Origin of the sequence: Kitasatospora sp. DSM 101779, from assembly GCF_025655475.1 — a bacterium.
Classification (GTDB): Bacteria; Actinomycetota; Actinomycetes; order Streptomycetales; family Streptomycetaceae; genus Kitasatospora.
The window spans coordinates 7,226,357-7,275,961 of record NZ_JAHTIK010000001.1 but is presented as its reverse complement, the minus strand read 5'-3'; the positions used below and the strand labels follow the sequence as shown (position 1 = coordinate 7,275,961).

Sequence of the window (49,605 nt, the reverse complement as noted above, 5' to 3'; positions counted from 1 at the left end):
CCGGGGGGCGCCTCGACCGCGGCCGCGGTGCGGTCGGCGAGGTCGGCGACCGCGGCGGCGGCCCGCGCCAGCCGGTCGCGGTAGTCGACGGGCGGCGGCACGGGCCACAGCAGCAGTTCGGCGGCGGCGAGCAGCACGATCCCGACGGTGACGCCGAGCAGCCGCAGCGACAGGTCCTCCGGCCGGTACGGCGGGAAGCACGGAAGGATGTAGAGGAGTTGCAGGCCGTTGGCGAGGCCGACCAGCCGGGGCCCGCCGACCGAGCTGTAGGCGACGGCGAACCCGATGCCCAGCATGCCGAGGGCGGCCGCCCACGAGCGCACGGCGAGCAGCGTGCCGAGGGTGATCAGCAGGTAGGCCGCGGGCAGGGTGAGCAGCAGGGTGCGGGCCCGGGCTCGGGAGCCGCCGCCGATCCGGGAGAGCAGGCCGAGGGAGATCGCCCCGAACAGGGCGTAGGTCGCGGCGGTCGGCCGGTCGAAGCCGTACCGGAAGGCGTAGAAGCCGATGCAGGCGACCAGGGTGACCCGGACGGCGCGGTGGAGGATCTCCAGGCCGGGGTCGCGGGCGCGGAGCCGGTCGAGCAGTTCGCGCGTCCGGCTCATCGGCACCCCGCTGTCCCTGATCGGTGTCCCCGGTGGCCGCTGCGCCCGGAGCCGTGGCCTGCGGTCCGGGGCGGGCCGCGGCCCGACATGCCCAGGCTAGGACTCCCCGACCGGCCCCGCAGGGGCGCCCGGCGCGGTGTGACGCCGGGCGCCCGGGCCGTTCGTCACTTGGGGAGCTGGGCCCTGATGGCCTGGTCGGCCTTGGCGACCGCCGGCGCCACCGGATCGCCCTTGACCGCCGAGTAGACCAGGGCGTTGAACGGTCCCCAGACGGCGCCCATCTGAGGGAGCGACGGCAGCGGTACGCCGGTCTTCGCAGCCTGTTCGAACGCGGCGAGGTCGGGGTCGGCGGCCCGGGCGTGGGCGAGGGCCTCCTTCAGGGCCGGCATCCGGGGCTCGGCCTTGTACAGGGCGTCGGCGAGTTCGACGGAGCCGAGCGTCGAGAGGACGAACTTCTGGGCGAGCTCCTTGTGCGCGCCCTTGCTGGCGACGAAGAAGGACTGCACGCCGACGAAGGAGCGGGCGGGTTCCTGACCCGCGAAGCCGGGCACCGGGGATATCGCGTACTTCGTCCCGGCGGCCCGCACGTCCGCGAGCCGCCACGGGCCGGACACCAGGAAGGGGGTCTTCCCCGAGGTGAAGGCGGCCGCGGCGCTGTCGGAGGTGTAGGAACGGCGCAGGACGCCCTTCCCCTTCTCCCCCAGCGACGCGATCTTCTCCATGGCCGCGACCGAGGACGGGTGTCCGACCCCGAGGTCGGACGGGTTGGGGTTGCCCCGGCCGTCGTCACCGAACAGGTAGCCGCCGGCGGAGCTGAACAGCGGGTACATGTGGTACGTGTCGCCGGACTTCCCGTCCGACTGGCTGACGGTGTATCCGACCGCCTGGGACACCTTGCCGGCCTTCCGGAGCTCTTCCCCGGTGGCCACCAGGTCGTCGAAGGTCGCGGGAGCCTCGGGGACGAGTTCGGTGTTACGGAACAGCACCAGGCTCTCCACCGCGTAGGGGATGCCGTAGAACTCTCCGTTGTACATCACCGCCCTACGGGCGACGTCGACGTAGTCCTCCATCTTGTTGTCGAGCACCAGGATGGGGTCGATGAACCCGTTCAGGACGAGGTTCCCGATCCAGTCGTGGGCGCCCACCATGACGTCCGGGCCCGTGCCCGCCCGGGAGGCCCTGATGAAGGTGTCCTGCTGGTTCTCCGTCACGGCGACGATCTCGGCCTTGGCGCCGTGCTTCGCTGCGAAGGCGTCCGCGAACGGTCTGAGCGCCTCGGCGCGCTTCTCGTCGGCCCAGATCACCAGCGTCCCGTTCGGGGTCCCGCCGGAGCCAAGGGCCGAACCCGAGCCGCAGGCGGTCAGGCTGAGGGACAGGCAGATCGTGGCGGCGAGGAGTGCGAGATGTCTGCGCACGGCGGTGCTCCAGGTCGGTGGGGGTGGGGTCCGCCGAGAGCCGGCGTGCGCAGAAGCTAGCAACGCCTCCGGGGGATGGCAACGTTTTCAGCAAGTTTCGCCAATGTTTCAACAGTCTTGCAATGCAGATGCCGGGGGGGGGGCGGGTGGATTCCGCCGAGCGGCACCCCGGAGCGTCACCTTGGGTGACCTCTCGCACGCCATGAGTTGCCACTGGTCGGAGTGCGAACCAGGGTGGTCGGCGGGTCGCCCCTCCCCGGAGCGGCCATCTCCGCGATCATGAAAGGGATCCACCCATGTCCGTGACCCGGACCCTCCGTACGGCCGCCCTCGCGGCACTCCTCGCCACCGGTGCGCTCGCCGCCGCCGCTCCCCAGGCATCCGCCCTCGGGGAGGGCAGCATCCGCATCGAGGGCGGCCAGATCGTCGACGACGGCGCCGCCGTCGACGTCACCGTCGCGGTCTCCTGCCCCGCCGGCGACGTCCGCGCCGTGCTGGTGCGCGCGATACAGGGTGTGACCGGCTCGATGGACGCCGCCGGTCCGCAGCTGCCGATGGTGACCTGCACCGGCGAGCCGCAGGACGTGGTGGTCCGCCTCGCCGCGGCCCCCTACGTGGTGGGCGTCTCGGCCTTCCAGCCGGGCACGGCCTACGTGACCGCCTGGCTGTCCGGCGCGGCGACGGACAACGACGTGTTCGAGGAGATCGAGCTCGTCTGAGGACGATCGTCCGGAGCGCCGTTCGACGCCGCCCGCCCCGGGGAACGCACCCCGGGCCGGGCGGCCTCCCCCGTCCGCGGCCCGGCCACCGCCCGGGAGATCAGTGCGGCCCGGTCGCCAGGGCCTGCCTCTGCAGGGCGCCCAGGGTGTCCTCGGGTCTGCGGACGGCCGTTCCGGCGCTCTTCTTGATCTCGGCGGAGATCGCGTCCCACCCGGTGTCCCCCAGCGGGTAGAAGGTGGCCTGCGGGAGCAGGGCGAGGAACGGTTCGAGGTCCCGGTGCCGGCCGCTCGCGGTCATCTCCAGCAGCGTGTCGTGGGTGACGGGCATCAGGTTGTACGTCTCGTCGAACCTCAGCGTGTTCTCGCCGGTGTACACGAAGTCGAGGAACGTCTTGATCTCCTTGCGGTGGCCCCACTTCTTGAACGCCATCATCCAGTCCGCGACGCCGAGCGTGGACTTCAGCGGGCCGACCCGGCCGGGGATCGGGACGACTCCGTAGTCGATCCCGCCGGCCACGGAGAGCTTGATGAGCGACGGGTGGCCGTTGAGCATCGCCGCCTTTCCGGCCGCGAAGTCCGCGAAGGCCGTCCGGCGGTCGGTGCGGGCCGGGTCCGGATAGGTGAGGCCGGGGGTGACCAGATTGCTCCTCAGCCAGCCGAAGGTCTCGACGTTCTGCGGGCTGTCCAGCGCGTAGCGGCCCGACCGGTCCGTGAATCCGCCGTCGTTCCCGAGTTCCCAGATCAGCGTCTCGGCCTGGGCCTCCTCCGGGCCGAGCGGCAGCGCGTACGGGACGGTGCCGGGCACCTTCTCCTTGATGCGCTGGGCGTCCCTGCGCAGTTCGTCCCAGGTGGTCGGGGGCTCGGCGATGCCGGCCCGGCGGAAGATCGCCTTGTTGTAGAAGAAGGCGCGCGCCGAGGAGACGAACGGGATGCCGTACTGGATTCCCTCGACCTGACCGGCCTTGGCGAAACTGTCCAGGAAATTCGCCTGGGTGCCGATCGACAGGACGTCGGAGGCCTTGTAGAGCAGATCGCCGGCGACCTTGTCGGCGTATCCACCGGTCTGCAGCACATCGGGGACGTCGCCGCTGCCGATCATCTCCTTCACCTGCTTGTCGATGTCGTTCCAGTTCACCACCCGGACGTCGACCCGGATTCCGGGATTCGCGGCGGTGAAGGCCGCGGCGACCGCGTCCCAGTACTGCCTGGAACTGTTCGACTCCCGGTCGCCGTAGTCGGCGGCGACCAGGCGGATGGTGACCGCCGAACCGGATCCGAAACCCGAGGCCGAACAGGCGGTGAGCATCAGGGAGCAGGCCAGCGCCGCGGCTAAGAGGCGCGGCAGACGTCGTTCCATGGAGGGACCGCCTTCGAGAGGTGCCGCACGGGCGGCAGGGCCGGGGACATGGCGGTGCCCGGGAGTCCCGCAGGGTGTCGGCGGGGTGTCCGAGAACGGTCGGCCGCGCGCATTCCTGGTCGAGGAGGGCGGCAAAACGTGCAGGGACGGCCGGGCGAATGGGCGAAAGTCTCGACCAGTGCCGACCGCGGACTCCAGCGCGGTTACCGAATCGTTGCCCCGCGTGACCGGCCCGACGCACTCCGCAGCGATCGGCGACCCGGCCGCCGCCCTTGCGGGCCCGGGGTCGTCGGCATGCGACGGGCCGTCAGAAAAGTTCCGGGCAGACGTTCTTGAGCATGCACCGATCGGCCCCCGATGTGATGCAGGCTACGCGGTGGTACGTCTTGACCGGCTCCGCCCCCGCTGCCACGGTGGTCCACACCTGTTCGACCGGCTTCGCCTCGGGGCCGTCCGCCGTCCGTGTCCGCGCACCTCGGGAGCCGTCATGCCGCGCCGCAGCGCCCGGACGTGCCGGGGCACACCGGGCACCCGGCGGCAGGCCCCGCCGCCGACGGGCGAGGGGGCCCGCGGCCGTCAGGAGGTGACGGAGGCCGGCAGCACCTGCGAGACCTGGACGGCCCCGCCGCACGGCTGGAAGGCGAACGGCACCTTCTTGTCGGCGTCCGCCAGCGGGTCCAGCGGCGCGCGGAAGGCGAAGCCGGCCGCCTTGGGACAGGGCGCGTCACCGGTCGGGACGTTGCTCCACTTCAGGAAGAACGCGGCGGTTCCGCCCGGGGCGAGCACCAGGGTGCCGCCGCTTCCGCCGAGCCCGCCGAAGCCGGCCGGGATCGCGCCCACGGCCACCGACAGCGCCGGCGAGCCGGGGGGCGCGTACGGGGCGAGGGTGGGACGGCCCGTCAGCGAGCAGGGCGCCGAGGACACGTTGGTGAGCACGAAGCGCTGGACCATGGTGCCCGCGGCACCGTCGGCGGTCGACGCGCTCACGCTCAGCATCGGGTTGACGCAGTGCTCCACCTCTCCCCCGCCCCCGCCGGGGGTGGCCGTCGGGGTGGACTTCGCCGAGGTCTTGGCCGAGGGCGCGGCCGACCCGCCCGTGCCGGCGGTGTGCCCGGTCGAGGCGGCGGCGGACGCGGAGGCCGGGGCCCCGGTCGAGGGGGCGGCGGAGACCGCGGTGGTGCCGACCGCGTCCCCGGCCGTGTCGGTGCCGTCGCCGGTGCACCCGGCCAGCAGCAACGGGGAGGCGAGGGCGAGCAGAACGGCGAGAGCTCGACGGCGAGTGTCCACGGCAGGGCCTTTCGTTCGGTCGGTCCGGCCACCGGGACGGCGCCGGCCCGCGGCGCCCGCCGGAACCCGCCGAACGCCACCGCCCGCAAGGACGCGCACCGCGGACGGCCGGTTGCCGCCACGGCGCACATCCCACACCCCGCGCCGGCCGCATTCCAGCACGGGAAGATCACCGCTTCCGCACGGAACCGCGCACGGACGGGACCGGGCCGGCCGGTCGCCGACGAACCGCTCGGCCGGACGTCTCGGGCGCGGAACGGCGGAACGATCCCGAGCACCGTCGCGCTGCCTCCGGGGAGGGCGTGCTCGTCCATGGTGAGACGGCCGCCGACCGCAACCCCCTGCCAGAGCTCGGGGGTGAGAGGCGCCAGCCCGACAACGGCCGATCCGCCGGGCGCGAGGAACGGTTCGTCCTCCACCCGGAGCGCCGCAACGGCCACGTTGGGCTCGCCGCTCGCCGTGCGCAGCACGATGTCCCACAGCAGGCGCATGCCGCCGTCACCGCCGAACGGCGCCTTCCGCCACCCGGTGTCCGCCTCGGCGAGCGCCAGTTCGGCCCGAACGCCGCCGCGCTCCGCCTCCCCACGGGCACCAGTGACACCAGCGGGCAGTGCGCTCCCGCCCGACCTGGCCGGCCGCGTCGGCGAGCAGCCCCCACTACGCGGGCTCCCAGGCGTGCCGCCGCCCGCAGTCCCGGACGTCCTCGGGCGGCCGGCCTGCGCGCAGGCGCGGGCCGGCCGCCACCGGGCATCACGGGGTGTCAGACCAGGTCGAGGCCCGGGTAGAGCGGGAAGCCGGCGAGCAGGTCGGCGGCGCGCTTGGCGACGGCGTCCCGGACCTGGGCGTCCAGCACGTACTGGGCCTTGGAGGGCGTGCCGGCGGTGGTGGTGGCCGGGGCGGTGCCGCGCAGGGCGGTGTCGATGAGGTCGGCGATCTCGTCCATCTCGGCGGTGCCGAGGCCGCGGGTGGTGAGCGCGGGGGTGCCGATCCGCACGCCGGAGGTGTACCAGGCGCCGTTCGGGTCGTTGGGCACCGAGTTGCGGTTGGTGACGACGCCGGCGTCCAGCAGGGCGGCCTCGGCCTGGCGGCCGGTCAGGCCGTAGCCGGAGACGTCGATCAGCACCAGGTGGTTGTCGGTGCCGCCGGAGACCAGGGTGGCGCCTCGGCGCAGCAGGCCTTCGGCGAGGGCCCGGGCGTTGTCGACGACCTGCTGTGCGTAGGCGCGGAACTCGGGGCGGCGGGCCTCGGCGAGGGCGACGGCCTTGGCGGCCATCACGTGCGAGAGCGGGCCGCCGAGGACCATCGGGCAGCCGCGGTCCACGTGTTCGGCCAGTTCGGAGGTGCACAGCACCATGCCGCCGCGCGGGCCGCGGAGCGACTTGTGGGTGGTGGTGGTGACGATCTGGGCGTGCTGCACCGGGTCGAAGTCGCCGGTGAGGACCTTGCCCGCGACCAGGCCGGCGAAGTGCGCCATGTCGACCATCAGGGTGGCGCCGACCTCGTCGGCGATCTCGCGCATCAGGCGGAAGTTGACCAGCCGCGGGTAGGCGGAGTAGCCGGCGACCAGGATGAGCGGGCGGAACTCGCGGGCGGTGGCGCGCAGGGCGTCGTAGTCGACGAGGCCGGTGGCCGGGTCGGTGCCGTAGCTGCGCTGGTCGAACATCTTGCCGGAGATGTTGGGGCGGAAGCCGTGGGTGAGGTGGCCGCCGGAGTCGAGGGACATGCCGAGCAGGCGCTGGTTGCCGAGTTCGCGGCGGAGTTCGGCCCAGTCCTCGTCGGTGAGGTCGTTGACCTGGCGGACGCCGGCGCGGTGCAGTGCGGGGCTCTCGACCCGCTGGGAGAGCACGGCCCAGAACGCGACCAGGTTGGCGTCGATGCCGGAGTGCGGCTGGACGTAGGCGTGTTCGGCGCCGAAGAGCTCGCGGGCGTGCTCGGCGGCGAGCGCCTCGACGGTGTCCACGTTGCGGCAGCCGGCGTAGAAGCGGCGGCCGACGGTGCCCTCGGCGTACTTGTCGCTGAACCAGTTGCCCATGGCGAGCAGCACCGCCGGGGAGGCGTAGTTCTCGCTGGCGATGAGCTTGAGGGAGGCGCGCTGGTCCTGGATCTCGGCGCCAATGGCGTCGGCGACCCGGGGCTCGACGGCGCGGACGGCGTCGACGGCGCTGCGGAAGGCGGTGCCCGCGGTGGGGTCGACGGCGGTGTGGGGGGCGGACGGGTAGCCGGGCGTGGCCAAGGCTGTCTCCTCGTGACGACTCGGACGGCCCAGGCGCACGGCGACAGCGTGAGACACGGAGCCGCTCCCCGATGGTCGAATCCATCCCTGCGCGCCAGTCACGGCTCACCGCGAGCGTACCAACCGTGCCGGGCGGGCGGCGCGGGGGTCCGTTCCGTGGACGGGCTTGCCCCGCGGGCGCGGTGGGAAGGGAGGCTGCGGGGGCCCGTGCACCGGGGGCGGGCGACGGGGAGGAACGGGGGACGGCATGACCCGCAAGGGCGTGGTGCGGCGCGGGGTGCTCGCGCTGGCCGTCTGGTGGCTGTGGATGCCGCTGGTGGCCGTGCTGGTGTGGGTGGTGAAGCACGTCCTGTTCGGCGGGTTCGGCCAGCAGGACCAGAGCTATGTGTTGCTGGTCGAACAGGAGTTGTTCCCGCACGGCGGGCTGCTGGACGCGGCCCCGCTGTTCTGGCTGTGGGTGGCGGTGGGGCTGCTCGGCACGGTGTGGGGCGTCGCCTTCGTCGCGGACGAGTCGGGGGCCGGTTTCCGCGGATGGCCGGTGCGGCTGGTCCTGGCGGTCACGGTGCTGGCGGCGGTCGGCTCGCTGGTACGGGCCGGGACGGGGATGTGGGACGACGACAAGGACGCCGGCCGGTACTACGCCCGGGCCACGGTGCTGGACGTCCCGGCGGGCGGCGCGGCGACCCCGCGCTCGGTGCTGGCGGTCACCGAGCACACCCGCAAGGGCGACGGCGGCCGCTGCGACCTGGTCGGCACCGCCGACGTGCCGGCCTGCGTGAAGACCGAGCCGATGCCCGACTTCGACTTCGAGGCGCGCACCGCCTCCTACGCGGCGGCGACCAAGGCGCTCACCGACAGCGCCGGCCTGACCTCCGGCGTTCACCTGATGGGCCACAGCCTGCACTACCTGCCGGACGCCGCGCAGGGCGGCGGGGTGTGGACGGCCCTGCTGGACGGCTCCGGCGAGCAGCCGATGGAGGGCGTCGCGGTCTGGGACGGCCGCTCGAACACCGTCGCCACCTGCGCGTTCCGCGGCGGCCACACCTTCGGCCGGGCGTTCTCCGGGACGGGTGCCACCAGCCTGCGCAACCTGCTCGCCGAGCGGTTCCCGGACCTGACCTACAGCGAGCAGGACATCTGGGGCTACTGCGACGGCGCCGACCCGCGGACGGCGCAGCCGGTGGTGGTCATCTCGGTGGCCCGGCAGATCGGCTGGAAGCAGCGCACCGTATTGGAGCCGGCGGGGGTGCTGGTGCTGCGCGGCTCGACGGACGGCAGGCCGGACATGACGTACCGCGAGGAGGTCGCGCCGGGCGAGCTGCCGGGGGCGGTGTACCCGGGCTCGGTGGTGCGGGCGCAGATCCACGAGGTGCAGTGGCTGGGCGGGCGCGGCGCCAAGGACGACCGCGGCTTCGGCTACTCCCACACCTCGGCCTCGACCAACGCCGACAACCCGGGTGAGTTCCTGCTGCGCTCGAAGGCGGACGGCCATCTGTACTACGTGACACCGCTGGTCCCGCGGGAGAGCTCCTCGCAACTGGTGGTGGCCTTCGCGGTGGTACGGGCGGACCGCACCGGCGGCGGCCTCAACGACCTGCATGTGTACGTGCGCGCCGACGACAGCCCGTCGGTGAACCTGGACGTGCTGGCCAGCCGGATGGTGTCGTACATGGCGCAGCAGACCGCGATCACCATCAGCGCCGGCCGGGGCGGCGCGCTGCAGGAGATCATCCCGTTCGGCCGGGACATGTGGCGCGGGTTCGTGGACTTCAACGGGCAGACCCAGGACTACATCGACCTGTCGGGCGACGCCACGGTGAAGCCCAACCTGGTGTCGTTGAGCGGCAGCATCACCGCGCCCGGCGGGCAGCCGACGCAGGCTCCCGCCACCCCGGCCCCCTCGGCGACGGCGCCCGCGCCGTCCGCACCGGTGCCCACCGCGCAGGCTCCTGCGCCCGGCGGCGGGTGCGGCGGCGATCCTGCGCAGCTGACGACGGGGCAGCTGGCGGCGTGCGTGGCGGAGCTGTCCCGGGCGCTGCAGGGGCGGGTGCAGGAGTCGGGGACCGCTCGGCCCTGACGATCGCGGCGATCGGCGGGGTGCTGCCGTGGGAGGATGCCCGTGGGGCTGTTGACCAGGGTGTTCGTCCTGCACGGTGGCGGCCGCCGGCGTCCGAGGGGTGCGCCGTGCGGTGTCGCGGGGCGGCGCGGCGGTCCGGCCCGGGCCCCGCAGCTCGTGCCCGTGGAGGAAGACCGGCCATGACGACCCGACGCGAGCGCTGGGAGCGGCACACGCAGTTCCCGCTCATCGTGCTGTCCGTACTGTTCGCCGTCGCCTATGCGGCGCCGGTGCTCGCGCCGCAGGCGCCCGGGTGGGTGCTGCACGGGGCGGCCTGGGCCGAGTGGGCGGTGTGGGCGGTCTTCGCGCTGGACTACGCGACGCGGCTGGTGCTGGCGGAGCGGCGCTGGGAGTTCGTCCGGCGCAGCCCGCTGGACCTGGCGTCGGTGCTGCTGCCGCTGGTGCAGCCGCTGCGGCTGCTGCGGCTGGTGTCGACGCTGCTGCTGGCGGGCCAGCGGGTGCGGATGGCCTCGCAGGTGCGGCTGACGACCTATGTGGCCGGTGTGGTGCTGGGGCTGCTGGTGTTCGGTTCGCTGGCGATCCTGGAGATCGAGCGGAGTTCGCCGAACGCGTCGATCCGCACCCTCGGCGACGCCCTCTGGTGGTCCTTCACCACGATGACGACGGTGGGCTACGGGGATCTGACGCCGACCACCGGCATCGGGCGGCTGCTGGCGGTGGCGCTGATGCTGTCGGGGATCGCGCTGCTCGGTGTGGTGACGGCCAACATCGCGGCCTGGTTCGTGGCCCGGTTCGAGGCCGAGGACCGGCTGGACCACCTCAACCACCGGGCGATCCAGGACCTCACCGCCGAGGTGCGGGAACTGCGGCGCGAGCTCGCCGAGCTGAGCCGTCCCGCCGACCCCGCCGAGGAGCCCGCCGCCGGCCCGACCGGCCCGGCGGAGCGCGTCCCGAGCGGCTGACCGGCCCGCGTCCGCGGTGCGCCGGACGGCGGCGCCGAGCAGTTCGGCGGGCGGCGACGGCTGCGGGTCGGGTCCGCCGCGCGGCGGGCGGTGAGCGGCAGGTCCGCGAGGAGGGTCTCCCCGATCTGCAGGTGACCGACCGTCAGACAGCGCCCGTTCCATGTGATCTGCGGCACAGTCGCCGCCCGGCGCGCCGGTCGGCCGCGAGGCCCGTGGCGCGGCGCCGGCCGTCTGGTGCGTGCAGCGACGAACCCTCGGGCGCGGGCCGCGCGCAGGCCCGCCGCGCACCGCGGCCGGACGTCCGCAACCCCGCGGCCCGACCCGCCGTCTCCCTTCGCGACTCCTGCCGGAGCGCCGCCCGGCGGCCCGTGCACCGCCCAGCGGGACGCGTTGTCCGCGGGTGGCGCTAGGTTTCCGACATCACCGCGGGCGGGGTGTCCGGACCCCCGGTCGGCTGCGGGGGTTTCCGACGACTTGGCAGAGCACGAGGTGGGGCCGTAATGGGTTGGGTGGCGGCGGGCGACGGGTACGAGGTCGCCCTGGTGGAGGGCCGGGTGACGGCGCGGTCGACGTCCGGCCGTTCCGCGGGGAGGCAGCTGAAGTCGCTGCCGAAGGCGGTGCGGGAGCACCCGGAGACGGACCGGCTGCGCCGGTTCGCGACCTGGCTGGAGCGCCACGCCGCGTCCTGCCGGGAACAGGTGGACGCCTGGATGGTGTCCTCGCTGCCGGTGCCGACCGGTCTGCTGGCCCGGGTTTGGCCGGACGAGGCCTGGCAGGCCGCGCTGCGCGACCTGGTGGTCGTCGGCGACGGCGAGGACGAGGTGGGCTTCCTGCGCGACGCCACCGCCGACGGCGAGCTGCGGCTGGTCGACCTGGACGGCGAGACCGTCCGCATCTCCCCCGCCACGGTCACCCTGCCGCACCCGGTGCTGCTGGAGGACCTGGAGGACCTGCGGGAGTTCGCGGCCGAGCTCGGCGTCGTCCAGGGCGTCGACCAGATCCACCGGGCGACCTTCCGCAAGCCCGCCGAGGTGGCGGAGAAGGCCACCGAGGTCAAGGACTTCGCCGGCGGCAGGTTCCCCTCGCGGTTCGGCCTGGCCGCCCGCGCCACCGCGCTCGGCTACCGGGTCTCGGGCGGCTACGCCACCACCCGCGTGCGGGACGGCGAGCGGACGGTCGAACCGGCGGTGTGGATCGGCGAGCCGTACTGGGACGGCGATTCGGAGACCGGTGCGCTGTGCTGGCGCGATACCGAGGGCCGGGCGCTGACACTGCCCGAGGTCGGGCCGGTCGCCTGGTCGGAGGGGATGCGGATGGCCGCCGCGCTGTACGCCGGCCGCACGGTCCAGGAGGGGAAGAACGCATGAGCACGCACGAGGACACGGGGACGGGCCGCACGATGACCGAGGAGCAGGCCGCCGAGCTGCTGCAGGCCGGGGCCGTACTGCCGCCCGGCACCGCGGGCGCCGGCGAGCGGGCGGTGCCGCTGACCGCCCGCACCTACCGTCACCCCGGCCTGGACGGCAGGATCGTGGTGCGGCTGGTGCCCGCCGAGCTGGGCGCCGCCGAGGACCAGGCCGTGGGCTTCCTCGGCCTGGAGCCGGACGCCGAGCCGGCCGAGGTCGGCCTCGGCCTGCGCCAGGCCCTGGGCTTCCCCGAGTGGGTGCTCGCCCACCACCCGGAGGACGGCCACCACGCGCTGGGCATCGTGCCCGAGCTGGAGCGGATCGCCAAGCAGGCCGCCTCCCGGCCGAAGGCCGCCCTGGAGGCCTACCAGCAGCTCGCCGAGCGGCTGGCCGAGGCCGTGCCGCACTTCCTGCCGACCTTCTACGAGCAGGCCGGCCGGGTCTTCCTCGGCGCCGAGAACAGCCAGTTCGCCGCCCAGATGTTCGCCCGCGCCCGCAAGGCCGAGGCGCAGCACGGCCTCGCCCTGGACGAGCAGCGGCTGGACGCGGTCTTCCTGGAGTTCGCGCTGGCCGGCGCACTGCCCGTCAAGGTGCTGTCCGGGTACGCCAAGGAGCTGAGCGCCCGGGTGCCCGCCGCGGAGGCCTTCGACCGGTTCCGCCGGCTGTGCGTGCGCCGCACCGCGGGCGGCCTGGAGCCGTCCGCCGTGATGGCCACCGACCTGCGCCGCCTGGCCCGCGCGGCGGGCGCCGACCCGGAGGCCGCCGAGGCCGCCTACCTGGACGAACTGCTCGCGCTGCCCGCCACGCTGCGTGCCGCCGCCGGCTGGTGGAAGCGCCACCGCGACGCGCTGGTCGCGCTCGGCCGCACGCCGTCCGCCCGCGGCCGGCTGCTCGACCTGATGCCGACCGGGTACGACCCCGAACTGTCGGGCCTGTGGCTGGACGTCCTCGTCGAGTCCGGCGCGGCCGCCGGCCTGTACGACGACGCCGCGCCGAGCGAGGAGCGCCCCGCGGACGGCACCGCCGGCTGGTTCGAGCGCTTCCTCGGCTGGCGCAACCACCGCTGGGGCACCCGTGCCCGGATACCCGCGCTGCTGCCGCTGGTCGAGCTGGCTGCGGAGCGCCTGCGCGCCGAGCACCTGGCGGCCGGTACCGCGGTGCGCATCACCGAGACCAACGTCAACCTGCTGGACACCCTGCTCGCCCTCGGTGTGCCGGTCGCCGACCCGACCGAGCACACCTCGCTGCGGCTGGACGTCTGGGCGCAGGAGGACGAGCAGCGGGACCTGACCGCGCTGGAGGCCGACCCGCGCTTCCGGCAGGCGTTCCGCAACGGCGCCGACCGGATCTCCAACGACGTCGAAGGACGGCGCACCTTCGGCCTGCTGGCCCGCTCGCCGGGCGGCCGGCCGATGCTCGCCGAGTGGATGGCCGGCGTCGCCCGGCAGCCGCTCGCCGCCGGCCTGCCCGACCTGCCGAACGCCTTCCAGAAGCTGGGCTGGCTGCCCGGCGAGGTGCTGGTGCTCGCCGAGGACGAGGTCCGTGCCGCGGCCTCCACCGACCTGTCGGCGGTGCTCGCCCGTTCGCTGCGCGCCGGCGTGATCGACGAGCTGGGCTGGCCGGCCTGGGACGAGGCCGCCGCGGAGCTCGTCGCCCGCAAGGACGTCGACGACATCGTCGTCGCCGACGCCTGGCCGTACCTGATCGCGGCCGGCCCCTCGCAGGCCCGGGTGATCGGCGCCGAGGGCACCGTGCTCCGCCACGACCTGCGGATCCCCGCCGGCGACTCCTCCGAGACCGGCTTCCACTACGTGGACGGGTCGCTGCTCGTCCACTGGCAGTCGCAGGCCAACAACCGCCGCTTCCTCGGCTACTGGCACACAGCCGCGGACCGGGTGTTCACCATGCCGGAGAACACCTCCCGCCGCGGCACCCGCACCTACTGGCTGGGCTCGCTGAACACCCACAGCCTGCCGCTCGCCGACGGCGGCCGCTCCGGCGGCCGGGGCACCGTGCACGCCGGGGACACCGCGCTGCCCGCCGAGCGCCGGATCATCGGCGACGGCCGCTCCTTCTGGGTGTGGGCCGACCCGGGCGGCGACGCCCCGTCGACCTGGCACGAGTACGACCCGGCGACCGACACCGTCGGCCGGGCCGCCGGCCCCGCCTTCCTCGCCGACACCCTGCGGGACGCCCCTGCGGACAGCAAGGCCTGCGGCGGCTGGGTGCTGCCCGCACCGAACGGCGACACCACTCCGAGCGGGGCGCCGGTGGACGGCCTGCTCGGCTGGCGCACCCTCACCCTGCCCGACGGCTCGCACCGCGGCGAGGACCTCGCCGGACGAGGCATCACCCTGCCGCCGAGCCGGGGCTGCCCGCTGCGCCTGGTGCAGTTCCCCGGCGCCGACCGTCCGCAGGCCGTCGTCCGGGACGGCACCTACGGCGTCCGGCTGGTCGACGCGGACGGCGCCACCACCGCCACCGTCCGCACCGACGACGTCCCCGGCGTGTTCGCCGAGGGCACCCTGATCCTGCCGCCGCTGCGCTACTGGCACTACCTGCAGCCGCGCGACCCACAGGGCTCCGCCGCGCTGCGCCGGCTCGACGACGGCACGGCCGCCGCACTGCTCAAGGCCGCGGCCGAGGACGACCCGCAGCGTCCGGCGGAGCTCGTCGCGGCGATCCGCGCGGTGCTCCCGGAGGTCACCGACGAGCGGCTGCTGGCCGGCATCGCCGGTCTGCTGCGCTACGCGGCCGGCCCGCAGCAGCGGCTCGCCGCCGTCGCCGAGCGGCTGGAACTGGAGCTGTCCGGCGGCGCCGCCCCGGTCGAGGAGGCCCCCGGCCCCGGCGACCAGGAGCTGCATGCCGCGCTGGGCGGCATCGGCGTGACGTCCTCCTGGTACAACACGCAGCAGAGCCGCTACGCCGCCGAGCAGGTGCGCTTCCTGGCCCGGGCCGCCTCCCCCGAGGCCGAGGCCGTGGCACCGGGCACGGTGCACCTGGACGGGATCGACACGCCGTACGTGCGGGTGGACTGGGAGCAGCTGCCCCGGCTGGCCCCGGCGGCCGCGCTGCGCGCGGTCTCCGCCACCAGCGCGCCCGAGGACCGTGCGGCACTGCTCGGCCTCTTCGAGGTACTGGCCGGCGTGGGCCTCACCGGCCCGGCGGGGACGGCGAACTGGCGCACCGCCAGGCTGCACGTCGGGGCCGTCCACCTGGCCGACCGCGACGGCTCGACCCGGCACGGCGACCGCGACATGCTGCTGCAGCTCGGCGGCGGCGCGTTCCTGCTGTTCGTCGACGGCGACGTGGCGACCAACGGCGACACCGAGTCGACCGTGCTATTCCACGACCCGTCCGGCCGCTTCGAGGCGCCGGCGCCGTACACCCTGCTCTCCTGCGAGCCGCTGAAGGGCGCCGCCGAGGACGACCGGGCGGCCGCGCTGCTGGCGTACGCGGCCGACCGCGAGCCGGCCCCGTGGTTCCCGGAGGCCGCCGCGCGGTTCGCCGAACTCACCGGTGTCACCGGCACCATGGCCGCCCTGGTGGTGGCCGGCCTGCCCCGGGTCGACCAGTGGGAGCGCAACTTCCTGCCCGCCGGGACCCGGGCGATGCTCGGGCTGAAGGTCGCCGACGCGGCGGTCGCCCGGGACGAGCTGCGCTCGCTGGGCGCCGGCACCCGGCGCCGGCTCCTCGCCGCGCTGGTGCCCGCCGACCCGGCGCTGCTCTGGACACAGGGCCCGGACGTCGAGGCCGCCGCGGCGGTGTGGAACGAGAAGGTCGGCCGGCGCGTGGCCGTCCCCGAGGCGCTGCTCGCGGAGGCCGTCCGCGCGGTGCGCACCGGCTGGGCGGCCCGCGCGGCGCTGGGCGCCGTCCTGGACCCGGCCGCTTCGCAGGACCTGACCAAGGACCTGGAGTGGCACGTCCAGCGGGACCGGGTGGTGCCGGTCGAGTCGGGCTCCGGGTTCACCGCCGCGACCCTCGTCGGCGCGGTGGCGATGGCTTGGTGGCTGGCCCACCGGCTGCCTGCCGGCGACCCGCTGCGAGCCTCGCTGCCCGCCGCGCTGGCCGCCGTCCGCGACCGGCTCTCCCACCCGGGGCTGATGCTCGACCTGGGCCGCTACGTCAGCCTGCCGAGCTTCCGCAAGGTCGCCGGCGCGCCGACCGAGGTCGGCGAGGGCTACGAGCGGTACGGCGCGGTCGTCATGGCGACGCACGACAGCCAGCCCGCGCCGGGCATCCGCACCGCCCTGCTGGACGCGGCCGGCGAGGACCCGTATCTGCCCGCGCTGCGGGAGAACGCCAACGAGCCCTTCCCGGCGGAGGCGGCGCTGAAGGCCGTCCGCGCGCCCGGGTTCGAGGCGCTGCTCGGCGACCCGGGCGACCCGGCCGCCGGCGAGCGCGGCCCGGACGGCACCTGGTGGCCGCAGGACCCGTCCCGCTCGGTGCCCGACCTCGTCGAGGAGGCCGCCGCACGGCACGGCGTCGGCGCGGACGCCGCCGCGCTGTACCTGATGCTGCTGGCCATGCCCGACCCGACGGACCGCAACACCGCCCGCTGGACGGGCTGGAAGCCGGCCCGGCTGAAGGCGGCCCGGGCCGAACTCGCCGCGACCGACCTGGTCGTCCAGGCCTCCCGCACCCGCGCCGGCCGGACGCTCTTCCTGCCCGGCGGCTGGACCGAGCAGCGCAGCCCGCGCCTGCCGCTGGAGACCTGGAAGCTCCCGCTGCTCGGCGGCGGTTCCACCGCCCTCGGCGTGCTGCTGCCGGCCGAGCCCGCCGCGGAGCTGTACCGCCGGGCCTGGCAGCGCCTGCTCGACGGCGACCTGCCGCGCTTCGGCGAACTGAAGGCGCCCAAGGCCCGCCGCGGCCGCCGCCGCTGACCGGACGACGGCACCACCGGGGGTGCGGCGGACCGCCGCACCCCCGCCCACACCCATGACCCTTTCCCCGGACCGAAGGACCGACACCGTGTCTCCGACGACCCCGACGACCCCCACGACCGGCTCCGAGCCGACGACCGATCAGGCCGCCCCGCGGGCCCGGCAGATCCTGCCCGCCGAGGAGCGGTACGCCCAGGAGCTCGCCTTCCTCGCCGCGTACGACGAGGGCCCCCGCCCGCCCGGCTGGGCGCTGACCCCGGCCGCGGTGGTCACCTTCGTGTGCGGCAGCGACGGCGAGGCGCTCGCCCTGCCGCCGAAGCGCCGCAAGGAGGGTGCGCTGCCCGCGAAGCTGGTCGTCGCGCCGAAGTTCGTCGGCGAGCGCGCCCTCGTCGAGCGCTGCGTGGTCACCCTCGCGGGCGAGCGCGGCCTGCTGCTCGTCGGCGAGCCCGGCACCGCCAAGTCGATGCTCTCCGAGCTGCTGTCCGCCGCGGTCAGCGGCACCAGCGAGCTGACCGTCCAGGGCACCGCCGGCACCACCGAGGACGCCTTCCGCTACGGCTGGAACTACGCGCTGCTGCTCGCCCAGGGCCCCACCCCGCAGGCGCTGGTCTCCTCGCCGGTGATGACCGCGATGCGCACCGGCCGGGTGGCCCGGATCGAGGAGGTCACCCGCTGCCTGCCCGAGGTGCAGGACGCCCTGGTGTCGATCCTCTCCGACCGCCGGGTCAGCGTGCCGGAGCTCGCCGGCACCGCGGACGCGACCGTCGCCGCCGTCCCCGGCTTCACCGTGATCGCCACCGCCAACCTGCGCGACCGCGGCGTCTCCGAGATGTCCGCCGCGCTCAAGCGCCGCTTCAACTTCGAGACGGTGCACCCGATCGCCGACGCCGGCGCGGAGACCGAGCTCGTCCGCACCCAGGCCACCGCCGCCGTGCAGCGGGCCGGCGCCGCGTTCGGCGTCGACGACGCCGTCCTCGACGTGCTGGTCACCGTCTTCCGCGACCTGCGCACCGGACGTTCCGCCGAGGGCTGGGACGTGGAGCGCCCCGGCACCGTGATGTCCACCGCCGAGGCCGTGCACGTCGCCGCCTCGCTCGGCCTGGCCCGTGCGTACCTGCCCGGCGGCGACGTCCTCGACCTGGTCCCGGGCCACCTCCTCGGTGCCGTCCGCAAGGACGACCCGGCCGACCACGGCCGCCTGCTCGGCTACTGGGACGGCCCGGTGCGCCGCCGTGCCGAGGACGGCTCCGCGATGTGGCGCCGTCTGTGGGACCTGCGGGAGAACCTGCGGTGACCGACTCCCGTACCACTGAGGACACCACCGGGAGCCCCCCCGGGGGCACCGCGGACCCGCGGGAGGCGGTGGAGGCGCTCGCCGCCTCCGCCCGGCCCTACCTGATCGGTGTCCGGCACCACAGCCCGGCGCTCGCCGCGGTGGTGCCGGCGCTGCTCGACAAGGCCGACCCGGAGGTGGTCTGCGTCGAGCTGCCGGCCGACTTCCAGCGCTGGCTGCCGTACCTCGCCGACCCGGGCACCGTCGCCCCCGTCGCCCTCGCCGGGGCCGACGAGGGCGGGCACCTCGGCTTCTACCCGTTCGCGGACTTCTCGCCCGAGCTCGCCGCCCTGCGCTGGGCCCGCGAGCACGGCGTCGAGGTGCTCTGCTGCGACCTGCCGCTCGCCGACAAGGGCTGGGCACCGGCCGAGCCTGCCGCGGCATCCGGCGGCCGTCCGCCCGGCACCGCCTACGCCGACGCCCTGGAGGCGGCAGGCACCGGCCGCGACGGCGACGACCTGTGGGACCGTTCCGTCGAGGTACGCGCCCCCGGCAGCGAGCCGGAGGCCGTCCGCCGCGCCGCGCTGGCCGTCGGCTGGCCGAACTGCTGCGGGCCGCGCACACCGCGCGCCTCGCCGACCTGCACCGCGCCGAGGCGGCCGCCCTGCGGGTGGTCCGCGGACTGCGCAGCGCCCGCGCCCGCTACAGCAGCCACCGCACCGCGGACCTGGCGGCGGCCCTGCGCGAGCTGCTGCTCACCACGGCGCTGCTGCGCTCCGGCCCGACCGACCGGGCGGTGCTCGGCACCGCCCGGCGCGCCTACAAGCCGGGCGGCGCGCTGCGAGTGCACGGCGTCTGCCGCGAGCCGGTGCTGTCCGCCACCGGGTACGGCGGTGTGGTGACCCACCTGGTCACCGAGGACGGCCGCTGGGTGTCGATCGCCGACATCAAGCCGGGCGGGCCGGCCCGTGCCCGGGGGGCGGGCACGGCACCGGTCTCGGTCGGTGCGGCGGCCATGGACCACTCCCAGCTGTCCCGCGGCGGTCTGCTGATCTCGGGCGCCACCGTCTCCGCGGACGGCCGGCTCGGCTCGGGCCGCGGCGTCCGGGCCACTCCTGTGGCCGGGATGGACTGGGATTCCGGCCCGCTCGCGGAGCTGTTCGCCCGTCCGCTGGCGGCGGCCGTCGCCGAGCGGCTCGCCGACGGCCCGCTCGCCGACCCGGAGCAGACCGAGCTGCTGCGCCGGCCGGTCGGCTGCGAGCTGGTGGTGCTCGGGGCGTCCGCCGACAGCGTGCTCGCCCGCGAGGTGGACCGGGCCACCGGCGAGCCGCACGGCCCGCTCGTCCGGCTGGTCGCCGCCAACCGCCACCCCGACCTGGCGCACACCGCCAACCTCGCCCGGCTGGGTGCCCACCCGGGCCTGCGGCTGCGGGTGCTCGCCCGGGTCGAACCGGACCGGGCCGCCACCCTCCGACCGCTGGCGGTGGCGCCCGTCCCCGGCGCCTCCTGCACGCTCCGACTGCCGGCCGAGTGGCAGGGCCGGGCCGACCTCGGCTACGACCTGCTCCAGGGCGCGCACGTGCCCGCCCCGGACGAGGACGGGGCCGCGATGCCGGGGCCGGTGTCCGCAGGGCCCGACCCGCTGGGCGACTCGCCGCTGTGGCGGGTCCGCCGGCAGGTCGAGCTGGCGGTGGCGGGCGGCCGGCGGGCGGTCGCGGAGGCGGCGCGCAGCGGAGGCGCCCGGACTGACGCGGCGGCGCTGCGGCGCACCGGCTTCCGCGCGGCGGCCGGGCTGTCCACGGCCCTCGCCGAGGAAGCCGACCGCCGGCAGCGGGACGTCTTCGGCCGGCTCGGCGATCCGAGCGCCGACCGCTACGCCGAGCAGTGGCTGGCGGCCGCCCTCCACCTCACGGCGGCGGAACGCGAGCTCGTCCGGGCGACCTGGCACACCGGTGAGGCAGCCGCCGGCTGAGCCACCCCCGGTCCGGTGGCGCCCCTCCGCATGCGGGGGCGCCACCGGAGTCACTGATGCTCCGCCAGATTCCCGGCCCGCAGGGCGACCGGTTTGTGGCACCCCGCCGCCCCGGCTGACCTCCCACGGGGACGGCCTGGGCACGCCGCTCGAACCGTACGTGCCCGGCTCGCCGCCCTGCCTGCGTGCGGCGCCCTCGTCACCACCTGCGCCGCGGGCCCGTCCGCGGTCGCGACAGGTTGGGCCTCCCGAGGAGAACAGCCGGGTACCTGGACGGCGCGGGGACGAGCATGCCGAGGCCTTCGACGGCACGGCCGACCCACCGGGGCCGCTCCTTCCGTCGCCGCTCCCGGACGCCGTTCGAGCCGCGGCGGGGCACCGGGCGGGAGTCACATGACGGGCGTAGATTGAGGGCACCCATCCGATGATCACCACCGAGGAGGGGGTGTGGACGCGCCTGCTGTGGACTACGGGGCGGCGTTCCGGGCGACGCCCAGCCCCATGCTCGTCCTGACTCCCGGCCTGGTGATGGCGGACGCCAACGAGGCCTATCTGCGGGTGTCCGGCCGCAGCCGCACGGAGCTGGTGGGGCGCCTGCTGTTCGAGGTCTTCCCCGGCGACCCGGCCCACGGCGAGGAGACCGGAGCCGCAGCGCTGCGCGCCTCGCTGGAGCGGGTGCTCGCCACCCGGCAGAGCGACAGCATGCCGCTGCAGAAGTACGGCGTCGACAGCGCCGACCGGCCAGGGGTGTTCGAGGAACGCTACTGGAGCACCCTGAACACGCCGGTGCTCGACGCGGACGGCGAGGTGGTCGCGATCGTGCACCGGGTGGAGGAGGTCACCGCGCTGGTCCGCAGCATTAGGGACGGCCGCAGCTCCGCGGGCGGCACGGTGCTGACCGCCCTCACCCGGGAGGCGCACATGGCGGCGGACCTGCTGGCCCGGGCGCAGGAGCTCGCCGACCTCAACGAGGAGCTGCGGCAGGCGCACGCCCGCGAGCGCGAGGTGGCGCTGAGCCTGCAGCGCTCCCTGCTGCCGGCCGTGCCGCCGGCGCACCGCTCGTTCGCCGCGGTCCGCTACCGTCCGGCGACCCGGACGCTGAACGTGTGCGGCGACTGGTACGACCTGGTCGACCTGGACCGGTCCCTGCTCGGCGTGGCGGTCGGCGACGTGGTCGGCCACGGCCTGGAGGCGGCCGGGATCATGGGCCGGCTGCACAGTGCGCTGAACGCCGCCCTGCGGGCGACTCGGCAGCCGGCGCAGGCACTGAAGACCCTGGCCCGCTACGCGGTGACCGTGGAGGGCGCCCTGTCGACGACTGCCGTGCAGACCGTCGTCGACCGATCCACCCGCACCGTCCGCTACAGCAGCGCCGGGCACCCGCCACCGGTGCTCGTCCACGCGGACGGGGCGGTCCAGGTGCTGGACGGGGCGACCGATCCGCCGCTCGGGGCCTGGGAGAACGAGATCCCGCGCTCGGAGGCGGCCGCCGGGTACCGGCCCGGCGCCACCCTGGTGCTCTACACCGACGGCCTGATCGAGCGGCGCGGCGAGGACATCGACGTGGGGCTCGGACGGCTCAGCGCGAGTGCCGCCCGGCACCGCCGCCTCGACCCGGAGGAGCTGGTGGACGCCGTGCTCGCCGACCTCGGTGCGGACAACGGGCAGGGCACCGACGACATCGCACTGGTCGCCGTCCGGCTGTGATCCGCCCGGCGGCACCGCGTACCGCCCAGCGGGTGCGCGGGAACGGCTCCGGAGGCAGGCTGGTCTCTCCCGAGGTCAATCAGTCCACGAAGGGACGACACCGTGGCCACCGACTACGACGCCCCCCGCAAGGGCGACGACGAGAGCTCCGACGAGAGCATCGAGGAGCTCAAGGCCCACCGGGCGGAACGGTCCGACGGCAAGGTCGACGTCGACGAGTTCGACGCGGCCGAGGGGCTCGAACTGCCGGGAGCGGACCTGTCGGGCGAGGAACTGACCGTACAGGTCCTGCCCAAGCAGCAGGACGAGTTCACCTGCGCGAGCTGCTTCATGGTGCGGCACCGCAGCCAGCTCGCCGGCGAGAACTCCAAGGGGCAGCCGATCTGCAAGGAGTGCGCCGACTGACTGCGGCACAGCGGCCCGGCGGTGCGGCCGGGGCCCGGACGGACGGCCCGCGGGGTCAGTCCGGGGAGAGCAGCGGGCCCAGTGGCCCGAGGTCGATGTTCAGGTCCTCGGGCGACAGCCCGAAGTGCTCGCGGAGCTCGTCCATCCGCTCCTCCAGCGCCATCAGCGTGCGGCCCAGCTCCTCGATCCGGTCCTCCGAGAGGTCGCCCGCGTCGATCCGGCGCAGCGCCTGACGCTCCATCAACTGCCGCAGCAGTTCGACCACGGTCAGGACGAGCGCCGCGAGGTCCTTGCCGACCGACTCCGGGTCCAGCGCGATCCGGCGACCCGGACCCTCAGCGCGCGGCGCCCGGCCGCCGCCCTGCGCGGTCACGGCCCGCCTCCGGTGTACGGCCGGTCCTCGGTGTACGTCCGGTCCTCGGTGTACGGCCCGTGCTCCCCGTCCGGATCGGCGAGGGTGCCGACCGAGGCGATCAGGGCCCGGAGACTGATCCGGACGAGGTCGACGTCCGCGATGGTGAGGGTGATCTCGCCGGTGACGACCACACCGCCGGCGAGCAGCCGGTCCAGCAGGTCGACCAGGGCGATCCTGCGGTCGTCCACGGGGTACGTGACCGCCCGGGAAACCTCGCCTGCCCCGACCACCGCGGTTTCACCCGCCCTCGGCCGCGGCGGGCTGCTCGGGGGACCGGGGTTCCGGCGGCTTGATGCGCGGTGCAGCCCCGGTGGCGGCATCGGGACCGGCATCGGCACCGAAACCGGCTTCGGCTTCGACATCGGCTTCGACATCGGCTTCGGCGGTCTCGGCGGTGCCGGTCCCGGCAGGGTCCACCGTCTCGGGGACCTCGGGTCCGATGTCGGCGAAGGAGTACGGCGGCCACGGCCCGGTGAGCTCCAGGCGGACGCCGGAGAACCGACGGCCGAGTTCGGTGGCGGCGGCGCCGAAGTCGGCGACCCGTTCCCGGTCGACCAGGTACGCGCCGTTGAGCAGCATCGGTTCGGCCCGGCCACTCGCCTCGGCGGACTGCAGCGGGTGCTCGGCGGCCCGGTCCGCGAGGGCGGCGAGCGCCGCATGGATTTCCCGGGCCGCCGCCATGGCCTCGTCGAACCGCTGGGCCAGGGCGTCCCGTTGGGCGCGGCGACGCAGCAGGTACGCGGTGCCGGGGCGGTCGGCGGGGGCGGCGATGTCGGCGGGCGCGGGGGCCGCCCCGGCCAGGTAGGCCTTGACGCCCCACTCGGCACGGTCGGCGACCCGCTCCAGGGCGGCCCGCAGCCGGGGCCCGGCGCCGCGCAGGAAGGCGGCGGCGCCGCGGTCGTCGCGGTAGAGGGTGGCGAAGCGCAGCGGCAGGGTCCTTCCGGTCCGGGCGAGTTCGGCGATCACCCGGTGGTGCGCCCGGACGGCGGCCTCCAGCCACTGCAGGTCCGCCAGTCGCCGCTGCAGCGCCCGCTCGTCGAATCCGCTGCGCGGCACCGAGCCCACGACCAGGGCGAGTCCGGTGACGGTGAGGGTGCGCAGCGGCTCGTCGGCCACGCCGGTGAGGCCGTCAAGGGCGCCGTCCTCGACGTCGCGGGCCACCGCGTAGAGCCAGGTGAGGTCGGGGGTGGTCATGGCGTGCTCCTCGTACGGCGAGGCCGGGCGGGCGGCGTTTCGTCGTCCTCGTAGTCCGCGTCCGGACTCTGGGTGCGCCGGCCCGTTCGGCCCGCCTCGAGTTCGCCGATGCGTTCGCGCAGGCGGCGGTTCTCGAGGGCGAGGCCGCGTTTGCCGGACGAGAGCGAGGGGTCGTGCTCCCACCAGTCGATGCCCATCTCCCGGGCCCGGTCGACGGAGGCGATCAGCAGACGGATCTTGATCGTCAGCAGCTCGATGTCCAGCAGGTTCACCCGGATGTCGCCCGCGATCACGATGCCCTTGTCCAGGACGCGCTCCAACAGGTCCGCGAGATTGGCGGATTGCACACCGGTGCCGCGGGGCTGCGCGGCGAGGAAGCGGTCGCCCGACCGGGCGGTCGGCTGGGTCATGGCTGGTCCTCCTCGGGCCTGCCGCGGTAGTAGCGGCGTTCTCGGCGATAGGAGACGAGGTCGCCGTCGTCGTCGAGGGCGACCAGGTAGACGGCCAGGATGTCGGAGGCGTCGGGGACACGGCGAGATTCGAGCACCTCCACGCCGATCCGCCACCCGTCGTCGGTGCGGTCGATCGAGGTGATGCCCTCGGGTGTGCGCCCGGTGAGGTCGCCGACGTCGGCGGCGGCCACGGACGCGGCCCGGCGGGCCGTCAGCTTCCCGTTCGCCGGCCGGCGGCGCGGCGCCCGGTCGGTGCTCCGCTCCCCACCGGCGCTGCCGTCGCGGTCGACGGCACGGCGCCGGGGTGCGCCGTCCGGCGGCGGGTCGTGGTCGGCGGGCGTCCGGCGGCGCACGGGACGGTCCGGCTCGGGCGGGGGTGCGCGGCGGGTGCGGACCGGGCGGTCGGGGCGGTCGCCGCCGGTGGGGTGGGGGTCGCGGGCGCTCACGGCTCACACCTCCGGGTGCCGGTCGGCTCCGGCGGGCCACGGGCGTCGCACCGGCCGGTCCTCCTGCCGGGCGGCCTCGTCCTCGCCAATCGCGCCGGCCGCCCCGGCCCGTACGAGCGCGACCGGGCGGGCACGGACGATGGCGGGGTCGGTGACCCCGCTGCACGCCTCGGCGTACGGCTGCTCGGTGATCCCGACGACGCCGCGCAGCGGGGCGGGCGGCAGGGTGACCGGGCCGGACACACGTGCCATGGCTAGGTGCCCCCTTCGGCCGCTTCCGCGATCCCGGTCGCGAAGTCGTACGGCGCGAGCGGGCCGAGCAGACGGATGCGGAGCCGTCCGGCCCAGCGGCGGGCCAGCCCCTCGGCGGCCTGCTCGAACGCGGCGCGCCCGGCGTCGCGGACCAGGAAGGCGGTGGTGAAGCCCTGTTCGGCGGCGCCGGGCCGGGAGGGCGCGACGGCGGTCGCGTGCGGGGCGAGGCAGTCGGCCAGGAACCCGGCATCCTCGTCCCTGCGGGCAGCGACCTCGTCGGCGATCAGTTCGCCGAGCCGGACGCGCTGGTGGTGGCCGGCCTCGTCGCCGAGTTCGGCGACGTCCTCGCGGAGCCCGGAGATGTCCGCCCGGTCGGCGAGGATCTCGCGCAGGAGTTCCTCCTCGCGGTAGTCGCAGCGCACGGTGAACTGGGTGTGCCCCGCGAGTCGTTGCAACGCGGCGTGGAACTCCCGCTCGTACGGGGCGAGCAGGTCTTCCTCGACGGCACGGGTGTCGCGGACGACCGAGCCGAAGCGGATCGGCAGGACGGCGGTGTGCCGGGCGGCGAGCGTGTCCAGCACTCCGGCGTGGGCGCGCAGGTCGGCGGCGGTGCCGAGCGGCCGGTCCACCGGCACCTCGCTGACCACGGCCGCCACTCGGCCGCGATCGACCACGTCGATCCGGGCGGGCGGACCGGTGACACCGCGGAGGCCGTCGGGCGCCCGGGTGCCGGCGGGCACGATGCCGTAGACGTAGCAGGCCCGGGAGGCGAGGGTGCGTTTGGCGCTGCCGGTGGGGGCCCGTTGCTCGGACATCACTCCTGCTCCTTCCTGCGGGCGGCCGGACGGGCGCGGCGCCGTCGCTCCTCCGGCTTGTCCTTCTCGTCGTCACTGCCGCGCGGACTGCCGACCGCGCCGGTGACGGTCTCCGTGGGCGACGGTCGACACGTCTGCTCACCTGCTCCTTGCGGGGACCCGGCGGCGGGAACGCGGCGCCGTCTCTTCGTCCTCCTCCGGTTCGGCTTCCTCCTCCGGTTCGGCGTCGTCTTCGTAGGAGTCCTCGTCCTCGTCCTCGTCCTCGTCGTCTTCGTAGGAGTCCTCGTCCCCGTCGGAGTCGTCACCGGCGTCCTCGTCGGTCTCGTACTCGTCCTCGGGTTCGTCCCCGGACGCCTCCTCGTCCTCGTCCCTCTCGTCGCCCTCGTCCTCGTCGTAGGGCTCCTCCGGCTCGTACTCGTCCTCGGGTTCCTCGCCGTACTCGTCCTCGGGTTCCTCGTCCTCGTACGCGTCCTCGGAGGCCTCGGGCTCCTCGTCCTCGCGGCCTTCGGCTTCCTCCTCCTCGGCGAGGGCGTCCTCGTGGGACTTGACCACCTTGCTGTCGCGGATCTCGCCCCGCCAGCCCTCGATCCCGTCCGGGTCGAGGATGGTGTGTGTCATGACGTGCCGGCGGAAGTGCTTGAGCTCCAGGCGGGCGCGGCGGCCCTGGGCGCGCCAGATGTTGCCGGTGCGCTCGAAGAGGCCCTGCGGGTGGTACTCGAGCACCATGAGGATCTTGGTGAGGTTGGGCGCGAGTTCGTGGAAGGTGACGGTGCCGTCGACATGGCCCTTGTTGCCCTTGGAGCGCCAGACGATGGTCTCGTCGGGGACCTGTTCGACGATGGTGGACTCCCACGTGCGGTGGGAGAGGAAGATGCCCGCCTTCCAGGAGACCTTCTGTTCGGACTCCTGGTTGGCCGACTCCACCCGTTTGGTGAACTTCGGGAAGTCCTGGAACTGCGTCCACTGGTTGTAGGCGACGCGGACGGGGACGCCGACCTCGATGTCCTCGACGATATTGGTCAGTTTGAGCTTCTTGCCCCCGCCGCCCTTCTTCCCGCCGCCTCCGGTGAGCTTGTTGGAGACGAGCTGCTTCACGCCGGAGGTGCCGGCCGCGAGCATCATCTTCATGGGTGACACGCCGCCCCCGTCCCCGCCGATCTTCTCGGCGGGTCCGTGCTCGACGTAGTCGAGCAGCCGGCCGGTGACGTCGCCGATCTTCTCGCCGGCGGCGGACATCGCGCGTTCGCCCAGTGCGGAGGCGAAATCGCGGGCCTGGTCCTTGAGGCGGTCGGTGGGGAGTTCGTCGAGCAGCGCGCCGATGCCGCCGCCGTCGCGCTCCGTGGAGGTGTCGGCCATCGCCATCACGCTCGCTTCCGTGCCGTGGTGCTGCGCGCCGTCTTGCGGGCCGTGCCCGTGGCCTTCTTGGCCGTCGTCGACGCGGCGCTCTTCGAGCCGGTGCTCTTCGACGCGGTGGCCTTCTTCGCCGTGCCGCTCGCCCTGGAGGCGGTCTTCTTCGCCGTGCCGCTCGCCCTGGAGGCGGTCTTCTTCGCCGTGCCGCTCGCCCTGGAGGCGGTCTTCTTCGCGGCCGGCCGGGTCGACTGGGCGGCGGAGGTCGCGCGCTTCGCGGTGCCGCGGGTGGCACGGCCGGCGGTCGCCTTGGCCGTACGGCGGGCACGGGACGGCTTCTCGGCCTCCTCCTCGTCCTGCTGGGGCTCCTCTTCCTCGTCGGCCGGCTCGTCGTGCTGCGGCTCCTCGTCCGCCTCGGGCTCCTCCTCGTACTCGTCCTCGGGCTCCTCGTCGTCCGGCTCGTCGTCGGCGTCGGAGGAGGCGGAGCGCAGGGACTCCGTCCGGCGCTGGAGCGAGTCGGTCAGCGCGTCGACGCGGTTGCCGGCCGCGGCGACCGCCGCCTTTCGGCCGGCGTCGGCGAGTTCACCGCGGACGCTGCCGGCCAGATCCCGGAGCTGGGGCGATGACTCGAGCAGGCCGCTGATGAGCGCTGCCGGATCGGTGGTCAGGCGTTTGCCGGCAAACATCCCGGCGAGGCCCAGCGCCCACCGGGCCTTGTGGAAGCGCCCGAGGAGGTAGCCCGCGCTGACGGCTGCGGCAAGCTTGGCGTTCTTCATGGTCTGTCCTACGGGGGGTGGGAATCCCCGCCGTCGATCCGTCGCGCATCGAGGATCCGTCCGACGAAGACCCTGGCCCGCCTACCCGGCCGAGTCGATCACAAACAGCGAGCCGAGGGTGGTTGAAATGTCCTCATTGACCAACTGCATGCCACTCTTCATCACGTTCCGTGCCGGATGAGGGGCCCATGGGACGAAGGGTCGGCGCTTGCATCCGGCACCCGGGTGCGGGCCTTCACCGGACGACCTCAGGGCGCGGGCCTTGGGTCACCGCGCTGCCGGCCGCCGGGCCGACGCGTCCTGGCACCGCAGCGGCCGCCGCCACGGCAACCGGCCGCGATCAGCCGGCCGGCCCGGGCGGCGGAAGCGGTGCGTCCAGGATGCCCAGCAGGATGCGGACCAGCTCGGCGACGACTTCGTCGAGGGTGGCGTCCACCCAGCCCTCGGCCCAGTCGTGCAGCAGGCCGTTGACGCCGCCGATGAACGCGGCGGCGGCGACCCGGTAGTCGCGCGGCACCGCCTCGCCGCGGGCGACGGCCGCGGCGGCCTCCGCGCACAGCAGGTCGACCCAGCGGGAGCGGCGGGCCAGCCGCTGCTGCTCCAGCCGCGGGCTGACACCGATGATCTCGACGAAGGTGATCCGCAGCCGGCGCCGGTCACCGGTGACGTGCGCCGCGTAGGCGCCGAAGACCGCCGCGGCGCGTTCGCCGACGGGCAGGCCCTCGGCCCGGGCGAGGGCCGCCAGCGCCGCCTGTTCGGCCCAGTCGTTGACCTGGAGGTGCAGCTCAGCCAGCACGTCCTCCAGGGTGCGGAACTCCTCGTAGAACTGACGGCTCGACAGCCCAGCGGCCTCACAGAGCGCGGCGACCGTGGTGGACCGGTAGCCCGGCGCGTCACCGAAGAGCTGCAGTGCCGCCGCGAGGAAGCGTCGGCGGCGCTCGGCCTGCCGGTCCTCCGCGGACCGGCCCGCATACCGACCGGTCGGCTGTCTCAGCCTGCCTGCCACCGCACCCCCCGTTGTCGACGGTCCCTCATTTTCTCGCGCCCGCCGTCTTGTCGGGACACCCACCCGTCGTTACTTTCAGGTAGCAAATCTGAATGTGCTCGTTTTCAGATCCTCCCTGGACCACCACCCGGAAGGAACGACGATGCCCCGACCCGACCGCCACTCCCCCGCCCGCGCTGCGCGCCGCACCACACTGCGCCGCACCGCACTGGGCCGCACCGCACTGGGCCGCGGTCTGCTCGCCGCCGGCGCCGCGCTGGCCCTGACCGCCGGGGCGGCGAGCGCCGGCGCCGCCCCGCTGCCGGCCGCCGCGGTGTCGGCGCAGACGGCCGGACTGCGCGAGGTGCTCTTCGTCGGCAACAACTGGGACGGCACGGCGGACGTGGTGGGGTCCACCGGCCCACTCGCCCGGATCGGCCGGATCGACGTGATCCCGGACAAGGCGCAGCGGCTCGCCGAGATCTACCTCAACCCGGTGAAGCTCGCCTACTTCCTCGGGGTGCGGCTCGGCCCGGGCGAGGGGCACGACCAGTTCGTCGACGACATGTACTCGACGCCGGACGGCTCCGCCGTGGTGGTCTCCCGGCCGAGCTTCGCCGACGTGGTCTCCATCGACCTGGCCACCGGGCGGATCAACTGGCGCTTCCCGGTGTCGGGTTACCGCTCCGACCACATGGCCGTCTCGCCCGACGGCACCCGGGTGGCGGTGTCCGCCTCGACCGCCAACACGGTGCACGTGCTGGACATCCGGACGGGCCGGCAGCTCGGCTCCTTCGCCACCGGCGACAAGCCGCACGAGAACGTGTTCACCGACGGCGGCACCCGGATCTGGAACATGGCGATCGGCGAGGTCACCACCGCCCTCGACGCACCGTGGCTCGACTGGACGAAGGGCGACCGGCGGATCACGGTGGTGGACGCGCAGACCTTCCGCCAGGTCAAGGTGATCGACATGCGGCAGCGGCTGGACGCGATCGGCCGCCAGGACCTCTCCGACGCCGTCCGCCCGGTGGCGTTCAGCCCCGACGGCTCGATGCTCTACTTCCAGGTGTCGTTCTTCAACGGCGTGCTGGAGTACGACGTCGCCGCCGACCGGATCACCCGGGTCGCCGACCTGCCCGGGAACCCGGCGACCGATCCGGACCGCACCACCTGGGTCAACGACTCCCGGCACCACGGGCTCGCGATGAGCCCCGACGGCGCGCACCTGTGCGTCGCGGGGACGATGGACGACTACGCCACGGTCGTCGACCGGGCCACCCTGAAGGAGGGTCCGCTGGTGGCTGCGTCCAAGCCGTACTGGGCGACGGTCAGCGGGGACGGCGCCTCCTGCGTGATCTCCGAGAGCGGGGCGGACCGGATCACCGCGATCGACTTCGCCACCGGCCGGAAGGTCGCCTCGACACCGGTCGGCGACCACCCCCAGCGGGTCCGTCTCGGGCACGTCGCGGCCGGCTGGACCTCCCCGACGACCCCCTGACGCCCGGTCAGTGCGCGGCGGCGTCGCGGGGGCGGGAGCGGTGGGCCCGCCAGGCGTCCAGCGCTTCGGTGCGGGTGCCGGCGGGGTGCTCGGCGTGCCAGCTCCGCAGGAAGCGGTTGAACTCGAACTGGGCGCCGACCGCCTGCGGTCGGGCCGCCTCGGCCCGGGTCGCGTACCAGTGGCCGACTCCGTCGGCGAGGGTCCGGCCGGCGCTCCCCGCGACGAAGGCGCGCATGTGCGCGTCGAAGTGGAAGGACGGGCCGATCTGCGCGGTGAACCAGGCGCGCAGCACCTGGCTGCAGCGCTGGCCGGCGGGGATCACGGTGTCCCCGTCGACCGGCGCGGCGAGCTGCCGGGCCGTCCGGGCGGGGCGCGGCGGCGGGGCGTCCGGCAGCGGCGCGCCGTCCAGTGCGGCGGCCAGTCTGGCGGTCAGCGCCGCCTTCCCGCCGCCGCGGGGGACGCCCCTCTCCCGGGCCAGTCCGGTCAGTTCCTCGAGCGTCCAGTACCAGCGCAGCAGCTCGGCACCGGTCAGTGCCGCGGTCAGCGGCGGCCTCTGCTCGTGTCCTGCGGTCGTGGTGTCCCCGTCCCCGTTCATCAGGCCATTCTGCCCACGGCCCGGGACGCCCGCGGGAACGGGGGTGGACGGGTTCCGCGCGGCCGGTCGGGCGTACGGGTCAGGCGTGCGGGACGGTGGGGCCGCCGGCGGTGCGGGGGGCGCCGAGCGGGGCGAGGGTGCCGGCGGCGGCGGCCATGCAGTCGGCGAGCAGGGCGGCGGTGCGGCCGGCCTCGTAGAGCTGCTCGCGGGCGTCCCGGGCGGTGCGGATGGCGTCGTAGGCGTCGGCGCCCGCCGGGTCGGGGGCGATCCGGCCGGCGGCCTGTTCGCTGCTGAGGAAGGCTTCGAGCCGGTCGAGGAGCTCGGGCAGGCGGGCGGTGAGGCCGGCCAGCGCTCCGACGGCCTCGGCGGCCTCGGTGGTGTGCAGCAGGCCGGGGCCGCCGCCGCGGTGGGACGCGTCGGCGGCGACGCGGAGCAGTTCGGCCGCCTCGGCGGCGAGTTCGGCGACGGACAGGTGGTGCGGCACGGTCGGGTTCATCGGTGGCCCTCCTCCGGGCGGCTGACGGCGCGTCGGCGGGTCGGCCGCATCGGCGGCCGGTCCCGGGACGCGTGTGCCCGCCCGGCGCGCCGCCACACGGTCGGAGCCCGGTCGGTTCGGACGGGTCGTCAGTCCTTGCGGGCCACGTAGTAGACGTTGAGCGGGTCGCCCTCGATCGACCGCGGCTCGACCTTGCCGAAGCCGGCCTCGGCGAGCATCCGGCGGGCCGTCTGCTCGCCCCACACGGTGCCCAGTCCGGCACCGCCGGTGCTGAGCGAGGTGGTCATGCAGTAGAAGACCGAGAAGCAGTAGAGGGCCGGGCCAAAGGGGTGCCCGACGTTCTCCTCCAGCCGGCTGGAGGCGGCGATGTCACCCATCAGGAAGGTGCCGCCGGGGCGCAGCGCGGCGGCGATCGCGGCGAGGGTGGCGGCCGGTTCGGCGAGGTCGTGGATGACGTCGAAGGCGGTGATCAGGTCGTACGTGCCGGCGATCCCGGTGGAGTCGCCGACGGCGAGGGTCACGTTGGACAGTCCGCGGCGTTCGGCCTCGGCGCGGCCGACGGCGATGCCCTCCTTCGACTGGTCGAGCCCGTGGAAGCGGCTCTCCGGGAAGGCCGCGGCCAGCACCACGGGCGCGTGGCCCTGGCCGGTGCCGACGTCGAGGACGTCGATGCCGGTGCGCAGCCGGTCCGTCAGACCGGGCACGAGCGGCACGATGGTGTCGACCAGGGCCAGGTCGTAGACCCGGGCGCTCTCCTCGGCCTGCAGTGCCTGGAAGCGGGGGTAGGCGGAGTACGGGACGCCGCCGCCGTTCCGGAAGGCGCCGACGACCTGCTGTTCGACCTCGCCCATCAGTCCGACGTACTGCATGATGCCGGCCAGGTTGTCGGGTCCGGCGGCCGCGGTCAGCGAGGCGGCGTGCTCGGGCGGCAGCCGGTAGGCGCCCTCGGCCGGGTCGTACTCGACGATGCCACCGACCACCATGCCGCCGAGCCACTCGCGGACGTAGCGCTCGTCGAGCCCGGTGCGGGTGGCGAGGTCGGCGCTGGTGGCGGCCGGCGAGTCGTCGGCCATGGCGTCGAACAGACCGGCCTGGTGGCCGACGCTGGTCATCAGGGCGAGCGCGGCGCCGTTCAGGACGTCGACCATGCGTCCCGCGAAGGCCTCGGCCTTCGCCTGGTCGAGCTCCCCGCCGAGAGTCTCGGGCTTCGCCATCGGGCACCTCCTGCTGACGGAGCGGCCGGGCCGATCGGGTGCCGCACCTCCAACGTACGCTCGGCCGGCCCCGGCGGCTCCTCCGGCGGGAGCGGTGGTCGAGGTCCGGCTGGCCTTGACTCCGGCAGAGCCGGCGCCGTACGGTCTGGGCGATCCAATCGGAGACTTTTCCGAAACTTTTCGAACCTCCCGAGCCTTCGGAGGCACCCATGCCCGTAGCTCGGGAGGCGGCCGCGCCGCAGTACCAGGACGCCCGCAATCCCGTCCTGCCCGGCTTCCACCCCGACCCGTCGGTCTGCCGGGTCGGCGAGGACTACTACCTGGTCACCTCCTCCTTCGAGTACTTCCCGGGCCTCCCGCTGTTCCACAGCCGGGACTTGGCGCACTGGCGGCCGATCGGGCACGCCGTGGACCGTCCGGAGCAGCTGGCCCTGGACGGCATCCGCCCCTCCGGCGGCCTCTACGCCGCCTCGCTGCACCACGCCCGCGGCCGCTTCCACCTGGTGTGCACCCTGGTCGACGGCCGGCGGCAGGACGGCACCTTCCTGCTCACCGCCGACGACCCGGCCGGCCGCTGGTCGGACCCGGTCTGGCTGCCCGAGGCGCCCGGCTTCGACCCGTCGCTCTTCTTCGACGACGACGGCTCCGCCCACCTGCTCGGCACCCGCCGCACCGACGACGGCGGCCGGACGGAGATCTGGCTGCGCGGCATCGACCTCGACCGCGCTGTCCTCACCGGCGAGGAGCACGTGCTCTTCCGCGGCGCCCTGGTCGACGCCCGCTGGGCCGAGGGCCCGCACCTGTACCGGCACCAGGGCCACTACGTGCTGGTGGTCGCCGAGGGCGGCACCGAGCACGACCACGCCGTCACCGTCGCCCGCAGCCGCCGGCTCACCGGGCCGTACCGGAACAACCCCCGCAACCCGGTGCTGACCCACCGCCACCTGGGGCTCGGCCACCCGGTCACCGGCGCCGGCCACGCCGACCTGGTCCGCACCCCGGCCGGCGACTGGTACGCGCTGCTGCTCGCCTCCCGGCCGTACGGCGGCGGCGGGCACGCCAACCTCGGACGGGAGACCTTCGTCGCCCGGGTGGTCTGGGAGGACGGCTGGCCGGTGGTCAACCCGGGCAGCGGCCGGCTGGAGGAGTCCACCCGGATCGCGCTGCCGCCCCACCCGTGGCCGGAGCCCGCCCCGGTCGACCACTTCGACGCGCCCCGACTGGGGCTGCAGTGGAGCCTGCTGAGGACCCCGCGCAGCACCTTCCACAGCCTCCGTGAACGCCCCGGCCACCTGCGGCTGCGGCTGCTGCCGCAGACCCTCGCCGAGCGGGCGACGCCGAGCTTCGTCGGCCGCCGCCAGCAGCACGCCGACTTCACCGCCGAGGCTGCGCTCGACTTCGCACCCGCGGCGTCCGGCGAGCAGGCGGGCCTGGTGGCGTACTACGACCCGGACCACCACGTCCGGCTGCTGGTGGACGACGACGGCACCGGCGGCCGGGTCGCCCGGCTGACCGTGCGGGACGGCGGCCGGGACACCGTGCGGGCCGAACTGCCGCTCGCCGCGGGTCCGCTGGTCCTCGGCGTGGCCGCCCACGGCCAGCGGTACACCTTCCGCTGCGGCCCCGCGGACGGCCCGGCCGCCGACCTCGGCACGGTGGACGGCCGCATCCTCAGCAGCCGGCACGCGGGCGGTTTCACCGGCTGCCACCTCGGCCTGTACGCCACCGCGCCGCACCCGACCGCCACCACTGCCGACTTCGACTGGTTCCGCTACGCCGCGCTCTGACCGCCTCCGCCGCAGCAGGCCGCGACGAAGGCGGCGAGGTCCGCGGCGGTGCGCCCGGGGTCGTCCCACTGGACGATGTGGCCCGAGCCCTCGTGGACGAGCAGGGCGGACCGCGGCAGGGCGGCCGCCAGCCGCTCCTGGTCCGCCCGCGGCAGGATCCCGTCCCGGTCGCCCCAGATCAGCAGGGCCGGTGCGGTGATCCGGTCCGGGCCCTCGGGGCCGGTCTCGTCGAACAGCGCTTCGACGGTGTCGCGCCACACCCGGGCCGGGACGCGCAGGCCCTCCTGCACCATCAGGTCGACGAAGTCCGGTGGCAGCGGCCGGGCGACGAGCGACTCCACCGTCCCGCGGACCACCGCCGGGTCCAGCGGATCGGCCATCCGGGCGACGGCCTCCCGGAGCGCTCCCGCCTCCGGCTTGTCGGACAGCAGCGCGGGCGAGCCGAGGAGGACCAGGCCGCGGACCCGCCCGGGGTGGTCGGCGGCGTACCGGCGGACGGTGAAACCCGCACTGGACGCGCCGACGAGCACCGGCCGTTCGATGCCGAGCAGGTCCAGGAAGGCGGCAAGGTCGGCCGCGAAGTCCGCCGGACGGTAGCCCTGCGGCGGGCAGTCGGCCCCGCCGTGCCCGCGCTGGCTCGGCGCGAGGACGTGCAGCTCCGCGGGCAGCCCGGCCATCAGCGGTTCGAACGCGCGCCAGGAGTCGCCGACGGCGTGCAGCAGGACGACCGGCGTCCCGGCGGGATCGCCCTGCTCGGCGTACGGGAGGGCCGGCCCGCCCGGCAGGCGCGCGACCCGGGTGACCGGTTCCTCCATACGGCACCTCCCCGCAGTGGCCCCACTCGATGGTCCTGCGCCGGAGCGGTCGGCGCAGGAGCACGGCAGGCTCCGGGGAGACCGGCGGTCAGCTCGGGCGGAAGCGCAGGATCCGGTCGTCGCCCGGACGCGGGTCGCCGCGCCCGTCGGTGTTGCTGGTGGTGACGAGCAGGGTGCCGTCCGGCTCGGCGACCACCGTCCGCAGCCGGCCGGCGGTGTGGTCGAGGACGGCGGTGGGGGTGCCGGCGGTGCCGTCGCCGTTCAGCGGGATCCGCCACAGGCGCTGGCCGCGCAGCCCGGCCATCCAGATCGCGCCGTCGGCATAGGCGATGCCGCTCGGCGAGGCGTCGACCGGGCGCCACTGGACGACCGGGTCGGTGTACCCGGAGCGGCCGGCCTTCCCCTCGACGACCGGCCAGCCGTAGTTGGCGCCGGGCTCGATCAGGTTCAGCTCGTCCCAGGTGTTCTGGCCGAACTCGGAGGCCCACAGCCGTCCCTGCGAGTCCCAGGCGAGGCCCTGCACATTGCGGTGGCCCAGCGAGTAGACCGGGGAGCCGGGGAAGGGGTTGCCGGGGGCGGGTGCGCCGTCGGGGGTGATCCTCAGGATCTTGCCACCGAGCGAGTCACGGTCCTGGGCGAGTCCGGAGCGCCCGGTCTCGCCGGTGCCGACGTAGAGCAGGCCGTCCGGGCCGAAGGCGAGCCGGCCGCCGTCGTGGTTGTCGCCCTTGGGGATGCCGGTGAGCACGGCCCGGGGGTCGGTCAGTTGGGCGCCGGTCGGCCGCGAGGGGTCGTAGGCGAAGCTGACGATCCGGTTGTCGTCGGTGGCGGTGTAGTAGGCGTACAGCCGGCCGTTCGGGCCGACGGCCAGGCCGAGCAGTCCGCCCTCGACGAAGGCGTCCACGCCGGGGACGGTCCCGACGTCGGTGCGCGCGCCGGTCTTCGGGTCGATCCGCAGGATCCGTCCGGTGTCCCGGGAGCCGACCATCAGGGCGCCGCCGGGAAGCCGCGCGACGCCCCAGGGCGTGTTCAGCCCCTCGGCGACCGTGGTGGCGGCCGCCGTGCCGGACGTCCCGGCCCCGGGGCCGGTGGCCGCCGGGGCGGACGAACCGCAGCCGCTGAGGGCCGCACCGAGCACGGGCAGCAGGGCGAGGACGGTGACGGTACGCGGCTTCACGCGGGCCTCCCGGCGGGGCATCGGTCGCCCGGCCCGCGCCGGGCGCCGCTCTCCAGCTCACCACATCCGGGCCGCCGCTTCGCGGGTGATGCCGAATGGCGCCACATAGCACCAATCAGCGCCACTTTGGCGCTGCCGAAGGGGTGCGACGACGACCGGACACCGCCGCAGACCAGGCCGACAGATCGACGCATCCGCAGGTCACCGCGGCGACTTCCCGCCCCCGGAGCCACCGGGACTTGCAGATGGCGCCACTATGATGCCACTATGACGTCATGGACCTCACTCCGTATGTCGACACCCTGCGGCGCGAACTCGCCGTGGCCGCCGAGGCCGGCGGCGACGAAGCCCGCGCGCTGGCCGAGCGGCTCACCGCACCCCTGGAGTCGGCGACCCGCCTGACGATGCTCAACGTGCTCTCCGCCGCGATGGACGAGATCACCCGCGAGCTCGCCCCCGGCTCGGTCGACGTACGGCTGCGCGGACTGGACCCGGACTTCGTGGTGACGCTCCCGCCCACCACCGGCGGCCCCGCGGAGCCGGCCGCCCCGTCCGTCGAACCGCCGGCGGCGCAATCCCCCGCCGACGGCGACGAGGGCGGCACCGCCCGCGTCAACCTGCGCCTGCCGGCCCACCTCAAGACACGCGCCGAACAGGCCGCGGGCCGCCAGGGCCTGTCGGTCAACGCCTGGCTGGTCCGGGCCGTCTCCGCCGCCCTCGACGACGGCGCCGCACCACGCACCACGGAGAAGCCCCGCACCGTCGGACAGAGCTTCACCGGCTGGGTGCGCTGACAGGTGCCTCCGGAGGCGTATGGGTGCCCCGTGGGGCGCGGGGAACCACGCACCACGCATGCGGGCCACCGTACGAACCATGACGTGGCCCGACCGTCATGACACCCGCTCCCGGATTGCGCCGTTCCCCGCGCCCCCGAAGTGATCGTCCGAGCGCCTTCGAAGACAGCTCCCGGCACCCCACGGCCAATCGCTTCACTCACCCACGCCACGTCCCGCACGGGACGGCCCCAGGACCCAGGAGGACGGTACAGCCATGCCTTCTTACGAGACTCCCGAACCGATTTCCGCCCACGTCCAGGTGGCCGCCGGTTCCGTCCGGCTCACCGCGGGCGACCGCCCCGAGACGGTCGTCGAGGTGCTGCCCCGCGACCCGAAGAAGGACCGGGACGTGCGGGCCGCCGAGCAGGCCGAGGTGACCTTCGCGGGCGGCATCCTCACCGTCCGGACGAAGCAGCGGATGCTGGTCGGGCCCACCGGCGCCGTCGACGTGACGGTCGAACTGCCCACCGGCTCACACGTGGAGGTGACCGGCTCCTGGACCCAGGTGCTCGGCGAGGGCCGGCTCGGCGAGGTCCGGGTGAAGACCTCGTCCGGCGACGTCCGCCTCGACACCACCGGGCCGCTCAAGCTGACCGCCTCGCACGGCTCGATCACCGTCGACCGGGTCGAGGGCGCCGCCGAGATCACCACCAGCTCCGGCAGTGTGCGCGTCGGCACCGTCGACGGGCCCGCCACGCTGAAGAACTCGCACGGCACCACCACCGTCGGCACCGCCGTCGGCGACCTGCGGGTGAGCGGCGCCAACGGCGACATCGACATCGCCCGGGCCGAGAGCTCGGTCACCGCCACAACCGCCCACGGCACCCTGCGCGTCGCCGACGTCGCGAGCGGTACCGTCCAGCTGGAGACCGCGTACGGCGCCATCGAGGTCGGCATCCGCAAGGGCACCGCCGCCTGGCTGGACGTCAGCTCCGAGCGCGGGCAGGTGCGGAACACCCTCACCGACTCGGCGCCCCCGGAGGAGGCCGAGGACACCGTCGAGGTCCGTGCCCGGACCCGCTGGGGCAACATCGACGTCCGCCGCGCCCGCGCCTGAGCGGGCTCCCGCCCGCCCGGTGCGCCGACACGGACACGGGCGGGTGCCGTACGGCCCCCGCCCGTCCTGCTCCAGGTGGATCAGCAGCTCAGGTTGTTGCCCGGGACGGTGCCGAGGATCTGGGTGAAGCTCTGGTAGGCGTTGATCCGGCTCTGCACCTGGGCCGGGTTGCCGCCGTTGCACTCCAGGCTGCCGTTGATGCTGCGGATGGTCTCGCCGAAGCCCGCGCCGTTGACCATCGCGTTGTGCGGCGTCATGGTGCCGGGGCCGGACTGGGTGTTCCAGTACCAGAGGCCGGTCTTCCAGGCGACGGAGGAGTCGGTCTGCACCAGGTTGGGGTTGTGCAGCAGGTCGATGCCGAGGGCGTCGCCGGCCGCCTTGTAGTTGAAGTTCCAGCTGAGCTGGATCGGACCGCGGCCGTAGTACGCGGCCTGGCCGGCCGGGCAGCCGTACGACTGCGAGGTGTCGCAGTAGTGCGGGTAGTTGGCGGTGTTCTGCTCGACCACGTACACCAGGCCGCCGGTCTCGTGGCTGACGTTGGCGAGGAAGGCGGCGGCCTCCTGCTTCTTCACCGTGTCGCTGCCGGTGTTGGCGAACGCCGGGTAGGCGCTCAGCGCGGCCTTGAGGCCGGCGTAGGTGTAGAAGGAGTTCCGGTTCGGGAACATCTGGTTGAACTGCGCCTCGCTGACCGGGAATCCGCCCGGGTTCGAGGTCTGGGTCGGGGTGGGCGTGCTGCCGCCGCCCGAGCAGGTGTACGGCTCCCAGTACCAGGTGGAGATCGTCGGGTCGTAGCCCGGGTTGTCGTGAGTGGCGCGGTACAGGTTGCCGTTGGAGTACTTGACGACCGTCCCCGTGGTGTAGGTGCGCCCGGCCACCCAGGCCGGGTAGTCGCAGCTGCCGCCGGTCGGGGTCGGGGTGGAGCCGCCACCGCCGCCGCAGACGCCCTGGTCGGCCCAGACGCCGGAGGCGCCGCCGGGGGTCTCGTTCTGGGTCCACCACTTGGCGGTCCAGTTGTGGCCGCTGTAGGAGGCGGACATGCCCCCGGTGTAGACGGCGGAGGAACTCCACGCGGAGGCACAGGTGCCGGCCGAGGCGGAGGTGGGTATCGCGACCGCGAGGCCTATCGCGGCGGCGCCGGCGGCGGCGGCCGCGAGGAACCGGCGCTTGGCCGGAAGACGGTGCTTCACTGACACGTGATCACCCCTTGGTGCGGTGGGGGCCGCACGGGATCGAGGACGGAGGGGACCGCACGCGGGCCTGCGGACACCGTCGGAAGAGGGGTGCCGGGCCGCCGTTGCGGGGTTGACGAGGACTCAACCAAACTGGTCTATACCTGTCAAGAAGGCGTGGCTGAGCGGAGGTTCAACGGAACCCTAAGAACTCCTCAAGGCGCTCGGCGCGACCTCGCGGGGCGCTGTTCAGGCCTTCCGGCCGGCGGTCGGACGGCGCTCGCCGCGGGCGAGGCGACGCAGCCCCGCGAACCGGCCGAGCCGGTCCATCCGCTCGGCGTTGGCCATCGACGCCCGGTCGAGCTCCTCCATCAGCCGGCGGGAACGGTGCTCCAGCGCGAGTTCGTCGAGCATCCGGTCGATCTCGGCGAGCACCGACCCGTACAGCTGCCAGGCCTCCGGGTCCTCCTGGACGTGCCGCAGCAACTGGTGGGCGACGTTCTCGCGGACGGCCCAGGCGGCCGAGAGCTCGGCGGCGAGCCGTTCCTCGGCCTCCTCGGCGCTGCGGCTGACCTGGGTGGTGACCAGCACCGCGAAGCTCACCAGGGCGCCGCCGACGTGCTCCAGCAGCTCGCCGAGCGGGACGGTGACGTCCGAGGGGAAGAGCCGCTCGTCGCCGTTGCGGCGCTTGGCCAGGTCGGTGAGCGAGCGGGTGAGCACCCGGATGACGACCACGCAGATCTCCAGCGTGTCCAGGCCGGTGCGCAGCACGATGCGGGAGAGCAGGCCCTCGCTGACCCGCGGGTTGAGCCGCAGGCTGTCCTCGGCCTGGCGCAGCGCGGCGTCGACGTCGGCGATCGCCTGGTCCAGCCGGCGGGCCTCGTGCAGCCGGGCCGCGGCCTGCTCGACCGGTGACGGCCGGCCGAGCTCCTCGGCGATCTCCAGCAGCAGCTGGCGGGCGCGGCGGGCGAGGTCCTCGATCGACTCGCCGGCGGTGTCGACCCAGACGGGCGGGGCGAAGACGAAGTTGAAGGCGAGCCCGACGCCGGCGCCGATCAGGGTCTCCAGGACGCGGTCCCAGGCCTGTGAGGCGAGCCGGGTGACGCCGAGCACCAGCATCGCGCTGATCGCGACCTCGTTGACGAACTCGTCGACCCGGACGAAGTGCCCGACCACCAGCGAGGCCAGGATGATCATCCCCAGGCTCCACCACGACAGGCCGACGACGGCGCTGAAGCCGATCGCGATGACCACGCCGACGATCACCGAGTTGACCCGGCGGATGCTCGCCTTGAGGGTGGAGTACACGGTGACCTGGACGACCAGCAACGCCGTCAGCGGCGCGGTGAGCGGGGCAGGCTCGGCGCTGAGCTGTACCGCGACGGCGTAGGAGAGCATGGCGGCTACCGTCGCCCGCAGGTACAGGGCGACGGTCGGGTCCTTGATCCACCGGCGGGCGGCGCTCCCGGTCCGGGTCCACAGATCGCGCATCACTCCCTTGTACCCGTCGCGCCGCCCGGCATCCGGGCGGCGCGGCGCACCCCTCCGGGTGCCGTCGCCCTCGCCGCGACACCCGCAGGGGCGGGAGGTGCTGCTCCCGGACCCGGCTGGGCCCCGTCCTCGCCGCCCGCCACGGCTGACGACCCCATGGACGCGTCCGGGTGCGGCGACGGCCCGCTTCCCGGGTGCGGGGAGCGGGCCGTGCGGGGGTGCGGGGTGCCAGGTCCGGGATCGCCGGTCCGGGCCGCGGGGCCTTGAATCAGGCGGCGGGCCTTACTTGGACAGGCCGGCCTTGACGGAGCAGACGGGCCAGGCGCCCGGACCCTGCGCGGCGAGGACCTTCTCCGCGACGGCGATCTGCTGCGCCTTGCTGGCCTGGTGGGCGTTGGCCGCGTAGGCGTGGCCGCCGAACGCCGCCCAGGTACCGGAGGTGAACTGCAGACCGCCGTAGAAGCCGTTGCCCGAGTTGATGGCCCAGTTGCCCGAGGACTCGCACTGGGCGACCTTGTCCCAGGTCGAGGCCGGGGCGGCCGAGGCCGACGTCGCCGTCACGAGGCCGGCCACCGGCAGGACGGCCAGCGCGCCGCCCATGACGGCCATCCGCACGCGCCTGCCGCGCTTGGTGGCGGTGGCGGTGGCAGCGGTGGTCTCGTTACGGAAAAGCATGCGGTTCCCTTCAAGCGTCCCGGGACGACACCCGGGCACGGGTCAGCAGACCCGATCGGCCTGCGGTTCATGGGGTGAGCGGGCATCCGAACCCTCCGGGCCCTGGGGCCCCGGCGGTGTGCCGCGCTGGATTCGAAGTTACGGACCACCCGCACCCGACACAAGGTTCGGCACCGAACCAGCAGGTCAGGCCCCGGTTACCACCGGTATCCCACCGAACCCGACCCCCATTTCACGGGCCCCACCCCCACCACCCACCCGCCGATGTGACCCGCACCACCGCAAACCGTCCGTGAAGCGGACCACATCGTCGGCAGCGGGTGAGGGGCCGCGGACACCGCGCATACGCCGGACCCTCGTCGCGACACCCCGGGGATGGCGTGGGTCACACCGTGCACGGACAGTGTCGCCGCGGACTCACTCGGCAACCGTTCCCGCAGGTCAGGGAGCCGTCCGGAGCCACTGCTCCCGGGTGAGGGCGTACTCCACGTCCCCGTGCTCGGCGCCCTCGATGTACTCCGGCCACTCCTCGAAGAAGGTCCGGACGTGGCGCAGCCCCGCCTTCTCCAGCACCCGGCGGGACGCGGTGTTGACGGTCATCGTGGTGGCCACCACCCGGTCGGCGCCGAGTTCGGTGAAGGCCAGCCGGACGAGCTCCCGGGCGCCCTCGGTGGCGAGGCCGCGTCCCCACACGACGGGGCGCAGCCGATAGCCGAGCTCCGTCCCGCCGTTCAGGCCCGTGCTGCCGGCCGGGGCCAGCGCGAACCAGCCGAGGAACTCCCCCGTGTCCCTCTGCACCGCGGCGAAGCAGCCCTCCCCGGGCGGGAGCTCCTCGTAGCCGCGGAGCAGGGCCGGGAGCGTCTCGTTCTCGACCACCGGACGCGGCACCGGCCGCCCGTCGTCGATCCGCCGCATCACCTCGGGGTCGCCGTGCAGCGCGGCGAGGTCGTCGAGGTCGGCCCCGGTGAAGCGGCGGAGCAGCATGCGGGCGGTGGTGGCACGGATCAGCACGGCGCGATTCGACCACCGGCGCGGGCCGCCCGGCAACGGAATTCCGGGACCGCGCGGCCGGTGCTCATGCCGGGGCGGTGCCGGCGGGAGGACCGGGCCTCGCGGCGGTGACCGGGAGCATCAGGGCGGTGATGTTGTCCTGCCCCCCGGCGGCCAGGGCATGGTCCACCATGGCCCGGGCGCCGATGAGCAGCGGTCGGTCGGGGGGCGCGGCTCGCTGCCGGGTACCGCGGTCGGCGACATCCCGCAGGGCCGCGGCGGTGGGCAGGTGGCGCCAGAGCCCGTCCGTGCAGAGCAGCAGGCGGCCGGGCACGGCCGGCCGGTAGCTGCGCGTCCGGGGCCTGGGCTCGCCGGCGTCGGCGCCCAACCAGGCTGCGAGGACGTCGAGTTCGCCGGTGTCGTCCTCGGTGAGGGCCATGCCCGGGCCCTCGTCGGGGAGCCAGTAGGCGCGGCTGTCGCCAACCCAGGCGCTCCAGATGCCCTCCGGTCCGGCGATGCCGGCGGCGTAGGTGCACGCGGGTGCCGCGTCGGAGGAGGCGGCCAGGGCGGTCACGGCCCGGCCCGCCCGGACGGCGGACTCGGCGAGGGCCGTCTCCGGCAGGACGCCCTCCGTCAGCCGGGCGGCGAGGGCGGCTGCGCCGACGTCCGCCGCGAGCCGGGCGGCCCGCTCGCCCCGGGGTGCCATGGAGACGCCGTCGCAGACGACTCCGACGGTCCACGGCCCGGCCGTGGCGAGGGCCATGGCGTCCGCGTTCACCCCGCGGTGCCGTCCGCGGTCGCTCACGCCCGCGGCGCCGCCCGCCAGGGTGATCTCCACATGGGAGCGGAACCCGGCACGGACGGCCCCGCAGTCCCAGCACCGCGCGTCGGGGGCGACCGTGCCCCCGCACGCCGGGCACACGCTGTCGTCGATGGTGTCGAGGTTGTTGTCGATCATTCGGAGACCATCCTGCCGGACGCTCCCGCCGACGGACCGTCAGGACGCCGCATCCGCCGGAAGGGTCCTCCGCCGGGCCCGCGGGTCAGCGGGCCGGGCGGGCGCCCTCGTGGGCGAGCAGGTGCTCCTTGGCGGGCAGGCCGCCCGCGTAGCCGGTCAGCGAGCCGTCGGCGCCCACCACGCGGTGGCAGGGCCGCACGATCAGGAGCGGGTTCGCCCCGATCGCGGCGCCGACCGCCCGCACCGCGCCCGGTGACCCGGCGGCCGCGGCGACGGCCGTGTACGTGGTGGTGGTGCCGTACGGGACGGCGTCCAGGGCGGCCCAGACCCGGCGCTGGAACTCGGTGCCGCGCGCGGTGCACTCCACCGCGAAGGCGGTCGCCTCCCCGGCGAAGTAGGCCCGGAACTGGTCGGCCACCACGCGGAACGCCGCGTCGTCCTGCCGCCACCCGTCCTGGACGACGGCGCCGCGCTTCTGCCCCGGCAGCGAGACCGAGGCGAGTGCGGTGCCGCCGGGCGCGGTCGCGGACTCCTCGCCGGCCAGCAGCAGGGGGCCGACCGGGCTGTCGACGGTCGTGTACAGGGTCATGGCGTTGTCCTTTCCGCTGGTACGGACGGTACCGCGCCGAGGCACGGGACCGCCGGTCTCCACTGTGCAGCCCGCACCCGGCGGTCGGCTGGCGGATTTCGGACACGGCAGTTGCGGGGCGGCTTCGCCCGGAGCCGCCCCCGGCCGCCGGAGACGCACGTCTCGGCGGCCGGGTCCGTGCTCCGGCGGGGCGCCCGCCCGCGCGGCGGACGGGGGACGGGAACGGCCGCCCGGGCGGGGCACCGTGCCTGCCCGCCGTCTCACCCGCCCGCCGCCGGGCAAACCCCCCTGTCGTCCGGTCCGGTCCGGGACGGGTCCGGCCCGGAAGAGGTTCAGTCCAGGACGGGCAGCAGGACCGGCAGGTGGCCGTCCGAGGCGAGCGCGGCGGCCCGGCGCTCCGCGGGGACCTCGCCGTAGGTGGTGGTGCGCTGCCGGGCCGGGCGGCCGGCGGCCTCGGCGATCGCCTCGAGGTCGCGCACCGACTTGTGGCTGCCCCAGGAGGAGCCGGCCATCCGGGAGATGGTCTCCTCCATCAGCGTGCCGCCGAGGTCGTTGGCGCCGGAGCGCAGCATCTCGGCGGCGCCGTCGGCACCCAGCTTCACCCAGGAGGTCTGGATGTTGGGGATGTGCGGGTGCAGCAGCAGCCGGGCCATCGCGGTGACCGCCCGGTTGTCGCGGGCGGTCGGGCCGGGCCGGGCGACGCCGGCGAGGTAGACCGGCGCGTTGGTGTGGACGAACGGCAGCGTGACGAACTCGGTGAACCCGCCGGTGCGCTGCTGGAGCTCGGCGAGCAGCCGGAGGTGGCCGAGCCAGTGCCGCGGGGTGTCGACGTGCCCGTACATCATGGTGGAGGAGGAGCGGATGCCGAGCCCGTGCGCGGTGGTGACGACGTCGATCCAGGCGGAGGCGGGCAGTTTGCCCTTGGTGAGCACCCAGCGGACCTCGTCGTCGAGGATCTCGGCGGCCGTGCCGGGGATGGTGTCGAGCCCGGCCTCCTTGGCCCGCTGCAGCCAGTCGCGGATCGACAGCCCGGTGCGGGTGGCGCCGTTGACGACCTCCATCGGCGAGAAGGCGTGCACGTCGATGCCGGGCACCCGCGCCTTCACGGCCCGGGCGATGTCGAAGTAGGCGGTGCCGGGCAGGTCGGGGTGGATACCGCCCTGCATGCAGACCTCGGTCGCGCCGACCTCCCAGGCCTGGGCGGCCCGTTCGGCGACCTGCTCCAGCGAGAGGGTGTAGGCGTCGGCGTCGGTGCGGCGCTGCGCGAAGGCGCAGAACCGGCAGCCGGTGTAGCAGACGTTGGTGAAGTTGATGTTCCGGGTGACGCAGTAGGTGACGGTGTCGCCGACGGTGTCGCGGCGCACCGCGTCGGCGATCGAGCAGAGCGCGTCCAGGGCCGGGCCGTCGGCGCCGAACAGGGCGAGGGCCTGGTCGTCCGTCAGCCGGGTCGGGTCGTCCGCGGCGACGGCGAGCGCATCCCGGACGTCGGCGGGCAGCCTCTCCGGCGCGCCGCTCGCGGCGACCTGCTCGCGCAGCACCTGCCAGTCGCCGTACACCTCGTCGAAGTCGGCGCGGCGGTCGCCGGTGCGGCCCACGGTGTCGATCTCGTGGTGGAGTTCGGTGCGGCCGGAGCCGGTCTGCGGCTCCTCGGGTTCCTGCCAGGGCAGCCCGGCGGGCCGGGCGTCCTCGCGGGCGAGGCCGGTGGCCGGGTCGGCGAGCGCGGTGACGTGCGGCAGGATGCGCGGGTCCAGCCAGGGTTCGCCGCGCTGCACGTACTCGGGGTAGACGGTGAGCCGCTCGCGGAGCGTGAAGCCGGCGGCGGCGGTGCGGGCGGCGAGGTCGTCGATGTGCGGCCAGGGCCGTTCGGGGTTGACGTGGTCGGGCGTCAGCGGGGAGACACCGCCCCAGTCGTCGATTCCGGCACCGATCAGCAGGGCGAACTCGCCGTCCACCAGGTTCGGCGGTGCCTGCAGGCGGACGGACGGGCCGAGCACCAGGCGGGCGACGGCGACCGCGGCGGCGAGCTCCTCGAGTTCGGCGTCCGGCATGCCGCGCATCGCGGTGTCGGGCTTGGCGCGGAAGTTCTGCACGATGACCTCCTGCACGCCGCGGTAGGCACGGGAGACCCGGCGGATCGCGAACAGCGACTCGGCCCGTTCCCGGTACGACTCGCCGATGCCGATCAGGATGCCGGTGGTGAACGGCACCGACGAGCGGCCGGCGTCCTCCAGCACCCGCAGCCGGACGCGCGGCTCCTTGTCCGGGGAGCCGTGGTGCGGTCCGGACGGGTCGGACCAGAGCCGTTCGGCGGTGGTCTCCAGCATCATGCCCATGGACGGGGAGACCGGCTTGAGCCGCTGGAAGTCCGTCCAGGAGAGCACGCCGGGGTTGAGATGGGGCAGCAGCCCGGTCTCCTCCAGCACGCGGACGGACATCGCCCGCACGTAGGCGAGGGTGTCGTCGTAGCCGTGCGCGTCCAGCCACTCGCGGGCCTCCGGCCAGCGGTCCTCGGGCCGGTCGCCGAGGGTGAACAGGGCCTCCTTGCAGCCCGCGGCGGCGCCGCGGCGGGCGATGTCCAGCACCTCGTCGGGCGAGAGGAACATGCCCTCACCGGCCCGGCGCAGCTTGCCCGGCACGGTGACGAAGGTGCAGTAGTGGCAGCGGTCCCGGCAGAGTCGGGTGAGCGGGATGAAGACCTTCTTCGAGTAGGTGATCACCCCGGGGCGGCCGGCCTCGGCGAGTCCGGCGTCGCGGACGCGGGCGGCAGAGGCGCACAGGTCGGTCAGGTCGCCGCCGCGGGCCTGCAGCAGCACCTCGGCCTCGCCCGTGTCCAGCGCGACGCCGTCCCGGGCCCTGCGGAGCGCTCTGCGCATCGCGGTCACGGTCGGGGCGGCGGGCGGCACGGGGGCCGGGGCGGTGGTCTGCTCGGGCTCGGAGGCGTTCATGCGCCGACGATATCGGCCGCGGTCGGCGGTGTGAGCCGCGGTGCGGGTCACACGCCGGGAGGTGCCGGTCACACCTCGGGCAGCGTCTGTTCCGTCCAGATGGTCTTGCCGAAGGGGGTGTGGCGGGTGCCCCAGCCCTGGGTGAGCTGCGCGACCAGCAGCAGGCCGCGCCCGCCCTCGTCGAAGGTGCGGGCCCGGCGCAGGTGGGGGGCGGTGCTGCTGGTGTCGGAGACCTCGCAGATCAGGCTGGTGTCGTGGATCAGCCGCAGCTCGATCGGCGGCCGCCCGTAGCGGATCGCGTTGGTGACGAGCTCGCTGACGACCAGTTCGGTGACGAAGGCGTACTCGTCGAGGCCCCAGACGGCGAGCTGTTCGGCGGCGAGCTTGCGGGCGTGCGAGACGACGGCCGGGTCGGGCGGCACGTCCCAGGCGGCGACCTGGGAGGTGTCGAGGGCGCGGGTGCGGGCGAGCAGCAGGGCGATGTCGTCCTCGGGGGCCTCGGGCAGCAGCAGGCGGAGGATCTCGTCGCAGGTCTCCTCCAGGGAGATGCCGCCGGCGGCGAGGGCGCGGGCGAGGCGCTCGATGCCGTGGTCGACGTCGTGGTCGACGCCCTCGACCAGGCCGTCGGTGAACAGGGCGAGCACGCTGCCCTCGGGCAGGTCGAGTTCGGCGGACTCGAAGGGCAGGCCGCCGAGGCCGAGCGGCGGGCCGGCGGGCAGTTCGGGGAACTCGACGCGGCCGTCGGGGCGGACGACGGCGGGCCCGGGGTGTCCGGCCCTGGCGAGGGTGCAGCGGCGGGAGACGGGGTCGTAGACGGCGTACAGGCAGGTGGCGCCGATGTCGGCGGCCTCGCGGCCGTCCTCGTCGGCGGTCCGCGGGTCGGCCTCCCGGTCGAGGCGCAGCACGAGGTCGTCGAGGTGGGTGAGGAGTTCGTCGGGCGGCACGTCGACGTCGGCGAGGGTGCGGACGGCGGTGCGCAGCCGGCCCATGGTGGCGGTGGCCTGGATGCCGTGGCCGACGACGTCGCCGACGACCAGGGCGACCCGGGCGCCGGAGAGCGGGATGACGTCGAACCAGTCGCCGCCGACACCCGCCTGCGGGCCGGCGGGCAGGTAGCGGGAGGCGATCTCGACGGCGGCCTGGCGGGGGGCGCGGTGCGGCATCATGCTGCGCTGCAGCGCGAGGGCGGTGTTCCGTTCGAAGGTGTAGCGGCGGGCGTTGTCGATGCTGAGGGCGGCGCGGGCGGTGAGTTCCTCGGCGAGCAGGACGTCGTCGGCGTCGAAGTCCTCCTCGGTGCGGTGCCGGGCGAACAGCGTGATGCCGAGGGTGGTGCCGCGGGCGAGCAGCGGGGCGACGATCAGCGAGTGGGTGCCGGACTCGGCGATGCGCTGGGCGCGGACGGGGTCGACGGTGAGCCAGCGTCGGATGTCGGGGTCGTCGACGCGGTGCCGGGAGGGGCGGCCGGTGGCGAGGGCGCGGGCCATCGGGGAGTCGGCGGGCAGGTGGTCGGTCTGGCCGGGCGGGACGGCTGACTCGGGGCAGCCGATGAGGACGGACTGTTCGGCGGCGCGGCGGAAGACGGCGGGGCCGCCGGTGGGGCGGGTGGCTGCCTCGGTGCCGAGGAAGACGCTGTCGAGGAGGTCGACGCTGGCGAAGTCGGCGAAGTCCTCGGTGGCGACGTCGGCGAGTTCCTGGGCGGTGCGGGTGACGTCGAGGGTGGTGCCGATCCGCAGGCCGGCGGCGTTGACCATGGCGAGCCGGCGGCGGGCCCGGTACTCGTCGGTGGTGTCGAGTCCGCCGACGGCGACGCCGCGGACGCCGCCGTCGGGGCCCTTGAGCGGGTAAAGGACGGTCGTCCAGGCGTGCGCGCCGGCCTCGCCGGGTGTGCGGAAGAGGTGGTCGGCGCGGACGGTCTCGCCGGCGGCGAGGACCCGTTTGATCAGGGCGGCGAGGCGGGCGTGCGGCAGCCCGGACCAGCGGTCGGCGGTCTCCGCCATGAGCAGGCCGACGGGTTCGTCGCCCTCGCCCATCATCCGCAGCACCTCGTCGTTGGCGCCGACCAGGCGGGTCTCCCGGTCGTACACGCCGACGGCGATCGGCAGCTGGCTGAACGCCCATTCGCGCAGCTCCCGGTGGCCGGCGACGGCGACGGCCGGATCGGCGGTGACGGCGGGTTCGGCGGTGACCGTCCAGGCGGTGCCGGCGGCGGTGTGCAGCGGGGTGGCGCGCACCTCGGCCGCGACGGGGCGGCCGTCGCGGTGGCGCAGGGCGAGCCGGCCGCGCCACTCGGTGCCGCGGGCGAGTGCGCGGAGTGCCGCGGCGGGCGGCGGGAC

Annotated in this window: 39 protein-coding genes, 3 pseudogenes and 1 riboswitch; of the genes and pseudogenes, 14 read left to right on the top strand and 28 right to left on the bottom strand. The window is 74.8% G+C overall.

Annotation, left to right across the window (positions count from 1 at the left end; translation table 11 throughout):
- A pseudogene (locus tag KSNIM_RS33005) lies at positions 1–602 on the bottom strand (hypothetical protein); the annotation flags it as partial.
- 164 nt (positions 603–766) lie between these two features.
- Positions 767–2,017: a maltose ABC transporter substrate-binding protein gene (locus KSNIM_RS33000; protein WP_263106817.1), complete on the bottom strand. Its 1,251-nt coding sequence runs from the start codon at positions 2,015–2,017 to the stop codon at positions 767–769.
- 296 nt (positions 2,018–2,313) lie between these two features.
- On the opposite strand from KSNIM_RS33000, the gene KSNIM_RS32995 reads away from it, so the two are divergent.
- Positions 2,314–2,736, top strand: coding sequence for a hypothetical protein (locus KSNIM_RS32995; protein ID WP_263106816.1), 423 nt, complete (start codon positions 2,314–2,316; stop codon positions 2,734–2,736).
- Positions 2,737–2,836: 100 nt separating this feature from the next.
- On the opposite strand, the gene KSNIM_RS32990 is transcribed toward KSNIM_RS32995, so the two are convergent.
- The 3 genes from KSNIM_RS32990 to KSNIM_RS32980 form a co-directional block, all read right to left on the bottom strand.
- A complete protein-coding gene (locus KSNIM_RS32990; RefSeq protein ID WP_263106815.1) occupies positions 2,837–4,093 on the bottom strand; it encodes an extracellular solute-binding protein in 1,257 nt (418 codons plus the stop codon).
- Between the two features lie 576 nt (positions 4,094–4,669).
- The gene (locus tag KSNIM_RS32985) at positions 4,670–5,380 is read right to left on the bottom strand and encodes a DUF4232 domain-containing protein (protein WP_263106814.1); all 711 of its coding nucleotides are present in this window, start codon (positions 5,378–5,380) and stop codon (positions 4,670–4,672) included.
- Between the two features lie 760 nt (positions 5,381–6,140).
- Positions 6,141–7,613, bottom strand: coding sequence for a glycine hydroxymethyltransferase (locus tag KSNIM_RS32980; RefSeq protein WP_263106813.1), 1,473 nt, complete (start codon positions 7,611–7,613; stop codon positions 6,141–6,143).
- Between the two features lie 20 nt (positions 7,614–7,633).
- Positions 7,634–7,725: riboswitch (ZMP/ZTP riboswitch) on the bottom strand.
- A gap of 135 nt (positions 7,726–7,860) precedes the next feature.
- Here KSNIM_RS32980 and KSNIM_RS32975 point away from each other — a divergent pair.
- From KSNIM_RS32975 to KSNIM_RS32940, 9 genes and pseudogenes are all read left to right on the top strand, one after another.
- Positions 7,861–9,690 (top strand): hypothetical protein, encoded by a 1,830-nt coding sequence (locus tag KSNIM_RS32975; RefSeq protein WP_263106812.1) that lies wholly within the window; start codon positions 7,861–7,863, stop codon positions 9,688–9,690.
- Between the two features lie 179 nt (positions 9,691–9,869).
- Complete coding sequence (locus KSNIM_RS32970) at positions 9,870–10,652, top strand: potassium channel family protein (protein ID WP_263106811.1); 783 nt, start codon at positions 9,870–9,872, stop codon at positions 10,650–10,652.
- 500 nt (positions 10,653–11,152) lie between these two features.
- Complete coding sequence (locus KSNIM_RS32965; protein ID WP_263106810.1) at positions 11,153–12,019, top strand: DUF4132 domain-containing protein; 867 nt, start codon at positions 11,153–11,155, stop codon at positions 12,017–12,019.
- Positions 12,016–16,941, top strand: a complete 4,926-nt coding sequence (locus KSNIM_RS32960) for a DNA-binding protein (RefSeq protein ID WP_263106809.1) — start codon at positions 12,016–12,018, stop codon at positions 16,939–16,941. The genes KSNIM_RS32965 and KSNIM_RS32960 overlap by 4 nt, the downstream gene beginning before the upstream one ends.
- A 55-nt stretch (positions 16,942–16,996) precedes the next feature.
- Complete coding sequence (locus KSNIM_RS32955; RefSeq protein WP_263106808.1) at positions 16,997–18,235, top strand: ATP-binding protein; 1,239 nt, start codon at positions 16,997–16,999, stop codon at positions 18,233–18,235.
- A pseudogene (locus KSNIM_RS39205) lies at positions 18,232–18,813 on the top strand (DUF5682 family protein); the annotation flags it as partial. The gene KSNIM_RS32955 and the pseudogene KSNIM_RS39205, both read left to right, overlap by 4 nt.
- The gene (locus tag KSNIM_RS32950) at positions 18,735–20,186 is read left to right on the top strand and encodes a hypothetical protein (protein WP_317634085.1); all 1,452 of its coding nucleotides are present in this window, start codon (positions 18,735–18,737) and stop codon (positions 20,184–20,186) included. The pseudogene KSNIM_RS39205 and the gene KSNIM_RS32950, both read left to right, overlap by 79 nt.
- Positions 20,187–20,633: 447 nt before the next feature.
- On the top strand, positions 20,634–21,893 hold the full coding sequence (locus KSNIM_RS32945; protein ID WP_263106807.1) for a PP2C family protein-serine/threonine phosphatase: 1,260 nt from the start codon (positions 20,634–20,636) through the stop codon (positions 21,891–21,893).
- A gap of 102 nt (positions 21,894–21,995) precedes the next feature.
- On the top strand, positions 21,996–22,298 hold the full coding sequence (locus KSNIM_RS32940) for a DUF4193 domain-containing protein (protein WP_263106806.1): 303 nt from the start codon (positions 21,996–21,998) through the stop codon (positions 22,296–22,298).
- Positions 22,299–22,353: 55 nt separating this feature from the next.
- On the opposite strand, the gene KSNIM_RS32935 is transcribed toward KSNIM_RS32940, so the two are convergent.
- From KSNIM_RS32935 to KSNIM_RS32890, 10 genes are all read right to left on the bottom strand, one after another.
- Positions 22,354–22,671: a gas vesicle protein K gene (locus KSNIM_RS32935; protein ID WP_263106805.1), complete on the bottom strand. Its 318-nt coding sequence runs from the start codon at positions 22,669–22,671 to the stop codon at positions 22,354–22,356.
- The gene (locus tag KSNIM_RS32930; protein WP_317634084.1) at positions 22,668–22,943 is read right to left on the bottom strand and encodes a gas vesicle protein; all 276 of its coding nucleotides are present in this window, start codon (positions 22,941–22,943) and stop codon (positions 22,668–22,670) included. The genes KSNIM_RS32935 and KSNIM_RS32930 overlap by 4 nt, the downstream gene beginning before the upstream one ends.
- Positions 22,944–22,950: 7 nt before the next feature.
- The gene (locus KSNIM_RS32925) at positions 22,951–23,907 is read right to left on the bottom strand and encodes a GvpL/GvpF family gas vesicle protein (RefSeq protein WP_263106803.1); all 957 of its coding nucleotides are present in this window, start codon (positions 23,905–23,907) and stop codon (positions 22,951–22,953) included.
- A complete protein-coding gene (locus tag KSNIM_RS32920) occupies positions 23,904–24,317 on the bottom strand; it encodes a gas vesicle protein (RefSeq protein ID WP_263106802.1) in 414 nt (137 codons plus the stop codon). Before KSNIM_RS32920 ends, KSNIM_RS32925 begins: the two co-directional genes overlap by 4 nt.
- Positions 24,314–24,805 carry a gas vesicle protein gene (gene gvpO, locus KSNIM_RS32915; RefSeq protein WP_263106801.1) on the bottom strand — a complete coding sequence of 164 codons (492 nt, stop codon included), beginning with the start codon at positions 24,803–24,805 and terminating at the stop codon, positions 24,314–24,316. The genes KSNIM_RS32920 and gvpO overlap by 4 nt, the downstream gene beginning before the upstream one ends.
- 3 nt (positions 24,806–24,808) lie before the next feature.
- Positions 24,809–25,057 (bottom strand): gas vesicle protein GvpG, encoded by a 249-nt coding sequence (locus KSNIM_RS32910; RefSeq protein ID WP_263106800.1) that lies wholly within the window; start codon positions 25,055–25,057, stop codon positions 24,809–24,811.
- A 2-nt stretch (positions 25,058–25,059) separates the two neighbouring features.
- The gene (locus KSNIM_RS32905; RefSeq protein ID WP_263106799.1) at positions 25,060–25,872 is read right to left on the bottom strand and encodes a GvpL/GvpF family gas vesicle protein; all 813 of its coding nucleotides are present in this window, start codon (positions 25,870–25,872) and stop codon (positions 25,060–25,062) included.
- Between the two features lie 138 nt (positions 25,873–26,010).
- A complete protein-coding gene (locus tag KSNIM_RS32900) occupies positions 26,011–27,228 on the bottom strand; it encodes an SRPBCC family protein (RefSeq protein WP_263106798.1) in 1,218 nt (405 codons plus the stop codon).
- Positions 27,229–27,233: 5 nt separating this feature from the next.
- Positions 27,234–27,995: a histone protein gene (locus KSNIM_RS32895; protein ID WP_263106797.1), complete on the bottom strand. Its 762-nt coding sequence runs from the start codon at positions 27,993–27,995 to the stop codon at positions 27,234–27,236.
- 340 nt (positions 27,996–28,335) lie between these two features.
- A complete protein-coding gene (locus KSNIM_RS32890; RefSeq protein ID WP_263106796.1) occupies positions 28,336–29,001 on the bottom strand; it encodes a TetR/AcrR family transcriptional regulator in 666 nt (221 codons plus the stop codon).
- 142 nt (positions 29,002–29,143) lie between these two features.
- Here KSNIM_RS32890 and KSNIM_RS32885 point away from each other — a divergent pair, with 142 nt between their 5' ends.
- Positions 29,144–30,481, top strand: coding sequence for a YncE family protein (locus tag KSNIM_RS32885; RefSeq protein ID WP_263106795.1), 1,338 nt, complete (start codon positions 29,144–29,146; stop codon positions 30,479–30,481).
- Positions 30,482–30,488: 7 nt separating this feature from the next.
- Here the strand turns inward: KSNIM_RS32885 and KSNIM_RS32880 are convergent, their stop codons facing one another.
- The 3 genes from KSNIM_RS32880 to KSNIM_RS32870 form a co-directional block, all read right to left on the bottom strand.
- Positions 30,489–31,076 (bottom strand): SAP domain-containing protein, encoded by a 588-nt coding sequence (locus KSNIM_RS32880; RefSeq protein ID WP_263106794.1) that lies wholly within the window; start codon positions 31,074–31,076, stop codon positions 30,489–30,491.
- Positions 31,077–31,155: 79 nt separating this feature from the next.
- Positions 31,156–31,572: a hypothetical protein gene (locus KSNIM_RS32875; protein WP_263106792.1), complete on the bottom strand. Its 417-nt coding sequence runs from the start codon at positions 31,570–31,572 to the stop codon at positions 31,156–31,158.
- 128 nt (positions 31,573–31,700) lie between these two features.
- Entirely contained in the window at positions 31,701–32,786 is a 1,086-nt protein-coding gene (locus KSNIM_RS32870) for a methyltransferase domain-containing protein (RefSeq protein WP_263106791.1), read from the bottom strand.
- A 209-nt stretch (positions 32,787–32,995) separates the two neighbouring features.
- Here KSNIM_RS32870 and KSNIM_RS32865 point away from each other — a divergent pair, with 209 nt between their 5' ends.
- Positions 32,996–34,573: a glycoside hydrolase family 43 protein gene (locus KSNIM_RS32865; RefSeq protein WP_263106790.1), complete on the top strand. Its 1,578-nt coding sequence runs from the start codon at positions 32,996–32,998 to the stop codon at positions 34,571–34,573.
- Here the strand turns inward: KSNIM_RS32865 and KSNIM_RS32860 are convergent.
- Together KSNIM_RS32860 and KSNIM_RS32855 are read right to left on the bottom strand one after the other, a co-directional pair.
- The gene (locus tag KSNIM_RS32860) at positions 34,558–35,388 is read right to left on the bottom strand and encodes an alpha/beta fold hydrolase (RefSeq protein WP_263106789.1); all 831 of its coding nucleotides are present in this window, start codon (positions 35,386–35,388) and stop codon (positions 34,558–34,560) included. The genes KSNIM_RS32865 and KSNIM_RS32860 overlap by 16 nt on opposite strands.
- An 88-nt stretch (positions 35,389–35,476) precedes the next feature.
- Complete coding sequence (locus KSNIM_RS32855; RefSeq protein WP_411543813.1) at positions 35,477–36,583, bottom strand: PQQ-dependent sugar dehydrogenase; 1,107 nt, start codon at positions 36,581–36,583, stop codon at positions 35,477–35,479.
- A 254-nt stretch (positions 36,584–36,837) separates the two neighbouring features.
- Between KSNIM_RS32855 and KSNIM_RS32850 the strand changes: the two genes are divergently transcribed.
- Entirely contained in the window at positions 36,838–37,356 is a 519-nt protein-coding gene (locus tag KSNIM_RS32850; protein WP_263106787.1) for a hypothetical protein, read from the top strand.
- 256 nt (positions 37,357–37,612) lie between these two features.
- On the top strand, positions 37,613–38,455 hold the full coding sequence (locus tag KSNIM_RS32845; RefSeq protein WP_263106786.1) for a DUF4097 family beta strand repeat-containing protein: 843 nt from the start codon (positions 37,613–37,615) through the stop codon (positions 38,453–38,455).
- An 80-nt stretch (positions 38,456–38,535) separates the two neighbouring features.
- Here the strand turns inward: KSNIM_RS32845 and KSNIM_RS32840 are convergent, their stop codons facing one another.
- The 8 genes and pseudogenes from KSNIM_RS32840 to KSNIM_RS32805 form a co-directional block, all read right to left on the bottom strand.
- Positions 38,536–39,648 (bottom strand): glycoside hydrolase family 19 protein, encoded by a 1,113-nt coding sequence (locus KSNIM_RS32840; RefSeq protein ID WP_411543812.1) that lies wholly within the window; start codon positions 39,646–39,648, stop codon positions 38,536–38,538.
- 225 nt (positions 39,649–39,873) lie between these two features.
- Positions 39,874–41,115 (bottom strand): FUSC family protein, encoded by a 1,242-nt coding sequence (locus KSNIM_RS32835; protein WP_263106785.1) that lies wholly within the window; start codon positions 41,113–41,115, stop codon positions 39,874–39,876.
- Positions 41,116–41,403: 288 nt separating this feature from the next.
- Positions 41,404–41,790: pseudogene (locus KSNIM_RS32830) on the bottom strand (transglycosylase family protein); the annotation flags it as partial.
- A gap of 441 nt (positions 41,791–42,231) precedes the next feature.
- Positions 42,232–42,801, bottom strand: coding sequence for a GNAT family N-acetyltransferase (locus tag KSNIM_RS32825; protein ID WP_263106784.1), 570 nt, complete (start codon positions 42,799–42,801; stop codon positions 42,232–42,234).
- Between the two features lie 64 nt (positions 42,802–42,865).
- Positions 42,866–43,738, bottom strand: a complete 873-nt coding sequence (locus tag KSNIM_RS32820) for a PP2C family protein-serine/threonine phosphatase (RefSeq protein WP_263106783.1) — start codon at positions 43,736–43,738, stop codon at positions 42,866–42,868.
- An 85-nt stretch (positions 43,739–43,823) separates the two neighbouring features.
- On the bottom strand, positions 43,824–44,327 hold the full coding sequence (locus KSNIM_RS32815; RefSeq protein WP_263106782.1) for a methylated-DNA--[protein]-cysteine S-methyltransferase: 504 nt from the start codon (positions 44,325–44,327) through the stop codon (positions 43,824–43,826).
- Positions 44,328–44,659: 332 nt separating this feature from the next.
- Positions 44,660–47,272 (bottom strand): bifunctional FO biosynthesis protein CofGH, encoded by a 2,613-nt coding sequence (locus KSNIM_RS32810; protein WP_263106781.1) that lies wholly within the window; start codon positions 47,270–47,272, stop codon positions 44,660–44,662.
- Between the two features lie 68 nt (positions 47,273–47,340).
- Positions 47,341–49,605, bottom strand: a 2,265-nt coding sequence (locus KSNIM_RS32805; RefSeq protein WP_263106780.1) for a SpoIIE family protein phosphatase, incomplete at its 5' end; no start/stop codon positions are given.

Excerpts from the sequence above, each read along its gene's own strand:
- KSNIM_RS32995 (WP_263106816.1), top strand. The coding sequence starts at position 2,314 with ATGTCCGTGACCCGGACCCTCCGTACGGCCGCCCTCGCGGCACTCCTC.
- KSNIM_RS32990 (WP_263106815.1), bottom strand. The coding sequence starts at position 4,093 with ATGGAACGACGTCTGCCGCGCCTCTTAGCCGCGGCGCTGGCCTGCTCC.
- KSNIM_RS32975 (WP_263106812.1), top strand. The coding sequence starts at position 7,861 with ATGACCCGCAAGGGCGTGGTGCGGCGCGGGGTGCTCGCGCTGGCCGTC.
- KSNIM_RS32970 (WP_263106811.1), top strand. The coding sequence starts at position 9,870 with ATGACGACCCGACGCGAGCGCTGGGAGCGGCACACGCAGTTCCCGCTC.
- KSNIM_RS32965 (WP_263106810.1), top strand. The coding sequence starts at position 11,153 with ATGGGTTGGGTGGCGGCGGGCGACGGGTACGAGGTCGCCCTGGTGGAG.
- KSNIM_RS32960 (WP_263106809.1), top strand. The coding sequence starts at position 12,016 with ATGAGCACGCACGAGGACACGGGGACGGGCCGCACGATGACCGAGGAG.
- KSNIM_RS32955 (WP_263106808.1), top strand. The coding sequence starts at position 16,997 with ATGACCCTTTCCCCGGACCGAAGGACCGACACCGTGTCTCCGACGACC.
- KSNIM_RS32925 (WP_263106803.1), bottom strand. The coding sequence starts at position 23,907 with ATGACCACCCCCGACCTCACCTGGCTCTACGCGGTGGCCCGCGACGTC.
- KSNIM_RS32920 (WP_263106802.1), bottom strand. The coding sequence starts at position 24,317 with ATGACCCAGCCGACCGCCCGGTCGGGCGACCGCTTCCTCGCCGCGCAG.
- KSNIM_RS32910 (WP_263106800.1), bottom strand. The coding sequence starts at position 25,057 with ATGGCACGTGTGTCCGGCCCGGTCACCCTGCCGCCCGCCCCGCTGCGC.
- KSNIM_RS32905 (WP_263106799.1), bottom strand. The coding sequence starts at position 25,872 with ATGTCCGAGCAACGGGCCCCCACCGGCAGCGCCAAACGCACCCTCGCC.
- KSNIM_RS32900 (WP_263106798.1), bottom strand. The coding sequence starts at position 27,228 with ATGGCCGACACCTCCACGGAGCGCGACGGCGGCGGCATCGGCGCGCTG.
- KSNIM_RS32895 (WP_263106797.1), bottom strand. The coding sequence starts at position 27,995 with ATGAAGAACGCCAAGCTTGCCGCAGCCGTCAGCGCGGGCTACCTCCTC.
- KSNIM_RS32885 (WP_263106795.1), top strand. The coding sequence starts at position 29,144 with ATGCCCCGACCCGACCGCCACTCCCCCGCCCGCGCTGCGCGCCGCACC.
- KSNIM_RS32880 (WP_263106794.1), bottom strand. The coding sequence starts at position 31,076 with ATGAACGGGGACGGGGACACCACGACCGCAGGACACGAGCAGAGGCCG.
- KSNIM_RS32875 (WP_263106792.1), bottom strand. The coding sequence starts at position 31,572 with ATGAACCCGACCGTGCCGCACCACCTGTCCGTCGCCGAACTCGCCGCC.
- KSNIM_RS32870 (WP_263106791.1), bottom strand. The coding sequence starts at position 32,786 with ATGGCGAAGCCCGAGACTCTCGGCGGGGAGCTCGACCAGGCGAAGGCC.
- KSNIM_RS32865 (WP_263106790.1), top strand. The coding sequence starts at position 32,996 with ATGCCCGTAGCTCGGGAGGCGGCCGCGCCGCAGTACCAGGACGCCCGC.
- KSNIM_RS32860 (WP_263106789.1), bottom strand. The coding sequence starts at position 35,388 with ATGGAGGAACCGGTCACCCGGGTCGCGCGCCTGCCGGGCGGGCCGGCC.
- KSNIM_RS32855 (WP_411543813.1), bottom strand. The coding sequence starts at position 36,583 with ATGCCCCGCCGGGAGGCCCGCGTGAAGCCGCGTACCGTCACCGTCCTC.
- KSNIM_RS32850 (WP_263106787.1), top strand. The coding sequence starts at position 36,838 with ATGGACCTCACTCCGTATGTCGACACCCTGCGGCGCGAACTCGCCGTG.
- KSNIM_RS32845 (WP_263106786.1), top strand. The coding sequence starts at position 37,613 with ATGCCTTCTTACGAGACTCCCGAACCGATTTCCGCCCACGTCCAGGTG.
- KSNIM_RS32835 (WP_263106785.1), bottom strand. The coding sequence starts at position 41,115 with ATGCGCGATCTGTGGACCCGGACCGGGAGCGCCGCCCGCCGGTGGATC.
- KSNIM_RS32820 (WP_263106783.1), bottom strand. The coding sequence starts at position 43,738 with ATGATCGACAACAACCTCGACACCATCGACGACAGCGTGTGCCCGGCG.
- KSNIM_RS32815 (WP_263106782.1), bottom strand. The coding sequence starts at position 44,327 with ATGACCCTGTACACGACCGTCGACAGCCCGGTCGGCCCCCTGCTGCTG.
- KSNIM_RS32810 (WP_263106781.1), bottom strand. The coding sequence starts at position 47,272 with ATGAACGCCTCCGAGCCCGAGCAGACCACCGCCCCGGCCCCCGTGCCG.